Annotated in this window: 49 protein-coding genes, 2 tRNA genes, 3 rRNA genes and 1 pseudogene (1 of these 55 running past the window's edge); 10 read left to right on the top strand and 45 right to left on the bottom strand. The window is 56.2% G+C overall.

The genetic code is table 11. The features are described from left to right. The 3 genes in view from QUE75_RS04525 to QUE75_RS04515 are tightly spaced (at most 12 nt apart) and all read left to right on the top strand, a layout consistent with a single transcriptional unit that may run on beyond the window. Positions 1-1,688, top strand: the 3' portion of a protein-coding gene (locus QUE75_RS04525; protein WP_286253935.1) for a penicillin-binding protein activator. Its footprint begins 187 nt before the window's first position; 1,688 of the gene's 1,875 nt are visible here — the last part of the coding sequence; its start codon lies beyond the left edge, outside the window; it ends in the stop codon at positions 1,686-1,688. A 12-nt stretch (positions 1,689-1,700) separates the two neighbouring features. Continuing rightward, on the top strand, positions 1,701-2,066 hold the full coding sequence (locus QUE75_RS04520) for a YraN family protein (RefSeq protein ID WP_106693362.1): 366 nt from the start codon (positions 1,701-1,703) through the stop codon (positions 2,064-2,066). Between the two features lie 8 nt (positions 2,067-2,074). Continuing rightward, positions 2,075-2,665 carry a D-sedoheptulose-7-phosphate isomerase gene (locus QUE75_RS04515; RefSeq protein WP_058091019.1) on the top strand — a complete coding sequence of 197 codons (591 nt, stop codon included), beginning with the start codon at positions 2,075-2,077 and terminating at the stop codon, positions 2,663-2,665. A gap of 27 nt (positions 2,666-2,692) precedes the next feature. Here QUE75_RS04515 and QUE75_RS04510 read toward each other — a convergent pair whose 3' ends face one another. From QUE75_RS04510 to QUE75_RS04400, 23 genes are all read right to left on the bottom strand, one after another. Further along, positions 2,693-3,103, bottom strand: coding sequence for a ClpXP protease specificity-enhancing factor (locus tag QUE75_RS04510; protein ID WP_228263750.1), 411 nt, complete (start codon positions 3,101-3,103; stop codon positions 2,693-2,695). A 57-nt stretch (positions 3,104-3,160) separates the two neighbouring features. Then, a complete protein-coding gene (locus tag QUE75_RS04505) occupies positions 3,161-3,790 on the bottom strand; it encodes a glutathione S-transferase N-terminal domain-containing protein (RefSeq protein WP_058092414.1) in 630 nt (209 codons plus the stop codon). 105 nt (positions 3,791-3,895) lie between these two features. Next, positions 3,896-4,651 (bottom strand): cytochrome c1, encoded by a 756-nt coding sequence (locus QUE75_RS04500; protein ID WP_138435402.1) that lies wholly within the window; start codon positions 4,649-4,651, stop codon positions 3,896-3,898. Then, complete coding sequence (locus QUE75_RS04495) at positions 4,651-5,883, bottom strand: cytochrome b (RefSeq protein WP_286253927.1); 1,233 nt, start codon at positions 5,881-5,883, stop codon at positions 4,651-4,653. The genes QUE75_RS04500 and QUE75_RS04495 overlap by 1 nt, the downstream gene beginning before the upstream one ends. Then, the gene (gene petA, locus QUE75_RS04490) at positions 5,883-6,479 is read right to left on the bottom strand and encodes a ubiquinol-cytochrome c reductase iron-sulfur subunit (RefSeq protein WP_286253925.1); all 597 of its coding nucleotides are present in this window, start codon (positions 6,477-6,479) and stop codon (positions 5,883-5,885) included. The genes QUE75_RS04495 and petA overlap by 1 nt, the downstream gene beginning before the upstream one ends. 236 nt (positions 6,480-6,715) lie before the next feature. Beyond that, positions 6,716-7,108, bottom strand: a complete 393-nt coding sequence (gene rpsI, locus QUE75_RS04485) for a 30S ribosomal protein S9 (RefSeq protein WP_058092410.1) — start codon at positions 7,106-7,108, stop codon at positions 6,716-6,718. A gap of 12 nt (positions 7,109-7,120) precedes the next feature. Then, a complete protein-coding gene (rplM, locus tag QUE75_RS04480; RefSeq protein ID WP_022988664.1) occupies positions 7,121-7,549 on the bottom strand; it encodes a 50S ribosomal protein L13 in 429 nt (142 codons plus the stop codon). 219 nt (positions 7,550-7,768) lie between these two features. Continuing rightward, positions 7,769-8,536 carry a TatD family hydrolase gene (locus tag QUE75_RS04475; protein WP_286253921.1) on the bottom strand — a complete coding sequence of 256 codons (768 nt, stop codon included), beginning with the start codon at positions 8,534-8,536 and terminating at the stop codon, positions 7,769-7,771. Between the two features lie 19 nt (positions 8,537-8,555). After that, the gene (gene prfC / locus QUE75_RS04470; protein ID WP_106693354.1) at positions 8,556-10,136 is read right to left on the bottom strand and encodes a peptide chain release factor 3; all 1,581 of its coding nucleotides are present in this window, start codon (positions 10,134-10,136) and stop codon (positions 8,556-8,558) included. Between the two features lie 61 nt (positions 10,137-10,197). Next, complete coding sequence (gene rimI, locus QUE75_RS04465) at positions 10,198-10,677, bottom strand: ribosomal protein S18-alanine N-acetyltransferase (protein WP_286253918.1); 480 nt, start codon at positions 10,675-10,677, stop codon at positions 10,198-10,200. Continuing rightward, positions 10,677-11,486 carry a hypothetical protein gene (locus QUE75_RS04460; protein ID WP_286253916.1) on the bottom strand — a complete coding sequence of 270 codons (810 nt, stop codon included), beginning with the start codon at positions 11,484-11,486 and terminating at the stop codon, positions 10,677-10,679. Before QUE75_RS04460 ends, rimI begins: the two co-directional genes overlap by 1 nt. A gap of 42 nt (positions 11,487-11,528) precedes the next feature. Beyond that, positions 11,529-13,079 (bottom strand): 2-isopropylmalate synthase, encoded by a 1,551-nt coding sequence (locus QUE75_RS04455; protein WP_106693352.1) that lies wholly within the window; start codon positions 13,077-13,079, stop codon positions 11,529-11,531. Between the two features lie 119 nt (positions 13,080-13,198). Further along, a 5S ribosomal RNA gene (gene rrf / locus QUE75_RS04450) occupies positions 13,199-13,312 on the bottom strand. A gap of 106 nt (positions 13,313-13,418) precedes the next feature. After that, positions 13,419-16,310, bottom strand: a 23S ribosomal RNA gene (locus QUE75_RS04445). A gap of 348 nt (positions 16,311-16,658) precedes the next feature. Beyond that, positions 16,659-16,734, bottom strand: a tRNA-Ala gene (locus QUE75_RS04440). A 95-nt stretch (positions 16,735-16,829) separates the two neighbouring features. Then, a tRNA-Ile gene (locus QUE75_RS04435) sits at positions 16,830-16,906 on the bottom strand. A 240-nt stretch (positions 16,907-17,146) separates the two neighbouring features. Beyond that, a 16S ribosomal RNA gene (locus QUE75_RS04430) occupies positions 17,147-18,687 on the bottom strand. Together the 16S, 23S and 5S rRNA genes with 2 tRNA genes alongside form the textbook arrangement of a ribosomal RNA operon. Positions 18,688-19,100: 413 nt before the next feature. Beyond that, complete coding sequence (locus QUE75_RS04425) at positions 19,101-19,724, bottom strand: protein-methionine-sulfoxide reductase heme-binding subunit MsrQ (RefSeq protein WP_286253912.1); 624 nt, start codon at positions 19,722-19,724, stop codon at positions 19,101-19,103. After that, a complete protein-coding gene (msrP, locus tag QUE75_RS04420; protein WP_106693214.1) occupies positions 19,724-20,695 on the bottom strand; it encodes a protein-methionine-sulfoxide reductase catalytic subunit MsrP in 972 nt (323 codons plus the stop codon). Before msrP ends, QUE75_RS04425 begins: the two co-directional genes overlap by 1 nt. A gap of 92 nt (positions 20,696-20,787) precedes the next feature. Beyond that, entirely contained in the window at positions 20,788-21,600 is an 813-nt protein-coding gene (gene pssA / locus QUE75_RS04415; RefSeq protein ID WP_106693213.1) for a CDP-diacylglycerol--serine O-phosphatidyltransferase, read from the bottom strand. A gap of 90 nt (positions 21,601-21,690) precedes the next feature. Next, the gene (ilvC, locus tag QUE75_RS04410) at positions 21,691-22,707 is read right to left on the bottom strand and encodes a ketol-acid reductoisomerase (RefSeq protein ID WP_061332343.1); all 1,017 of its coding nucleotides are present in this window, start codon (positions 22,705-22,707) and stop codon (positions 21,691-21,693) included. 63 nt (positions 22,708-22,770) lie between these two features. Further along, complete coding sequence (gene ilvN, locus QUE75_RS04405; protein WP_061332344.1) at positions 22,771-23,262, bottom strand: acetolactate synthase small subunit; 492 nt, start codon at positions 23,260-23,262, stop codon at positions 22,771-22,773. A gap of 2 nt (positions 23,263-23,264) precedes the next feature. Continuing rightward, positions 23,265-24,983, bottom strand: a complete 1,719-nt coding sequence (locus QUE75_RS04400; RefSeq protein WP_061332345.1) for an acetolactate synthase 3 large subunit — start codon at positions 24,981-24,983, stop codon at positions 23,265-23,267. Positions 24,984-25,453: 470 nt separating this feature from the next. Here QUE75_RS04400 and QUE75_RS04395 point away from each other — a divergent pair, with 470 nt between their 5' ends. Next, a complete protein-coding gene (locus QUE75_RS04395) occupies positions 25,454-25,933 on the top strand; it encodes a DUF4124 domain-containing protein (RefSeq protein ID WP_061332346.1) in 480 nt (159 codons plus the stop codon). A 75-nt stretch (positions 25,934-26,008) separates the two neighbouring features. Here QUE75_RS04395 and clpB read toward each other — a convergent pair whose 3' ends face one another. The 3 genes from clpB to rluD form a co-directional block, all read right to left on the bottom strand. Then, positions 26,009-28,585: an ATP-dependent chaperone ClpB gene (gene clpB, locus QUE75_RS04390; RefSeq protein ID WP_286253904.1), complete on the bottom strand. Its 2,577-nt coding sequence runs from the start codon at positions 28,583-28,585 to the stop codon at positions 26,009-26,011. A gap of 341 nt (positions 28,586-28,926) precedes the next feature. Then, the gene (gene pgeF / locus QUE75_RS04385; RefSeq protein ID WP_286253903.1) at positions 28,927-29,685 is read right to left on the bottom strand and encodes a peptidoglycan editing factor PgeF; all 759 of its coding nucleotides are present in this window, start codon (positions 29,683-29,685) and stop codon (positions 28,927-28,929) included. After that, positions 29,675-30,652: a 23S rRNA pseudouridine(1911/1915/1917) synthase RluD gene (rluD, locus tag QUE75_RS04380; RefSeq protein ID WP_286253900.1), complete on the bottom strand. Its 978-nt coding sequence runs from the start codon at positions 30,650-30,652 to the stop codon at positions 29,675-29,677. The genes pgeF and rluD overlap by 11 nt, the downstream gene beginning before the upstream one ends. Positions 30,653-30,715: 63 nt before the next feature. Here rluD and QUE75_RS04375 point away from each other — a divergent pair, with 63 nt between their 5' ends. Continuing rightward, positions 30,716-31,549 (top strand): outer membrane protein assembly factor BamD, encoded by an 834-nt coding sequence (locus tag QUE75_RS04375; protein WP_106693210.1) that lies wholly within the window; start codon positions 30,716-30,718, stop codon positions 31,547-31,549. A 66-nt stretch (positions 31,550-31,615) separates the two neighbouring features. On the opposite strand, the gene QUE75_RS04370 is transcribed toward QUE75_RS04375, so the two are convergent. Continuing rightward, positions 31,616-33,280, bottom strand: coding sequence for an NAD+ synthase (locus QUE75_RS04370; RefSeq protein WP_286253898.1), 1,665 nt, complete (start codon positions 33,278-33,280; stop codon positions 31,616-31,618). Between the two features lie 93 nt (positions 33,281-33,373). Between QUE75_RS04370 and QUE75_RS04365 the strand changes: the two genes are divergently transcribed. From QUE75_RS04365 to QUE75_RS20585, 3 genes are all read left to right on the top strand, one after another. After that, on the top strand, positions 33,374-35,020 hold the full coding sequence (locus QUE75_RS04365) for a sensor histidine kinase (protein ID WP_396631688.1): 1,647 nt from the start codon (positions 33,374-33,376) through the stop codon (positions 35,018-35,020). 54 nt (positions 35,021-35,074) lie between these two features. After that, complete coding sequence (locus QUE75_RS04360) at positions 35,075-36,460, top strand: sigma-54-dependent transcriptional regulator (protein WP_286253896.1); 1,386 nt, start codon at positions 35,075-35,077, stop codon at positions 36,458-36,460. A 101-nt stretch (positions 36,461-36,561) separates the two neighbouring features. After that, entirely contained in the window at positions 36,562-37,125 is a 564-nt protein-coding gene (locus tag QUE75_RS20585) for a GspH/FimT family pseudopilin (protein WP_396631687.1), read from the top strand. A gap of 17 nt (positions 37,126-37,142) precedes the next feature. On the opposite strand, the gene QUE75_RS04355 is transcribed toward QUE75_RS20585, so the two are convergent. The 13 genes and pseudogenes from QUE75_RS04355 to murJ all read right to left on the bottom strand — a co-directional run bounded on the left by QUE75_RS04355 (position 37,143) and on the right by murJ (position 51,584). Beyond that, positions 37,143-37,580 carry a type IV pilin protein gene (locus tag QUE75_RS04355; protein ID WP_286253894.1) on the bottom strand — a complete coding sequence of 146 codons (438 nt, stop codon included), beginning with the start codon at positions 37,578-37,580 and terminating at the stop codon, positions 37,143-37,145. Then, entirely contained in the window at positions 37,577-41,053 is a 3,477-nt protein-coding gene (locus QUE75_RS04350) for a pilus assembly protein (protein ID WP_286253892.1), read from the bottom strand. Before QUE75_RS04350 ends, QUE75_RS04355 begins: the two co-directional genes overlap by 4 nt. An 11-nt stretch (positions 41,054-41,064) precedes the next feature. Beyond that, complete coding sequence (locus QUE75_RS04345) at positions 41,065-41,553, bottom strand: hypothetical protein (protein WP_286255744.1); 489 nt, start codon at positions 41,551-41,553, stop codon at positions 41,065-41,067. Further along, positions 41,554-41,628: pseudogene (locus QUE75_RS04340) on the bottom strand (PilX N-terminal domain-containing pilus assembly protein); the annotation flags it as partial. A gap of 44 nt (positions 41,629-41,672) precedes the next feature. Then, positions 41,673-42,776, bottom strand: a complete 1,104-nt coding sequence (locus QUE75_RS04335) for a PilW family protein (RefSeq protein ID WP_286253889.1) — start codon at positions 42,774-42,776, stop codon at positions 41,673-41,675. Further along, positions 42,773-43,186 (bottom strand): type IV pilus modification protein PilV, encoded by a 414-nt coding sequence (gene pilV / locus QUE75_RS04330; RefSeq protein ID WP_286253888.1) that lies wholly within the window; start codon positions 43,184-43,186, stop codon positions 42,773-42,775. Before pilV ends, QUE75_RS04335 begins: the two co-directional genes overlap by 4 nt. Positions 43,187-43,232: 46 nt before the next feature. Then, entirely contained in the window at positions 43,233-43,718 is a 486-nt protein-coding gene (locus QUE75_RS04325; protein ID WP_286253885.1) for a GspH/FimT family pseudopilin, read from the bottom strand. Positions 43,719-43,926: 208 nt separating this feature from the next. Next, positions 43,927-44,877 (bottom strand): 4-hydroxy-3-methylbut-2-enyl diphosphate reductase, encoded by a 951-nt coding sequence (gene ispH, locus QUE75_RS04320; RefSeq protein ID WP_286255600.1) that lies wholly within the window; start codon positions 44,875-44,877, stop codon positions 43,927-43,929. A gap of 190 nt (positions 44,878-45,067) precedes the next feature. Next, positions 45,068-45,520, bottom strand: a complete 453-nt coding sequence (gene fkpB, locus QUE75_RS04315) for an FKBP-type peptidyl-prolyl cis-trans isomerase (RefSeq protein ID WP_106693201.1) — start codon at positions 45,518-45,520, stop codon at positions 45,068-45,070. Positions 45,521-45,525: 5 nt separating this feature from the next. Then, entirely contained in the window at positions 45,526-46,050 is a 525-nt protein-coding gene (gene lspA / locus QUE75_RS04310; protein ID WP_286253883.1) for a signal peptidase II, read from the bottom strand. After that, positions 46,050-48,869, bottom strand: a complete 2,820-nt coding sequence (gene ileS / locus QUE75_RS04305; RefSeq protein WP_286253881.1) for an isoleucine--tRNA ligase — start codon at positions 48,867-48,869, stop codon at positions 46,050-46,052. The genes lspA and ileS overlap by 1 nt, the downstream gene beginning before the upstream one ends. Positions 48,870-48,903: 34 nt before the next feature. Next, complete coding sequence (gene ribF / locus QUE75_RS04300) at positions 48,904-49,872, bottom strand: bifunctional riboflavin kinase/FAD synthetase (RefSeq protein WP_286253879.1); 969 nt, start codon at positions 49,870-49,872, stop codon at positions 48,904-48,906. A 122-nt stretch (positions 49,873-49,994) separates the two neighbouring features. Further along, a complete protein-coding gene (gene murJ, locus QUE75_RS04295) occupies positions 49,995-51,584 on the bottom strand; it encodes a murein biosynthesis integral membrane protein MurJ (protein ID WP_449566862.1) in 1,590 nt (529 codons plus the stop codon). Between the two features lie 270 nt (positions 51,585-51,854). Between murJ and rpsT the strand changes: the two genes are divergently transcribed. Further along, on the top strand, positions 51,855-52,124 hold the full coding sequence (rpsT, locus tag QUE75_RS04290) for a 30S ribosomal protein S20 (RefSeq protein WP_058091292.1): 270 nt from the start codon (positions 51,855-51,857) through the stop codon (positions 52,122-52,124). A 72-nt stretch (positions 52,125-52,196) separates the two neighbouring features. Here rpsT and proB read toward each other — a convergent pair whose 3' ends face one another. The 4 genes from proB to rplU all read right to left on the bottom strand — a co-directional run bounded on the left by proB (position 52,197) and on the right by rplU (position 55,289). Then, positions 52,197-53,321, bottom strand: a complete 1,125-nt coding sequence (gene proB / locus QUE75_RS04285) for a glutamate 5-kinase (RefSeq protein ID WP_286253877.1) — start codon at positions 53,319-53,321, stop codon at positions 52,197-52,199. Between the two features lie 30 nt (positions 53,322-53,351). After that, positions 53,352-54,545, bottom strand: coding sequence for an Obg family GTPase CgtA (gene cgtA / locus QUE75_RS04280; protein WP_106693195.1), 1,194 nt, complete (start codon positions 54,543-54,545; stop codon positions 53,352-53,354). Between the two features lie 136 nt (positions 54,546-54,681). Continuing rightward, positions 54,682-54,942, bottom strand: a complete 261-nt coding sequence (gene rpmA, locus QUE75_RS04275) for a 50S ribosomal protein L27 (protein ID WP_286253874.1) — start codon at positions 54,940-54,942, stop codon at positions 54,682-54,684. 35 nt (positions 54,943-54,977) lie between these two features. After that, positions 54,978-55,289, bottom strand: coding sequence for a 50S ribosomal protein L21 (gene rplU, locus QUE75_RS04270; protein WP_286253871.1), 312 nt, complete (start codon positions 55,287-55,289; stop codon positions 54,978-54,980). Between the two features lie 241 nt (positions 55,290-55,530). Between rplU and ispB the strand changes: the two genes are divergently transcribed. Next, on the top strand, positions 55,531-56,499 hold the full coding sequence (ispB, locus tag QUE75_RS04265) for an octaprenyl diphosphate synthase (RefSeq protein WP_286253868.1): 969 nt from the start codon (positions 55,531-55,533) through the stop codon (positions 56,497-56,499). Positions 56,500-56,545: 46 nt separating this feature from the next. Here ispB and QUE75_RS04260 read toward each other — a convergent pair whose 3' ends face one another. Beyond that, positions 56,546-57,532 (bottom strand): glutathione S-transferase family protein, encoded by a 987-nt coding sequence (locus tag QUE75_RS04260; RefSeq protein ID WP_286253866.1) that lies wholly within the window; start codon positions 57,530-57,532, stop codon positions 56,546-56,548. Positions 57,533-57,671: the final 139 nt, after the last annotated feature.

Here is a 57,671-nt window from a genome sequence, read left to right as displayed (position 1 = left end):
ACTTCCAGGATCAGGGCAACCACAGGGCGGCGCGCCAGATTCTCCGCAACCAGCAGCTGGACACGATCGACAGCCAGCTAACCGGCCAGAAATTACTTCTGTCCATGGCCAGCGCCGTCGAACTGCAAGATAGCGACTGGGCGAATGAACTGGTCGGCAATCTGTCGCCAGACCACTTCCTCGGCTACCCGTCAGACATCATGGCAAAAGCCGCGCAACTGCAGGCTGAGACATTCGCCCTCAATGATGACCAGCTGTCCGCCGCGCTTACGCTGATGCTGCTCAGCCAGACTGACACCCAAAGCGACCCACAGGACACCCACGACCAGATCTGGCAATACCTCAGGACAATCCCCGGGCAAGCGCTGAATGAAGCTTCAGAAACAGCCATCGGCTTCGAAGAACAGGGCTGGCTGGAGCTGGCCACCACCTTGCGCGCCCGCGATGTCGGCCTTGACGAACAGGGGCGTCTGATCAGGGCCTGGCAGAATAACTGGCCAGGGCACCCCGCGGCACAGATCCTGCCCACAGACCTTCGCCTGCTGTCGGAACTGGCCACCAGCCGGCCGGAACGCATCGTACTGGCACTTCCCCTGCAGGGCTCTCTGGCAAGTGCCGGGCGCGCAATCCGGGACGGCTTCCTCGCTGCCTATTTCAGTGATGACAGCGCGGACCGCAGCAAAACCGATATCCGCATCGTCGACACCTCCAGCAAACCTTTTACGGCGCTGTATGAAGAACTGGCTGGCCAGAACATTGACCTGATTGTTGGCCCCCTCGAGAAAGACGCACTTGCAGGCCTGAGTTCGAGAAACACACTTGCCGTTCCAGTGCTCGGGCTGAATTACCTGCCGGCGGACAGTCGTGTGCCCGACGGGCTTTACCAGTTCGGCCTATCAGCCGAAGATGAAGCCCGGCAGATTGCCGACCAGCTGGCAGCGCAGTCGCTCCGCCAGATCCTGGTGCTCATTCCCCGGGGCGAATGGGGTGATCGCGTGGAACAGGCATTGCTGCAACGCATGGCTACCCACAACGGTTCCGTGCTCGACATTGAACGGTTCTTCCCGGAGGACAACTTCCGGTCAGTTACCGCCGACCTGCTCGGGGTCACCACATCCCGGCAGCGGGCTATCCAGGTGGAAAGAACCATTGGCCAGAACGTAGAGTTCGAACCCCGTCGCCGACAGGATGCCGAGGCCATTGTACTGGTTGCGCAACCCAACGTGGCACGCCAGTTCAATCCGCTGTTTGCGTTTTACTTCTCTGGCGACCTGCCGGTATATGCGCCGTCCATTGTCTACGAGGGCACCCCCGACCCGGGGCGCGATCGCGACCTGAACCGGGTGATGTTTACCGACATCCCCTGGGTACTGGCCGAGGACAACCCACTGCGCACCCAGTCCGAGCAGAATCTCAGCGGCACGCGCGGCCAACTGGGCCGGCTGTTTGCCATGGGGGCCGACGCCTGGCAGTTGAGCAAACGGCTGCCGCTGCTGCGGCAGGTGGAAGGCGCCGCCATTGATGGTCAAACCGGCACCCTCACCATGACCCCGGACGGCGCCATCCATCGCCATCAACTTTGGGCACAGTTCCAGAATGGGCGCCCGGTACTTGCTCCGGAGCTCAGCCAGGATCCTGCACGGGAAGCCACCGAAAAAACTGAGCGAGGCGAAAGCCAGCGCCTGTAGAGGACATAAGCCATGGAAGGCAAACGCGCCATTGGGAGTCATTACGAAGGGGTGGCCGCCCGCTATCTGGCGAAAAACGGCATTGCCATTCTGGAACAGAACGTCTACAACCGTGGCGGAGAACTTGACCTGATTGGCCGGGACGGAGAGACCCTTGTGTTCTTCGAGGTTCGCTATCGCGGCGATGGCAGCCTGGTAGACCCAGCCAGCTCCATAACGTATGGCAAGCAGCGACGACTGCTCCGGGCTGCCTCTTATTACCTGCACCGGCATGGCTTGTGGAACATCGCCTCGAGAATTGACGTCGTCGCGATCATGCCGGGTACGGTGCGCAAATACCGGGTACAATGGATCAAAAACGCAATCCAGGCAGAATAACCGAACCAATGACCGACACCGCACAGAAGATTAACCAGTGGTTTGCCAACCACATGGAACAGACTGCCCAGGCCGCCAGCACCGCTGGGCCGGATATCGAGGACGTGGCAGATGCCTTTGTGAATACTCTGCTGCAGGACGGCAAACTTATCGCCTGCGCCAATGGCAACGCCAATATCCTGGCCCAGTATTTCTGCACGGCACTGCTGAATCGCTTTGAGCAGGACCGGCCGGCACTACCCGCCATCAACCTCGGTGCGGATGCCACTACCTATTCGGCCATATGCAGGGATAACCGGTTCAACGACACCTTCTCCCGACAGGTTCGTGCCATCGGCAAACCCGGTGACCTTCTGTTTGTCATTGTCGATGACGGCCACAAGGCCAACCTCATCCAGGCGATCCAGGCCGCCCACGACCGGGAGATGCAGGTGGTCGTTCTGAGTGCCCGGGAAAAGTCAGACATCACCTCGCTAATGCACCCGGAAGACCATGAAATTGCACTGAATGATCTGGCACCCCATGAAGCCACCCCGTTGATGTTGCTGATCATCAACACCCTGTGCGACCTGGTTGACCACAAACTGTTTGGCGGATAACGAAAAAGCCGGCTTTCGCCGGCTTTTTTACTTCACCACTTTCAGGGTTGGTCGCCCACTCGGGCGCTCATCGGATCGCCTGTCAGCCGGCGCATCTCCATCCGCTCCGCCATCAGGGTCCGGTGAACCCGGCTCACTGCCGAACACCATCCCCTCACCATTTTCCTTGGCGTAGATAGCCATCACGGCCTGCAACGGGATAAACACCTGCATGGGCACCCCGCCAAAGCGGGCACTGAACTCAAGCGCGCCATTGCCGATCACCAGCCCTCGCACGGCGCCGGGACTGATATTCAAAACAATCTGACCGTTGGCGACGTGCTCTGTCGGCACCTGAACGCCCTGCACACCCGCATCGACGACGATGTAGGGAGTACAGTCGTTATCCAGAATCCACTCGTTCAGGGATCGCACCAGGTATGGACGGCTAGACGTCATAGTGACACTCATATCAGGCACTGCAACCACTCCTGCCCCGCCATGCGGGCTTGCCGATCAGCTTCGGATGTCTTCTTCCAGGTCTGAAAGGCTTGCCTTGAAACCTTCCCGGGCAAAGATGCTGTCCATGTATTTCTGAATAGGCTTGGCCTGCTTGTCACTCAGATCAATGCCCAGCGCCGGCAGGCGCCAGAGAATTGGCGCGATGCAGCAATCCACGATAGTGAACTCTTCTGACAGGAAGAACGGCATTTCCGCAAACAGAGGCGCTGTTGCCAGCAGACTCTCTTTCAGCTCTTTACGAGCCGCATCTGCCGCTTTGCCCGTCGGCTGCGCCAGAACCTGATCAACCAGGCCGCACCAGTCTTTCTGAATACGGTGAATCATCAGGCGACTGTTGGCCCGCGCGACCGGGTATACCGGCAACAATGGCGGGTGCGGGAAACGTTCGTCCAGGTACTCCATCATGATGTTGGGCTCGTACAGAACGAGATCCCGGTCCACCAGAGTAGGCAGGGCGTTATACGGATTCAGATCCGCCAATTCTCCAGGCGGGTTGTCCGGATCCACGTCTACGATATCAACGGTTACACCCTTTTCAGCCAAAACAATGCGAACACGGTGGCTGTAATGACTGGCCGGATCCGAGAAAAACGTCATTGATGACCGCTTGGTCACAACGCCCATATAGCTACCTCACGATTCTAAAAATCGAAACAATCCACAAACGCAAAATTCCAGCGGACCTTACCGACCCGCTGGAATTCAGGATACGGGATTATACCCTAAATCTTAGTGCACGTCTTTCCAGTACTCGCGGTTAAGCAGGTACGCAAAGATGAAGAAGATCGCCACAAAGATCAGCACGAAAATCCCCAGACGCTCACGTTCGACCTTCACCGGATCACCCATGTAGGACATGAAGTTGGTCAAGTCCCACATGGCACGGTCGAAGTCTGCTGCTGACATGTTGCCTTCAATTGCATACTCCGGGCACACATCGGCATTGTTGATGTTGCCACTGAGCGGCTCAACCGAAGCGCCAACGCCAATACGCGGCTCCACAGCACACAGACCCTGCATTTCTACCATCACATGCGGCATACCAACGTTGTCGAACACCACGTTGTTTACACCCAGCGGACGGGAATCGTCCTTGTAGAAACCACGAAGGTATGAGTAAACCCAGGACTCACCACGCACACGGGTAACCAGAGTCAGGTCAGGTGGCGGAGCACCGAACCAGCCTGCGGCCATGTCCTTACCCATGGAGATCTGCATCAGTTCGCCGATCTTGGCGCCGGTGAAGATCAGGTTCTCCTCGTACAGCTCGGCCGGAATCTCCAGGTCGTCAGACACCCGCTTGTAACGAGCGTACTCCATGGAGTGGCAGCCCATGCAATAGTTAGTGAACAGAGCCACGCCCCGCTGCAAGGATTCCTTGTTGGTGTGATCCGGCTTCATGGTATCCAGAGGACCTGAGGGGCCGGCCGCCAGCCCGAGGGCCGGCAGGATCGCGATGAAAAGACCAAAAATCAGCTTTCTCATTATCCTGTCACCCTCTCTGGTACTGGCTTGGTTTTTTCCATGCGCGTGTAGAACGGCATGAGAATGAAGTACAGGAAGTACAGCACCGTCAGAATCTGGGCCGCAATGGTCCGCCCCTCAGTGGCCGGCACAATGCCCAGGTAACCCAGAATGATGAAGCTGACTACGAAGACGGCCAGAGCCACCTTACTCATCCAACCCTTGTAGCGGATAGACCGAACCGGGCTCTTGTCGAGCCATGGCAGCACGAACAGGATGGCAATTGCCGCCCCCATCACAACCACGCCCCAGAACTTGGCATCCAGACCGAACAGGTCGACGGTCACCGCCCGCAACATGGCGTAGAACGGGGTGAAGTACCATACTGGCGCAATGTGCTCCGGTGTATTCAAATTGTTTGCCGGTTCAAAGTTTGGCTTCTCAAGGAACAAGCCGCCCATTTCCGGGAAGTAAAACACCACGATAAAGAAGATGAAGAAGAAGACTGCCACACCCAGCAAGTCGTGCACGGTGTAGTACGGGTGGAACGGAATGCCGTCCTTCGGAACGCCGTTTTCGTCTTTGTTCTTCTTGATATCAATACCGTCAGGGTTGTTGGAACCCACTTCATGCAGGGCAAGAATGTGCAGAACAACCAGGCCCAACAGTACGATCGGCAACGCAACCACGTGCAGGGCGAAGAAGCGGTTCAGGGTAATACCTGAAATCAGGTAGTCGCCACGAATCCACAGAGACAGATCTTCACCAATCACCGGGATAGCACCAAACAGGTTAACAATAACCTGGGCGCCCCAGTAGGACATCTGACCCCAGGGCAACAGGTAGCCCATGAAAGCTTCAGCCATCAGCACCAGGTAGATCAACATGCCGAAGATCCAGATCAACTCACGCGGTTTCTGGTATGAGCCGTACATCAGGCCACGGAACATATGCAGGTAGACCACCACGAAGAACGCAGAGGCACCGGTAGAGTGCAGGTAGCGCAACAGCCAGCCCCACTCCACATCGCGCATGATGTATTCCACAGAGGCAAAGGCGCCTTCTGCAGACGGGTTGTAGCTCATGGTCAGCCAGATACCGGTGACCAACTGGTTAACCAGCACCAGCATGGCGAGGGAACCAAAGAAGTACCACACGTTGAAGTTTTTCGGCGCGTAATACTTTGCCAGGTGTTTGTTCCAGGCATCGACAATCGGCAGACGCTCGTCTACCCAATTAATGAGCTTGTTCATTACGCTGCCTCCGGATCAAGACCAACAGTCATGGTCGCATCGTCATCAAACCGATACGGCGGAACCTCAAGGTTCAGCGGAGCCGGCTGATTAGCGAACACACGACCGGACAAGTCGAATCGGGAACCGTGGCACGGGCAGAACAAACCGCCGAGCCATTCACTGCCCAGGTCCGCAGGAGCTATCTCAGGGCGGTAACTCGGAACACAGCCCAAGTGAGTACAGATACCAACCAGGACAATAAACTCCGGCCTGAGGGACCGCTGAGCGCCGCTGATATAAGCAGGCTGCTGACTCGATTCTTCAGATTCAGGATCTTTCATTCTCGGAGACAGTTGCTCGATGTTCTCAAGCATCTCCTCGGTACGCCGGATAATCCACACCGGCTTACCCCGCCACTCGACGGTAATTTGTTGCCCCGGCTCGATTTTGTCGACACTTACGGTTACCGGCGCACCGGCCGCTTCCGCTTTCGCACTGGGATTCCAGGACGCCACGAAAGGAACCGCTGCACCGACGACGCCGACACCACCCACCACGGACGTTGCACCGATCAGAAACCGGCGTCGACCTTGGTTCACGTCGCCATTACTCATTATGGTTTTCTCCCATCAGGCGAGGCACAGACGCGGAAAACCGGCACTGCGCTTCGAAAAGGACTTCACAACCCAAAAATATAAGCGCTGAAATGGTAATGAAATTACCCCTCGCTTACAAGCCGGAAAGGCTCACCCGAGAGCCTATCCCTGCGTCAGATCAAAATTCTGGCCACCAGAAAGACACAAAAAAACCCGACCATAGGATCGGGTTTTTCCATCGACAGTGGTGCCGATTAACGCTTGGAGTACTGAGGACGCTTACGCGCCTTGCGCAGACCAACCTTCTTACGCTCAACCTTACGGGCGTCACGGGTAACATAACCCGCCTTACGCAGCGCAGGGCGCAGAGTTTCGTCGTATTCCATCAGCGCACGAGTCAGACCGTGGCGAATGGCGCCGGCCTGGCCACTGATACCGCCACCTTTTACAGTGATGGTGATGTCGAATCGATCAGCTGACTCAGCAACAACCAGCGGCTGACGAACGATCATGCGAAGAGTTTCACGACCGAAGAAATCTTCGATGGTGCGACCGTTAATGGAGATGTTACCGCTACCCGGCTTGATAAAGACGCGAGCCGTGGATGATTTGCGGCGACCAGTACCGTAATTTTGTGCTACAGACATATTCGCCTTCCGTTAGATGTCGAGTTCTTTGGGCTGCTGGGCGGCATGAGCATGCTCAGCGCCTGCGTACACTTTCAGCTTCTTGAACATGGCGCGGCCGAGCGGGCCCTTCGGAAGCATGCCTTTTACAGCCTTCTGAATGATTTGCTCGGGAGCCTTGTCAACCAGCTTCTCGAAGTTGATGGATTTGATTCCACCCGGAAAGCCGGTATGGCTGTAATACATTTTTGCTGATGCCTTTTTGCCGGTAACCTTCACCTGGCTGGCATTGATAACAATGATGTAGTCGCCAGTGTCCACGTGAGGGGTATACTCAGGCTTATGCTTGCCCCGCAGACGAAGGGCGATTTCGGTTGACAGACGACCCAGCGTCTTGCCGGCTGCGTCTACAACGTACCAGTCACGTTTTACTGTTTCTGGTTTCGCACTCAGAGTCTTCATTGATTCCGCCTTGAACGCTATATAAGAAACGTTAAAAACCACCACCGGTAAATGCAAGGCATCCGGAGGAGGTTCATACCTGTATGTTGACGTCGCCACCATTCGGGGCTGAGATAGTGACATCGCCTTGAAAAGCCAGGGCGCGAAGTATACTCGAAGCCGCAAGGAAAGCCAACCCTGCCTCAAGGTGTTTCGTCAATCCCCTATTCTCCCCTGAACTCAGCGCCAACCATATAACCGTTGGACGTTGTCGTACAGGGTTTCTGCGACTGCCTCAACCGGCCCGCCCCGAAGCTCCGCCAACGCTTGCACAACGTTCAGCAGGTACACCGGGGAATTCTGCCCCTTGGCCACACCGGCTGGCGACATATCCGGCGCGTCGGTCTCAAGCACCAGCGCCTCCAGGGGCAACCGTGCAATGGCATCGCGGGTTTTATGGGCCCGGTCGTGGGTAATCACACCCCCCACACCGATAAAGCATCCCAGATCTACCAGTTTCCTGGCTTGCTGGTAGCTGCCGGAAAACCCGTGAATCAGGGCCCTGCCGGACCAGCCGGACGATCGCAGCAGGCCATGCACCTGATCATGGCTGCGCACCGAATGGATGACCAGAGGCAAGGTTAGCCTGGCCGCAATGTCGATCTGCGCCTGGAACCACGGCAATTGTGCAGAGAGATCGCCATGAAGGGCATCAAGGCCACACTCACCAAGCCCTACGCAGCCCTCGGGCCGGGCCGAAAGCCGAGTTTCCAGAACCACCAGATCCTGCTCGCTGTGCTCGTCGACGAACCAGGGATGAATGCCAAGACAATACCAGAGCCCGCGTGCCGGGGACGCCAGCGCCTCAACCCGATCCCAATCCACCCTGCGCACCCCCGGAACCACCAGCGCCTCCACACCCCGAGCCCTGGCCGTATCCAGAACCTGATCGCGAACCCCGTCAAATTCGGGGAAATCGAAATGACAATGGGCATCGACCAGCTGCATGGAATCCTCCGGTGGCTGGTTAGTGTTCCCGGGTTTTATGGAACTGGATGTCAGGATAACGCTCCTGAGCCAGATTCAGGTTCACCATCGTCGGGGCGATATAGGCCAGGCGGTCACTGCCATCAAGCGCCAGGTTGTCCTGGTTCTTGCGCTGGAATTCATCCAGCTTGCGCTCATCACTGCAACTCACCCAACGCGCTGTAGCGACGTTGATCGGCTCGTAAACAGCCTCGACTTTGTATTCACTCTTGAGACGACTCACCACCACGTCGAACTGCAGCACACCAACTGCACCCACGATCAGGTCGTTGTTCTTCATCGGCCGGAACACCTGTACAGCCCCCTCTTCGGAGAGCTGAATCAGCCCTTTCTGCAGCTGCTTGGCCTTGAGAGGATCCTTGAGCCGGATACGACGGAACAGCTCCGGTGCGAAGTTGGGAATGCCGGTAAACTTCATGTCGTCGCCTGCGGTGAACGTATCACCCAACTGGATGGTGCCGTGGTTATGCAGGCCGATGATATCCCCGGCATAAGCTTCTTCGGCATGCTCACGATCACCCGCCATGAACGTCAGTGCATCGGAGAACCTCACCTCTTTACCAATCCGCACATGGCGCGCCTTCATACCCTGATTGTAGCGACCTGACACGATACGCAGGAACGCGACCCGGTCACGATGCTGTGGGTCCATGTTTGCCTGGATCTTGAATACAAAACCGGAAAAAGTATCTTCCGCCGGCTCAACCTTGCGCACATCCGTTTCGCGCCCCTGGGGCGCAGGCGCCCAGTCAACCAGGCCATCCAGCATATGGTCCACACCGAAATTACCGAGTGCGGTACCAAAGAACACCGGGGTTAGTTGCCCGGCAAGGAATGCCTCATGATCAAACTCATGAGACGCACCCTTAACCAATTCAATTTCGTCACGCAGGTCAGCGGCATAGCCGCCAATCGCTTCATCGAGCTCGGGGTTATTCAGGCCTTTGACAACCCGCTTTTCCTGAATGGTGTGGCCCTGGCCAGTCTGATAGAGGATCACTTCATCCCGATACAAGTGGTAGACACCCTTGAAACTCTTGCCCATGCCAATCGGCCAGGTGATGGGGGCGCAGGCAATTTTTAGAACATCTTCCACTTCATCCATTAACTCGATCGGGTCCCGGGTGTCGCGATCCAGTTTGTTCATGAAGGTGATGATTGGCGTATCACGCAGGCGGGTCACTTCCATCAGCTTGATGGTGCGTTCCTCAACGCCCTTGGCGCTGTCGATAACCATCAGGCACGAATCAACCGCCGTCAGGGTCCGATAGGTATCCTCAGAGAAGTCTTCGTGACCTGGGGTATCCAACAGGTTGACCAGCTTGCCACCATAAGGAAACTGCATCACTGAGGTGGTGACCGAGATACCCCGCTCTTTTTCCATCTCCATCCAGTCGGACTTTGCGTGCTGGCCGGACTTCTTGCCCTTGACCGTTCCGGCTTTCTGAAGCGCCTGACCGAAGAGCAGCACTTTCTCGGTAATGGTGGTTTTACCGGCATCCGGGTGCGAGATAATCGCAAAGGTGCGGCGCTTGGCCACTTCCTGGGATAGGTTAGACATAAACAACGGAAACCTGATTGGGTTGGGTGAAAAACGGACTATTATACGGGGTAGCGTGGGGTCAGGTGAACCGATAGACCATTACGCAGGCATCTTCTCGTCCAGTGGCATCCGGGTAGTAGCCGGGCCTGCGGCCGATTTCCTCAAATCCCTCGCTGGCATACAACGCAGCCGCCGCTTCGTTGCTTTGCCGGACTTCCAGAATCATCTGTACCATTCCGTCCCGGATAGATTCAGCCACGGCGTAGCGCAACAAGTAACGGCCAGCTCCGTGACCCCGCAGGGCAGGATGCACGCAGACATTCAGCAGGTGAGCCTCATCAACCATATAGTTGACTACGGCATAACCTACCAACTCATCGCCTTGCATCAGCGCCCACAGTCGATATTGCGGCTTAAAACAGTCCTGGAATACAGACACCGGCCAGGGGTGAGAATACCCCAGGCGCTCCAGTTCCATCACTCGGGGGAGATCGGATTCCACGAGGCTGCGAACCGTCAGGTCCTGATTCTGAACCTGGCGAAGGATTTGTGTCGACATTAATCCTTCGCGCCCAGGGAGCGAATCTTTTGCCATAACTCTCGTTTCAATACCGGGTTACTTGCCAGGCCAGCAAGGGAGGCGTCAAACACCACTTCCGGGCCGCGACCCATAACGTCGGAAAGGATATTGGGTACCGCACCGGCCCCGGCTCCCAGACCAAGCGCTATGACAGACTTGCCAGTGGCAGGGACCAGCGCTTGCCGCAGTAAGCCCGTCAGATCTGCATCACTGTTGAGCGACACCCTCAGATTATTGAACAGTGGCCAGCGAATGACGTCTGACATGTCCAGGGTCTGCTCACCGAGACTGCGAAGAATGTTGCGAGCCAGTGCGTCCTGCATGCTGAAACTGGCTTCCTCGGAGAGATTGGCAAGCAAAAGAACTCTATCTCCCACCCAGAACTGCAGACACAGCCGAGCGATATCTTTGATCGAAGCAACCCGTGGGCTGACATTGGGCTGATTTTCACCCAACAGTTCTGCGGCCGAGTCTGGCTCGACGGAATCCACAACTTGCGACTCAGCCTCGGCCAGCGGCGCTGCTTTATCTGGTTTACCAGCGCCGGTCTCCATCAGATTTTTGAGTTGCGCCAGACGGTCTTTATTGCCGGGATCAACGGCAGGGCGAGTGGGCACGGTACGCTTGGTTGCCGGCGCATCAACAACGACCGGGGCTGGCTCGACTTCGGCAACGCAGAAATCATACTCCGGGCTTGCCGCCGCGCCAGGCAGCGGTGCGCGGGCATACCACAGATGAATGCCTGCGGCCCCGAGATAGAACTGCCTTTCCGCTTCTTTTCGGATCACGTCATGCCTCTGACCGGGGACAAGTGCCACATAACGTCACTATCAGACATCGGCCACCTGAGGGTGCTGACGAATACCACCTCTGGCAATCAGGTTCAACGCCTCGATATAGGCCTTTGCTGATGCGATGATGATATCAGTATCAGAGCCAACGCCATTGACAATACGCCCGCCACGCTCAAGGCGCACGGTCACTTCGCCCTGGGCATCGGTGCCACTGGTTATATTATTCACGGAATACAGCTGGAGATTACAGCCTGAATCAACCAGCGACTCAATCGCTTTGAATGTTGCATCCACCGGACCACTGCCCTCGGCCTCAACCGTGTGTTCCTTGCCATCCATGGTCAGGGTCAGATGAGCCTTGGGTACAACACCGGTTTCCGAGCAGACCTGCATGCAGACGAGACCATAACGCCCCTCCTCGTCTTTCTGACGCGTGTCGCTGGCTATGGCCTGGAGATCTTCATCAAAAATCTCGTGCTTCAGATCAGCCAGGGCCTTGAAACGGGTAAACGCTTCATTCAGCTCGGACTCGGTATCGAACTGAATGCCCAGTTCCAGTAACCGGGTACGGAAGGCGTTACGACCGGAATGCTTACCCAGAACCAGGCTATTGGTATGCCAGCCCACGTCTTGCGCGCGCATAATCTCATAGGTTTCCCGGTGCTTCAGAACGCCATCCTGATGGATTCCGGATTCATGGGCAAAGGCATTGGCTCCGACAATCGCTTTGTTGGGCTGAACCGGAAAACCGGTAATGGTCGACACAAGCCGGGACGCCGGCACGATGTGCTGGGTATCGATTCGTGTATCAATATTGAAGAGATCCTGGCGGGTACGCACCGCCATCACGATTTCTTCCAGAGAAGCATTACCGGCACGTTCACCCAGACCGTTAATGGTGCACTCCACCTGGCGGGCACCACTGGTAACCGCAGCAAGAGAGTTAGCCACAGCCAGCCCCAGATCATTATGACAATGGACGGAAAAAATGGCTTTGTCAGCGTTGGGGATACGGTTCAATAGCTGTCGAATTGTTTCAGCGAACTGCTCGGGGATTGCATAACCGACAGTGTCTGGAATATTAATGGTTCGGGCGCCGGCATCAATCGCCGCTTCGATAATTCGGCACAGGAAATCCAGCTCGGAACGACCGGCGTCTTCACAGGAAAACTCCACGTCGTCGGTATGGCTACGAGCACGCTTTACCGCCCGAACCGCCTGCTCCACCACCTGGTCTGGCTCCATCTGCAGCTTATGCTTCATATGGATCGGTGAGGTGGCAATAAAGGTATGGATACGGCCGCTGTCCGCTGGGCGGATGGCCTCCGCCGCACGATCAATATCTTTATCCAGGGCACGAGCAAGACTACATACCGTGGAATCCTTGATGGTTTCTGCGATGGCCTTGACCGCTTCGAAGTCGCCCTGACTGGCAATTGCAAAGCCGGCCTCTATCACATCCACGCGCAATTTCTCGAGCACCTTGGCAATACGCAGCTTCTCGTTCTTGTTCATGGTGGCGCCAGGGCTCTGTTCGCCATCACGGAGAGTAGTGTCAAAAATGACCAGGTGATCAGTTGCGGCCATTGGAAGGCTCCCATCAAAACTTGGTTTGGGTTTGGATAATGGTAGGGAGTATATCACTTCTCCCGAAGCACAAATAAAAAAGCCCCAACATCAAGGATGCTGGGGCTTTGGTATTAAGAGCCTGACGATGACCTACTCTCACATGGGCGAACCACACTACCATCGGCGCTGGTCTGTTTCACTTCTGAGTTCGGGATGGGATCAGGTGGTTCCAGACCGCTATGGTCGTCAGGCAAAACGGATGATCACTGGGAAGGACGAGATGGAACGTGATGTTGATTTCTATGGAGCGTGGCGTTTGCCCTGCTCTGCGTTATCCGCAATTGTCTTGGGTGTTATATAGTCAAGCCGCACGAGCAATTAGTACTGGTTAGCTCAACGCCTCACAGCGCTTACACACCCAGCCTATCAACGTCCTGGTCTTGAACGGCTCTTCAGGAGGCTCAAGGCCTCAGGGAGATCTCATCTTGGAAGGGGCTTCCCGCTTAGATGCTTTCAGCGGTTATCCTGTCCGAACATAGCTACCGGGCAATGCGTCTGGCGACACAACCCGAACACCAGCGGTTCGTCCACTCCGGTCCTCTCGTACTAGGAGCAGCTTTCCTCAAATCTCCAACGTCCACGGCAGATAGGGACCGAACTGTCTCACGACGTTCTAAACCCAGCTCGCGTACCACTTTAAATGGCGAACAGCCATACCCTTGGGACCGGCTTCAGCCCCAGGATGTGATGAGCCGACATCGAGGTGCCAAACACCGCCGTCGATGTGAACTCTTGGGCGGTATCAGCCTGTTATCCCCGGAGTACCTTTTATCCGTTGAGCGATGGCCCTTCCATACAGAACCACCGGATCACTATGACCTACTTTCGTACCTGCTCGACGTGTCTGTCTCGCAGTCAAGCGGGCTTGTGCCATTACACTAACCGTACGATGTCCGACCGTACTTAGCCCACCTTTGTGCTCCTCCGTTACGCTTTGGGAGGAGACCGCCCCAGTCAAACTACCCACCACACAGTGTCCTCAACCCCGATAAGGGGTCAGAGTTAGAACCTCAAACATGCCAGGCTGGTATTTCAAGGTTGGCTCCACCGGAACTGGCGTCCCGGGTTCAAAGCCTCCCAGCTATCCTACACAAGCATGCTCAAAGTTCACTGTGAAGCTATAGTAAAGGTTCACGGGGTCTTTCCGTCTAGCCGCGGATACACCGCATCTTCACGGCGATTTCAATTTCACTGAGTCTCGGGTAGAGACAGCGCCCCCATCGTTACGCCATTCGTGCAGGTCGGAACTTACCCGACAAGGAATTTCGCTACCTTAGGACCGTTATAGTTACGGCCGCCGTTTACCGGGGCTTCGATCAAGAGCTTCGCACGAGTGCTAACCCCATCAATTAACCTTCCGGCACCGGGCAGGCGTCACACCCTATACGTCCACTTACGTGTTTGCAGAGTGCTGTGTTTTTAATAAACAGTCGCAGGGGCCTGGTATCTTCGACCGGCTTCCGCTCCACCCGCAGGGGCTTCACGTACACACCGGCGTGCCTTCTCCCGAAGTTACGGCACCATTTTGCCTAGTTCCTTTACCCGAGTTCTCTCAAGCGCCTTGGTATTCTCTACCTGACCACCTGTGTCGGTTTGGGGTACGGTCTCGAATAGCCTGAAGCTTAGAAGATTTTCCTGGAAGCAGGGCATCAATGACTTCGCACCCTTGGGCACTCGTCGTCGCGTCTCAGAATTGTGGACCCGGATTTGCCTAAGTCCACTCCCTACTCGCTTAAACCGGGACAACCGTCGCCCGGCTCACCTAGCCTTCTCCGTCTCTCCATCGCAGCTATCCAAGGTACGGGAATATTAACCCGTTTCCCATCGACTACACCTTTCGGTCTCGCCTTAGGGGCCGACTCACCCTGCGCCGATTAGCGTTGCGCAGGAACCCTTGGTCTTCCGGCGTGCGGGTTTTTCACCCGCATTGTCGTTACTCATGTCAGCATTCGCACTTCTGATACCTCCAGCATGCTTCTCAACACACCTTCGCAGGCTTACAGAACGCTCCCCTACCCCGCATACAAAGTATGCAGCCGCAGCTTCGGTGACCAGTTTGAGCCCCGTTACATCTTCCGCGCAGGCCGACTCGACTAGTGAGCTATTACGCTTTCTTTAAAGGATGGCTGCTTCTAAGCCAACCTCCTAGCTGTCTGAGCCTTCCCACATCGTTTCCCACTTAACTGGTACTTTGGGACCTTAGCTGGCGGTCTGGGTTGTTTCCCTCTTCACGACGGACGTTAGCACCCGCCGTGTGTCTCCCGGATAGTACTCACAGGTATTCGGAGTTTGCATCGGGTTGGTAAGTCGAGATGACCCCCTAGCCGAAACAGTGCTCTACCCCCTGTGGTATTCGTCCGAGGCGCTACCTAAATAGCTTTCGGGGAGAACCAGCTATCTCCGGGCTTGATTAGCCTTTCACTCCGATCCACAAGTCATCCCCTGGCTTTTCAACGACAGTGGGTTCGGTCCTCCAGTGCCTGTTACGGCACCTTCAACCTGCTCATGGATAGATCGCCCGGTTTCGGGTCTATGCCCAGCGACTAATTCGCCCTATTCAGACTCGGTTTCCCTACGGCTCCCCTAAACGGTTAACCTCGCCACTGAACATAAGTCGCTGACCCATTATACAAAAGGTACGCCGTCACAGAACAAGTCTGCTCCGACTGCTTGTACGCATACGGTTTCAGGGTCTATTTCACTCCCCTCACAGGGGTTCTTTTCGCCTTTCCCTCACGGTACTGGTTCACTATCGGTCAGTCAGGAGTATTTAGCCTTGGAGGATGGTCCCCCCATGTTCAGTCAACGTTTCTCGTGCGCCGACCTACTCGATTTCACTGGACTCAGGTTTCGGATACGGGGCTATCACCCACTATGGCGGCACTTTCCAGGGCCTTCTCCTACCAGTTGTCCAGCTTAAGGGCTGGTCCCCGTTCGCTCGCCGCTACTTAGGGAATCTCGGTTGATTTCTTTTCCTCGGGGTACTTAGATGTTTCAGTTCCCCCGGTTCGCCTCTTGCACCTATGGATTCAGTACAAGATACCTGGCCGAAACCAGGTGGGTTTCCCCATTCAGAGATGTCCGGATCACAGCTCGTTTGCCAGCTCCCCGAACCTTATCGCAGGCTTCCACGTCTTTCATCGCCTCTGACTGCCAAGGCATCCACCGTATGCGCTTAGTTGCTTGACTATATAACCCCAAGACAACTGATCACGAATTCACACCCATCACCAGGCAAGCCCGATTCCGAGGTGTCTTCGAGACAGCCACTTGAAGCAATATAACAACCACTTCAACGACAACACCGGATAACGCTTGAAATCGCTATCACTTTGAACAGTTTCTCTCGGAGATAATGAGAGAAATCTATTCGTGTTCTATCTCATCCAATTTGTTAAAGAGCAAATCTGACCCAGTGATCAGAAAGAAGATCTTCAGCAACAACCCTTTATCGAGTCATACCACTGAAAAGCTTGTTTCTGTACACTGCTAACCGTAGTTAGTCAGTTAGTTACGCATCGATCTTTTGGGCTTTTTTGGTGGAGCTGAGCGGGATCGAACCGCTGACCTCCTGCGTGCAAGGCAGGCGCTCTCCCAACTGAGCTACAGCCCCAATTAAGCTGCCAAGAATTATTCAGATCTAGGCGCGTCAAGGCGAAGCATACAATCAGTATGCGAGTCTTGGCGCAACGACGAGCTGGATAATTCTGGTGGGTCTGGGTGGACTTGAACCACCGACCTCACCCTTATCAGGGGTGCGCTCTAACCACCTGAGCTACAGACCCAATTATCACTGCATCTTGTGCCACCTGAGCTGCGTTGCAGCCTTCGTTCACTCGGTCACGTACTCATGTACGCTCCCTCGCTCTCTCAGCCTGCGCCTTGTCAGCTGTCACAATCTACAGCGCTAATGCCTGCCTCACTTTAATGCGACACAGTCATCGGGACTGCAAAGCCCCTTTTGCTCTCTTTATTAGCCAACCAAGTAATTCGTGTGGACTCTGACCGAAGTATTCGGCTTCGTTTAAGGAGGTGATCCAGCCGCAGGTTCCCCTACGGCTACCTTGTTACGACTTCACCCCAGTCATGAACCACACCGTGGTAATCGTCCTCCCGAAGGTTAGACTAACTACTTCTGGTGCAATCCACTCCCATGGTGTGACGGGCGGTGTGTACAAGGCCCGGGAACGTATTCACCGCGACATTCTGATTCGCGATTACTAGCGATTCCGACTTCACGGAGTCGAGTTGCAGACTCCGATCCGGACTACGACGCGTTTTAAGGGATTGGCGCACTCTCGCGAGTTGGCAGCCCTCTGTACGCGCCATTGTAGCACGTGTGTAGCCCTGGCCGTAAGGGCCATGATGACCTGACGTCATCCCCACCTTCCTCCGGTTTGTCACCGGCAGTCTCCCTGGAGTTCTCAGCATTACCTGCTAGCAACCAGGGATAGGGGTTGCGCTCGTTACGGGACTTAACCCAACATCTCACGACACGAGCTGACGACGGCCATGCAGCACCTGTCTCAGAGTTCCCGAAGGCACCAATCCATCTCTGGAAAGTTCTCTGGATGTCAAGGCCAGGTAAGGTTCTTCGCGTTGCGTCGAATTAAACCACATGCTCCACCGCTTGTGCGGGCCCCCGTCAATTCATTTGAGTTTTAACCTTGCGGCCGTACTCCCCAGGCGGTCAACTTAGTGCGTTAGCTGCGCCACTAAGACTTCAAGAGTCCCAACGGCTAGTTGACATCGTTTACGGCGTGGACTACCAGGGTATCTAATCCTGTTTGCTCCCCACGCTTTCGCACCTCAGTGTCAGTGTTGGTCCAGGTAGCCGCCTTCGCCACTGGTGTTCCTTCCTATATCTACGCATTTCACCGCTACACAGGAAATTCCACTACCCTCTACCACACTCTAGTCAGACAGTTCGAAATGCCGTTCCCAGGTTAAGCCCGGGGCTTTCACATCTCGCTTACCTAACCACCTACGCGCGCTTTACGCCCAGTAATTCCGATTAACGCTTGCACCCTCCGTATTACCGCGGCTGCTGGCACGGAGTTAGCCGGTGCTTCTTCTGCGAGTAACGTCAATCCCTGAAGGTATTAACTTCAGAGCCTTCCTCCTCGCTGAAAGTGCTTTACAACCCGAAAGCCTTCTTCACACACGCGGCATGGCTGGATCAGGGTTGCCCCCATTGTCCAATATTCCCCACTGCTGCCTCCCGTAGGAGTTCGGGCCGTGTCTCAGTCCCGATGTGGCTGATCATCCTCTCAGACCAGCTACGGATCGTCGCCTTGGTAGGCCTTTACCCCACCAACTAGCTAATCCGACTTAGGCTCATCCAGTAGCGCAAGGTCCGAAGATCCCCTGCTTTCTCCCGTAGGACGTATGCGGTATTAATCCGGGTTTCCCCGGGCTATCCCCCACTACTGGGCAGATTCCTAAGCATTACTCACCCGTCCGCCGCTCGTCAGCGGGGTGCAAGCACCCCCTGTTACCGCTCGACTTGCATGTGTTAAGCCTGCCGCCAGCGTTCAATCTGAGCCATGATCAAACTCTTCAGTTTAAATCATACAAGAACTCGAAAGTTCTTAATTCTTGCTCAAGACAAAACTCAATTTCGACGAGTCACTGTCCTGATATTTCGTATCCGAAATACCTCGGCCAGCGCCCACACGAATTACTTGGTTAACTTTTTAAAGAGCGTTTGAGCTGTTGCTCAATCAAGGCCGCGTATTCTACATCGTTCCGCTGCCCTGTCAACCGTTTATTTCGAAGAATCTTCAGATCAAATTTTCGAATACTTTCAAACAGTTGCTTTCGTCTGGGAGGTTGCCGTCAGCGGCTTGTCCCTCAGAAGTGGTGCGCATTCTACAGGCGCCACGAAAACTGTCAACGCCCTTTTTCGAAAAACTTTCCCCTCATTCGGTTTCCACCTATGCCACTGGTCAATACGCCACCAAAATGCTTACTTTCCAATCAAGCTCTGGACTTTCGCAAGGGAACCAACGAAGAAACACCAAACCAGTATGCCCTGATAAACAGCAAAGCCAGAAGCAACAGCCCGTATACCACCATTTCGGTCACATCGCTTCTTGCCTGCCACAAAAAATGCAGCCAGGCGAAAATTGCCGACAGGTAGATCAAGCGGTGGACCGGTTTCCATCGACGACCCATCCGCTTCATCATCGCTTTTGTTGACGTTAATGCGAGAGGAATCATCAGGAGGAAGGCAACAGCACCCAAGGCGATGTAAGGCCGGCGTGTGAAGGTCGCCCACAAATCGCCCCAACCGAGAATCAGCTGCAAGAACGCAAACACATGCAACACTGCGTAAAAGAAGGCAAACAAACCCAGCATGCGCCGGTGGCGCAACCAACCGGACCAGCCGGTCATTTTCTTCAACGGCGTTATCAGAAGCGTCACAAGCAATAACTGGAAGGCCGCAATACCCAGCCGTTCTGTTATCTCCTGACCAGGATCCGGCCCTATTCGGCCAACCACAACATCGGACACCAGCCATATCAGCGGCATCAAGGCGACGCAAAAGACGGTAACTTTCGCCACAACGCTCGACACCATTCGTTCGGCTGCAGGCAACATCAGTAGAACTTGGCCAGGTCCATCCCTTTGTAGAGATGCGCAACCTGCTCTTCGTAACCATTAAACATTCGGGTTTCCATCCAATTCGGACGGAGCACACCAGAGGGTAAACGCCGCTCTCTCTTCTGACTCCAACGCGGATGATCCACCTCAGGGTTTACGTTGGCATAGAATCCGTACTCACTTGGCGCAAGCAATTCCCAGGTCGTTTTAGGCTGCTCTTCCAGAAACCGAATCCGAACTATCGATTTAATACTCTTGAATCCGTACTTCCAGGGAACCACGAGGCGGATCGGAGCGCCATTCTGATTAGGCAGGGTTTCGCCATAGAGACCAATCGCCAGGAAAGAAAGCTCGTTCATCGCCTCATCCATACGTAGCCCCTCCCTGTACGGCCAATCTATGGTACTGAACAGGGAGCGCTGCCCTCGCATCTGTTTTGGGTCATGCAGGGTTTCGAAGTACACGTACTTCGCTCGCGAATTCGGCTCCAGGCGGCTTAATACTGTCGCTAACGGCACGCCAACCCAGGGAATCACCATAGACCAAGCCTCAACACAGCGGAGCCGGTAGATTCGCTCTTCATAGTCGTGGGGCTTCAGCAGATCTTCCAGGGCGTAACGACCTGGCCGGGCACACTCGCCATCAACCTCCACAGACCAGGGGTCCACAGACATCTCGTGGGCATACTTGGCAGGGTCGCCCTTGCCGGTGCCAAACTCATAGAAATTATTGTACTTGGCTACTGCATCAAAGGGCGTTTTCTTCTCGTCGGTCGAGTACTCCGGCGCTTCACGGAAGGTCAACGGTGTGGTTGTCGGGCTGCCACCTGCCCGCAAAAGGCCGGGCGCAGCGAGGGCTGCAGCAGAGGCAATAGCTCCGGTCATGAATTTACGTCGGTTCAGATAGACAGACCGGGGAGTGACTTCGGATTCGGGCAAAGACCATGAAGGGCGCCGTTTGATGAGCATGGGCTGACTCCAGAGGAAGCGGTTTGAATAAGTGACCGTAGATTCCCGGAGAAATTCCCGCCCGGACGTCCCCGGGCGGGTGCACTATAGCATCAGGCGCGTTTTGCCTTTTGTCTGAACAAGGCGCGCACCGGACCAGACAGTGCATATATCAGGAATGCCGTAAACAATACGGTTGCCGGGTCAAGGGCGATCACCACAAGAATCAGCACTACCAGCAGGATGGCCGCGAATGGCACCCGCCCCCGCATATCGAGATCCTTGAAACTGCGGTAAAGCACATTGCTGACCATCAATAGGCCGGTGCCGCCGACAACAATAATCGAAAGCAGGGTCAACCAGGTGGCTGGCTCATACTGATGGAAGCACCAGACCAGACCCGCCACACACGCTGCAGCTGCCGGGCTCGGCAGCCCCACAAAGTACTTTTTGTCCACCGATCCAATCTGGGTGTTGAAACGAGCGAGGCGCAGGGCAGCTCCGGCAACGTAGATGAATGTAATAGCCCAGCCAACCTTGTCGAGGCCGTTCAGAGCCCAGAAAAAAGCCACCATTCCGGGCGCAACGCCGAACGCCACCATGTCGGCAAGGCTATCGTATTCTTCCCCGAACTTGCTCTGGGTATTGGTCATCCGCGCTACCCGGCCATCAAGGCCGTCGAGAATCATGGAAACAAATATCGCGATGGCGGCATTATCGAAAACACCATTGGCCGCCGAGACAATGGCATAGAACCCCGAAAACAGGGAGGCCGTTGTCAGCGCATTGGGCAGGAGATAGATACCTTTACGGCGCACCTTGGCACCCTCAACCACCTCTTCTTCAACCACTTCACCAGCCGCAATATCTGGCTCGGGACCACCCTGTGACTCGGGCTTGTCGACAGTTTTTTTATCTTCAGTCATTCCATAAACTCCGGAAAGCATTTGGGCGGAGTATATACGAAAAACGCGGCCACTAGGGCCGCGCTTTCAAACCGTACCGGAAATTCCGGATCAGTTCTTTTCTTTGTCTACGATCTTGTTCGCGGAAATCCACGGCATCATGGAGCGCAGCTTCTCGCCTACAGTCTCGATCTCGTGCGCCGCGTTCTGGCGACGACGAGCGGTCATGGACGGATAGTTCAGGGCGCCCTCAGAGATGAACATCTTGGCGTATTCGCCACTCTGAATGCGCTTCAGTGCGTTGCGCATGGCTTCACGGGACTGCTCGTTAATCACCTCCGGGCCGGTTACGTACTCACCGTACTCGGCGTTGTTGGAGATGGAGTAGTTCATGTTGGCGATGCCACCTTCGTACATCAGGTCAACAATCAGCTTCAGCTCGTGCAGACACTCGAAGTAAGCCATTTCCGGAGCGTAGCCTGCCTCGGTCAGGGTTTCGAAGCCAGCTTTAACCAGCTCAACCGCGCCGCCACACAGAACCGCCTGCTCACCGAACAGGTCGGTTTCGGTTTCGTCTTTGAAGGTGGTTTCGATGATACCGGTGCGGCCGCCGCCTACGCCGCTGGCGTAGGACAGAGCAACGTTCTTGGCGTTGCCGGAAGCGTCCTGGAAGATGGCGATCAGATCAGGAATACCACCGCCCTTGGTGAACTCGGTGCGCACCGTGTGGCCCGGTGCCTTCGGGGCAACCATGATCACGTCCAGATCTTTACGGGGAACGATCTGGTTGTAGTGGATCGCGAAGCCGTGAGCGAAGGCCAGGGTAGCGCCCTGCTTCAGGTTCGGCTCGATTTCCTCGCGGTACAGCTGGGCCTGGAACTCGTCCGGAGTCAGCACCATGACAACGTCGGCGGAAGCAACGGCCGAAGCCACGTCACTGGTCTTCAGGCCATAGGCTTCGGCCTTGGCGATGGAGGAAGAGCCGGCGCGCAGGCCAACCACTACGTCAACGCCAGAGTCTTTCAGGTTGCACGCGTGGGCGTGGCCCTGAGAACCGAAACCCAGAATGGCAACTTTCTTGCCCTGGATGATGGAAAGATCACAATCCTTATCGTAATAAACCTGCATGAGAAACCTCTATTATATGTAATGGCCCTGCCGGGCCATGATGTTCAAATTTGCAAAGCAGCCTCAGAGGCTGAGCACCTTTTCGCCACGAGCGATACCTGACACGCCGGTACGCACCACTTCAAGGATTCCGGAGGTACCTACCGCCTGGATAAAGCCATCCAGCTTGTCGCTGTCACCCGCCAACTGCACCGTGTACACGGAACTGGTCACGTCCACGATCTGGCCTCGGAAGATATCCACCGTGCGCTTGATTTCCGCACGCTGGGAGCCGGTCGCCTTGAGCTTCACCAGCATCAGTTCGCGCTCAATGTGCGAACCTTCGGTAAGATCGACCAGCTTGACCACTTCAATCAGCTTGTTCAGCTGTTTGGTGATCTGTTCGATGACCTTATCAGAGCCGGTGGTGGTGACGGTCAGGCGGGACAGCGTCTCATCCTCCGTCGGGGCCACGGTCAGGGTCTCGATGTTGTAGTTGCGCTGCGAGAACAGACCAACTACCCGAGACAAGGCACCGGGTTCGTTTTCAAGCAAAACAGAAATGATTCGACGCATGATCACACCCTCTCCGTTTTGCTGAGCCACATGTCTTTCATGGAACCACGGGCAACCTGCATAGGGTACACATGCTCGAAGCGGTCAACGTAGATGTCCACAAACACCAGCTTGTCTTTCATCGCCAGAACTTCCTTGAGCTTGGGCTCAAGATCTTCCTTGCGCTCAATGCGAACACCGACATGACCGTAGGCTTCCGCCAGCTTGATGAAATCGGGCAATGACTCCATGTAGGATTCAGCGTGCCGGGACTCATAGTTCATGTCCTGCCATTGCTTGACCATACCCAGTGCCTGGTTGTTCAGGTTGATGATCTTCACAGGCAGATTGTATTGCTTGCAGGTAGACAGCTCCTGAATGTTCATCTGGATACTACCCTCACCGGTGAAGCACAGCACTTCGTCATCCGGGTGAGTCAGCTTGATGCCCATAGCTGCCGGCAAGCCGAAGCCCATGGTGCCAAGGCCCCCGGAGTTGATCCAGCGGTTGGGCTTATCAAACTTGTAATACTGGGCCGCGAACATCTGGTGCTGACCAACATCGCTGGTCACAAAGGCGTCGCCATTGGTGAGCTTCCAGAGCATCTCAACCACTTCCTGCGGCTTGATGACGTCCGGACTGGTCTCGTAACGCATCCCGTGGAATGCTCGCCACTCCTCAATCTGCTTCCACCAGGCCGCGAGCGCATCCGCATCCGGCTTGTCTTTGGACTCTTTGACCAGTGAGAGCATTTCTTTCAGAACCGCATCCACCGGGCCCACAATCGGCACATCGGCATCAATCGTTTTGGAAATAGACGCGGGGTCAATGTCGATATGGATGATGCGAGCGCCAGGGCAGAACTTCTCGGTGGCATTGGTTACCCGGTCATCAAAACGCGCGCCGACACAGAGAATCAGGTCTGAGTGGTGCATCGCCATGTTGGCTTCGTAGGTGCCGTGCATGCCCAGCCAGCCAAGGTGTTGTTTGTCAGTCGCCGGATAACAGCCAATGCCCATCAGGGTATTGGTGATCGGGAATCCCAGGGTTTTGGTTAACTCCGTCAACTGGCTGGAGGCCTTACCCAGAATCACCCCGCCACCGGCGTAGATCATCGGGCGCTTGGCGGCCATCAACATATCCACGGCTTTCTTGATCTGGCCTGCGTGGCCACGAACCGCCGGGTTATAGGAGCGCAGTTTCACTTTCTTGGGATAGGAGTACTCATAGCGCTCGTTCGGGGTGGTCATATCCTTGGGGATATCCACCACCACCGGGCCGGGACGGCCGGTCGCGGCAATGTAGTAGGCCTTGCGAATGACTTCGGGAATCTCTTCCGGATGACGCACACTGAGGTTGTGCTTCACCACCGGGCGGGAAACACCCATCATATCGGTTTCCTGGAAAGCATCTTCACCAATCAGGGTGGATGCAACCTGGCCGCACAGAACCACCATGGGGATGGAATCCATAAAGGCGGTGGCAATGCCGGTAATAGTGTTGGTGGCTCCAGGACCCGAGGTCACCAGTACGGTACCTGGTTTTCCGGTTGCACGGGCGTAGCCGTCGGCCATGTGGACCGCCGCCTGCTCGTGCCGAACCAGAATATGCTTGACTTTGTCCTGCCTGAACAGCGCATCATAAATATGAAGGGCTGCACCACCCGGATAGCCGTATATGTATTCGATCCCTTCATCTTGCAGGGAGCGGATCAGCATATCGGCGCCAGACAATAACTCCACGATTTTCTACCCTCTTCTACGAGTGAATGAGCCGGGTTTCGCCCCGGTTGCCTGGATTTTCGGTTTCCCTGCTTCTTTTGAAAGCGGAACCGGCACTCCTCCACACCATGAATAAGAGGTTGTCTCCTGGCCAGCCGCCCTCCTGAGGGTTGCGGAGAACGACCAATCAACGGGTTGCACGTAAGCAACAACCAGCGCCCGCCAGCGCGTGGCGAACTCAGTGTGGTGATTAACGGGGGATACTCGCTCGGGATTGCCTGCCGTATTGACCCCAGTCTTCAGGCAATCGGTAATTCTGACAGCGGGAAACTCACTGTCAATAGGCGCTGTGGCTTAATTGCGACCATTTTCCTCTACACTCTGCCATACTGACCGGATATAACGTGCAAGAGATTTGAACCAGGCAAGGGAAAATCCATCGTTTCGGTGGCATGATATCCCCAGGCAGTAGACAAGAAACGGGCAGAGACATGAATCGAAAAATCCTGATGCTGACACTTCTGATGGCGATGACACCGGGCCTTGTGGCCGGCGCTTCAGTGTATAAATGGACAGATGAGAACGGCGTAACCCACTTTGGCGACCGCCAGCCAACGGGCGCGAACTCGGAGCAGGTGAATGTCCGCTCCGGCACGACCAGCAGAAGCCAGTCAGGCCAGCGCCAGAGTGCCCAGGAACAGCTGGGAGAACTGCAGGAGCAGCAGCGCTCCCAGGAACAGCGCCGTCAGGAGACCGCTGTTGAGGAAGCGCGCCGCAAGCAGCGGGAAGCCAATTGTGCCACCGCCCGGTCCAATCTGGACGTGCTGAACAGCAACGCACGGATCCGGGTTGAGGAGAACGGCGAGATGCGTTACCTGGCGCCGGACGAAATCGAAGAGCAACGTCGCCGGTTCCGGGAGATTATGGAAGAAAACTGCGGGCCGGAAGGCTCGGCACCCGCCCAACGCTAGTTTTCTCACCACAAAAAAGGCCGGGCAACCACGTTTGGTTGCCCGGCCTTTTTTATTGGCTGACGCCCGGCTTTGTCAGGCCTTTGAGAACACCAACTGGTCGTTCTCTACAGCGGCACGAATAGTGTCGCCGGGCACAAAGCCGCCCTGCAGTAGCTTCTGCGCCAGCGGGTTTTCAATCATCCGCTGAATCGCCCGCTTGAGAGGACGTGCGCCGTAGACCGGGTCGTAGCCCACTTCCGCCAGCAGTTGCATAACCGCATCGTCCAGTTCAAGCTTCATATCCTGATCTTTCAATCGCCGCGCCAGATTCTCGATCTGGATACGGGCAATACCTTGAATCTGGCTTTCCGCCAGCGGATGGAACACCACCACTTCGTCTACCCGGTTGATGAACTCAGGGCGGAAGTGCGTTCCAACCTCCTCCATGACTGCCGCCTTCATGGCGTCGTAGTTTTCCTCACCCGCCTTTTCCTGAATGATGTGGGAACCCAGGTTGGAGGTCATCACGATCACGGTATTCCGGAAGTCGACCGTACGGCCCTGGCCGTCGGTCAGGCGACCATCATCCAGCACCTGCAGCAGGATATTGAACACATCAGGATGGGCCTTTTCGACCTCATCCAGCAGCAGCACCGAGTACGGCCGGCGGCGCACCGCCTCGGTCAAGTATCCACCCTCTTCGTAGCCCACGTAACCGGGAGGCGCACCGATCAGACGAGCGACGGAGTGCTTCTCCATGAACTCGGACATATCGATCCGCACCATGGCCTCTTCGGTATCAAACAGGAACGATGCCAAAGCTTTACACAGCTCGGTCTTGCCCACACCGGTCGGCCCGAGGAACAGGAACGAGCCATTCGGCCGGTTGGGATCAGACAACCCGGCCCGGGACCTACGCACCGCATTGGAGACCGCCTCGACCGCTTCATGCTGGCCGATCACCCGGTCATGGAGGGCGTCTTCCATCCGCATCAGTTTATCCCGCTCGCCCTCAAGCATCTTCGATACCGGAATGCCGGTCCACTTGGAGACAATTTCGGCAATTTCCTCGTCGGTTACCCGGTTGCGCAGCAACTTCATTTCCATCATTTCAGCCTGGCTGGCCATATCCAGCTGGCGCTCCAGTTCCGGGATGGTGCCGTACTGAAGCTCGGACATTTTGCCGAGGTCACCCGCGCGGCGGGCGTTTTCCAGATCAATCCGGGCCTGCTCCAGCTGGCTCTTGATCTTCTGGGAGCCGTGGAGTGCCGCTTTCTCGGTATTCCAGACTTCTTCCAGATCGGCGTATTCACGTTCGACATTGGCGATCACCGAGGACAACTCTTCCAACCGTTTTTTGGAGGCCGCATCGGTTTCTTTCTTCAGGGCCTCACGTTCGATCTTGAGCTGAATCAGGCGTCGCTCCAGACGATCCAACGCCTCGGGTTTGGAATCCATTTCCATGCGAATCTGGCTGGCTGCTTCATCCACCAGGTCAATGGCCTTGTCCGGCAGCTGGCGATCGGTGATGTAACGGTGGGACAGTTTCGCGGCGGCGATGATCGCGCCATCGGTCACTTCCACACCGTGGTGAACTTCGTAACGCTCTTTCAGGCCACGAAGAATCGCAATGGTGTCTTCCTCGCTGGGCTCGGTCACCAGTACTTTCTGGAAACGGCGCTCGAGCGCTGCGTCTTTCTCGATGTTTTCCCGGTATTCGTTCAGGGTGGTGGCACCTACGCAGTGCAACTCTCCCCGTGCCAGCGCGGGCTTGAGCATGTTGCCGGCGTCCATGGAGCCTTCGGCTTTGCCGGCGCCGACCATGGTATGGATCTCATCGATGAACAGGATGATCTGACCTTCCTGTTTGGACAGTTCGTTAAGCACGGCTTTCAGGCGCTCCTCGAACTCACCGCGGAACTTGGCGCCGGCGATGAGTGAACCCATGTCCAGAGACAGCACCTTTTTATCCTTGAGGCCGTCCGGCACTTCACCGTTGACGATGCGTTGGGCCAGGCCTTCAACGATGGCAGTTTTACCCACACCCGGCTCACCAATCAGCACGGGATTGTTCTTGCGGCGGCGCTGGAGTACCTGGATGGTGCGGCGGATTTCGTCATCGCGGCCGATGACCGGGTCCAGTTTGCCGGCTTCGGCGCGCTCGGTGAGGTCGATGGTGTATTTGGACAACGCCTGACGATTTTCTTCGGCACTGGCGTCGTTGACGGTTTCGCCGCCGCGCACGGCATCAATGGCTTTTTCCAGGGCAGCCTTGTCCACGCGCTGTTCTCTCAGCACACGGCCGAGGGAGCCGCGGTCTTCGACGGCTGCCAGCAGAACCAGCTCACTGGAAATGAACTGGTCGCCGCGCTTCTGGGCCAGTTTGTCGGCCATGTTGAACAGCCGGCCCATGTCGTTTGACATGGACACGTCGCCGGCGTTGCCCTGCACTTCCGGCAGGTTTTCAATTTCTTTGGCGATGGCCTGGCGCACGCGGCCGGGCTCTACACTTACCTGCTGAAGGAGGGGTTTGATCGAGCCACCCTGCTGGTCGAGCAGGGCCTGCATCAGGTGGACGGGCTCGATGAAGTTGTGGTCTTTGCCGACGGCAATGGACTGGGCATCGGCCAGGGCGCTTTGCAGTTTGCTGGTGAGTTTGTCGATTCTCATGTGCTCGTTTCCCCGAATTTTGTGCGAATACCGGTTGGTGGTTGGTGAAGGGTATTCGTGTTGCTTTGACAGTTAATGTAGGGGCAACCTGGGGGACTTCAAGTTGGCTGGGGGCTATTTCGTCAGAAATTTGACGGCGATCAGTCTTGGCGTGGAGTTTGGTTCGTTACGGGCATGCTATTACGTCGTCGGGGCTGGAACAGGGAGCGCTTTCCAGAACACGCCGTAAATACTTCCATGTAGGCTTGACTACAGCATCCCTGCTGCAGACAGTTCTGGAAAGCGCTCCCTGCCCCAGCCCGATGCTTCGGAGTTTTTCGCCCGAGACGTCTTGGGCTTGATTATGATTTCATCCAGATCAACGTCGCCATTCTTCCGGTTTCACCGTCTCTTCGATACGAGAAGAACCAGTCGCTGTCATTAACAGTGCACAAACTGCCGCCAGAGATGGACCTAACGCCGGCTGCTTTCAAGCGCTGACTTGCAAGTTGGTAGATGTTGGCCAGGTAGTGGCCGGGACGCTGTTTTGCGGGAATGAAAGCCTGGCTAGCATCGGGGTTGTGGTCGAGAAAGGCCTGCCGGACTTCGGGGCCGACTTCGAAGCTGTCGGGGCCTATGGCGGGGCCGAGCCAGGCCTGGAGGTTGGACGGGGGTACGGCCATGGCGGCAATGAGGTTTTCGAGTACGCCGCCGCACAGGCTGCGCCAGCCGGCGTGGGCGGCGCCTATGACGGTGCCGTCGGTGTCTGTCAGGATGACGGGCAGGCAGTCAGCGGTGAGTATGGCGCAGGCGATGCCGGGGTGGCGGGTGTAGCTGGCATCGGCTTCGGGTATTGAATCTACGTTGTCTGGCGTGAGTTCTAGCACACCGGTGCCATGAACCTGGTTGAGCCAGCCGATGTTGGTGGCATCCAGACCGGTGAAGGCGGCCAGGCGGTTGCGGTTTTCCGCTACGTGGTCCGGGTTGTCGTTGACGTGCCCGCCCAGGTTCAGGGCTTCCCAGGGCGGCAGGCTTATGCCACCTTTTCGGGTTGTGCACAGGGCCCGCACATGAGCTGGCGCGCGCCAGCTCGGGGTCAGGGTGTTGTTATCAGAAATCACTGTTTTCCAGCTCCCGGGCGTGTTTGCGCAGGGCTTCGATGAGTTGGACCATATCGTCCGGCAAGGGCACTTCCCAACTGAGGGTTTCGCCGGTTGCCGGATGTTCCAGGGTCAGCCTTCTGGCATGCAGGGCCTGACGACTGAACGCGGCCAGGGCCTGGCGAAGCTCTTCCGTGGTGCCTTTGGGTAGGCGCAGGCGGCCGCCGTATGCCGGGTCGCCCACCAAGGGGTGGCGCACGTGGGTCATGTGCACGCGGATCTGGTGAGTTCGGCCGCTTTCGAGTTTGCACTGGATATGGGTGTGGGCGGCGAAACGTTCCAGCAAACGGTAATGGGTAACTGCCGGTTTACCGGAGGAAACCACCGCCATGCGCTTGCGGTCCTGGGGGTGCCGGCCGATGGGTGCGTCTACGGTAGCGCCGCCGGTCAATGAGCCGACCACAACCGCTTCGTACTCCCGCCCCATAGTGCGGGTTTGCAGCTGGTCCACCAGGGAGGTGTGAGCAATCAGGCTTCGGGCCACCACCATGATGCCGGAAGTGTCCTTATCCAGGCGGTGAACAATGCCGGCCCGGGGCAGGTTCTCTACTTCTGGCGCATGATTGAGCAGTGCGTTGACCAGGGTGCCATCGGCGTGGCCGGCGGCAGGATGTACTACCAGGCCCGCGGGCTTGTTGATCACCAGCAGGTGCTCATCTTCGTAGACAATGTCCAGACTGATGGGCTCAGCTTCCCAGGTCACCTGTACTTCCGGTTCAGCGTCCAGGTCGAGAACGTCATCCAGCATCACCTTGTCTCTGGGCTTGCGAACGGTGCCGTTAACGGTCAAGGCGCCGCTTTTGATCCAGGACTGCAGGCGCGAGCGGGAATGCTCGGGCATCAACTCGGCGGCGGCCTGGTCCAGGCGCTTGTCGCTGAGCTGCGGGGGTACTATGTAATGTCCGGTAATCCGGTTATTGGAAGACATTCAGCCTCTTTTTGCTACAATGCGAAATTCATTCAAGTTGTGACCATTATACGGGATTCCGGCATGAGATCAGTTGTCCGATTACTGCTACTTTCCACAATGATAGCGCTGGCCACGGGCTGCGCTTCCAAAAAAGACGTGGAAGTGCTGCCGGAGAAGACCTATTACGACAATGCCCGCAAGGCGATGAACTCCGGCAACTTCAATGAAGCCGAGCAGAACCTGGATGCCCTGGAAACCTACTACCCGTTCGGCCGCTATGCCGAGCAGGCCCAGTTGGACCTGATCTACGCCCGTTACCAGAATCTTGATCTTGAGGGGTCCCGGGCAGCGGCGGATCGTTTCATGCGGTTGAATCCGCAGAGCGAGCACCTGGACTACGCCCTCTACATGCGTGGCCTTGCTTCCTATAATCTCGATATCGGTCTGGCGGCGCGATACTTCGCCATTGATGTTGCCGCCCGAAACCCTGGCGAGCAACTGCAGGCCTTCCGGGATTTTTCTCAGCTTCTGAACCGCTACCCGGACAGCGAATACGCCCCGGATGCCCGCCAACGTATGATCGCTGTGCGCAACCGGATGGCGGAACTGGAACTGCACGCTGCCCGCTATTACATCAAGCGTGAGGCATACATCGCGGCAAACAACCGGGCCCGCTATGTTGTCGAGAATTACCCGTCTTCACCGTCCGTGGAAGAAGCTTTGATTCTACTGGCCGATACCTTCCGGTTAATGGACCTGAAAAAAGGCGCCAGCGACGCCATAGCCACCCTGCGCACCAACTTTCCCAACAGCGAGGCGTTTGATGAGAACGGCGAATTCCAGTCTGACCGCCTGCGCCGCCAGAATCGTTCGCTCACCAATGTGGTCACCTTTGGCCTGATTGGCGACGAATAACCATCCAGATGTCAAAAGGGCCGGGAGCATTCGCCACCGGCCCTTATTTCTTTCAAGGGGAAGCAATCAGAAACCAAGCTTCCATCCATTGGTGATCGGATAGCGACGATCCTTACCGAAACCCCGCTCGGTAATACGCACGCCAATCGGCGCCTGGCGCCGCTTATACTCATTGATATCCACCAGGCGCACCACCCGCTCTACATCCGCACGGGCAAACCCCTCCGCGACAATCGCCTCGGCACTGTAATCCCGCTCCACGTAAAAATGCAGAATCTGGTCAAGAATGTCGTAGCCGGGCAAGCTGTCTTCGTCTTTCTGGTCGGGCGCCAGTTCGGCCGACGGCGGACGGGTAATCACCCGCTCGGGAATAACCGGTGCCAAGCTGTTGCGGTACCAGGCCAGGCGGAACACCAGTGTTTTCGGCACGTCTTTCAGCACATCGAAGCCGCCGGCCATATCGCCATAGAGCGTGGAGTAGCCCACCGCCATCTCGCTCTTGTTACCGGTGGTCAGTACCAGAGAGCCAAACTTGTTGGACAGGGACATCAACAACACGCCGCGAAGGCGCGCCTGGAGGTTTTCTTCCGTGGTGTCTGGACGTGTACCTTCAAAGGGTTTGGCCAGGGTCGTCATAAAGGTGTCGTACATCGGCTCAATGGAGAACACATCGTACTGAACGCCCATAGCCCTCGCCTGGGCTTCCGCGTCTTCCAGGCTGGCACCGGAGGTGTAGCGGAAGGGCATCATCACCGCCCGCACCCGCTCCTTTCCCAGCGCATCCGCCGCCACTGCCAGAGTCACTGCGGAATCAATGCCGCCGGACAAGCCAAGTACTACAGACTTGAAACCGTTTTTATTAACGTAGTCCCGAACACCGGTGACTAACGCGTTATAAACATTCGCTTCCAGTGACGGCTCGGAGGGCAGTGGCTGAGACACCGGCTGGCAGTGATGCTCACACAGAAAATCCACCGGGAACAGGCCACTGGAGAACTGGGGAATTTCGACTTTCAAAGTACCCGAGTGGTCATAAACCATCGAGCCACCATCAAACACCAGTTCGTCCTGCCCACCCACCAGGTTGACATAAACGATACTGACACGATTTTCCGTGGCTTTGCGCTCCAGCAACGCCTTGCGACGGGCCTGCTTGTCGATGTCGTAGGGAGACGCGTTCAGGTTCAGGACCAACTGGGCGCCAGCGGCCGCCGCATCTTCCAGGGGGCCATCTTTCCAGAGGTCTTCACACACGGTGATACCCACCGGAACTCCTTTGATGTCGACCACCAGGGTCTGCGAACCTTCGGCAAAGTAGCGCTTCTCATCGAACACCTGGTAGTTCGGTGGGCAGCGTTTGAAATACCGGCCCCGGATTTCCCCGGCCTCGATGATCACTGCCGCGTTATAGAGCAAGCCCGCCGAGCGGAGAGGCGCACCAATGACCATGGCGGGGGCCAGGTTCGCCTGCTGCAAACGCTCAAGCGCTTCTTGCACTCGCAAATCCAGGCTCGGCCGAAGTAACAGGTCTTCCGGCGGGTACCCTGTCAGGCAAAGTTCCGGGAACAACACGATATCGGCCTGATGCTGCTCCTCTGCCTCACGGGTGGCCTGAATGATCAAGTCGGTATTGCCAGGAATATCCCCCACCAGAAAATCCAGCTGGGCCATCACCACCCGTAGCTTACGGGGCGCAGCAGTGTCTTCGGTGGTTGTACCGGTTACCGTCATGATCAGGGCTCCTGTAACTTATTGCCGTTAAAAGGCTATTATAACCCTCCATAGACAAGGATTTCTCCTGACCAAAGGCAGATAACCATACCCATGGTAACCGACGCATCTTCAGCCACAGCCGCGCGCTCTCCTTTCGGGCCACGAGCACACCATCAGCAGGTGAGACTGTTCCGCATCTACAATCATTACCGGCTGGTGATCAGCCTGATGCTGGTCGGCCTGCTGTTTGTGGACCCATTCACCACCGATTCCAAATTTCGCTGGCTGGATTATTACCAGGCAGGCGCGGTGTCTTATCTCGCCATCAACGCCTTTGTTGGTCTAATGCTGCTGGCGGGGCTGCAGCCACGGCAGCGGCACATAACCCTGTCTATTCTGATCGATATCCTGATAATGCATGGGCTGTTGCTGGCCAGCACCGGCATCACCAACGGCCTTGCCAATCTGGTCATTGTCTCCGTTGCCGCCGGGAACATCCTCAATCCCAGCCGCATGGGCACTTTCTACGCTGCGCTCGCAGCCATCTGTTCCCTGGGCATCTCCGGCTGGGCGGTGCTGGTGATCAACGAATCCGCGGACGATATTGTTCGCGCCGGCTCACTGGGCATCCTCTATTTTGCCGCTGCCTTCGTTTTGCAAGGCATCTCGAAGCGCATGATGCGCAGCGAGGCTCTGGCCACCAGCAGGGCCCGAAGCATTGCGGAGTTGGAGCAGATCAACCAGCAGATCATCCAGCGCATGCGAACGGGCATTCTGGTACTGGACCGTTTTGGCCAGGTCCGACTGGCTAACGCAGCGGCGGAAGAGCTGCTTTTCGGGTCGGTCACCAGCCAAAGTAGCGCAGAGCACCACAACCGATTACTGCCCAAACCGTTGCGCAAAGGTTTGGAGGCCTGGCTGAAGAACCCCAACATGCGCATCGAACCGTTTCAGGCGTCTCCCACCTCCCCCCTGCTACAGGCCAACTTTACCCAACTGGATCAGGAGCGGGGTGACCAGATTCTGGTGTTCATCGAGGATATGAGCAAAGTTACCCAGCAGGCCCAACAAATGAAACTGGCGTCGCTTGGGCGACTCACGGCGGGCATTGCCCATGAGATCCGCAACCCACTAGGTGCCATCAGCCACGCAGCCCAACTGATGGAAGAATCCCCCAACCTCGACCGGGGGGATGCCCAGATGCTGGACATCATTCGCCGCCACTCCAAACGGGTAAACGGCATCATCGAAAACGTTCTGGACCTGTCGAGGCGCAAGGCGGCCAATACCGAGCAAGTGGATGTTACCGCCTGGCTCGAAGAATTCCGCAACGATTTCCAGCAAACCCAGGACGATGGCAGCAAAGCCACCATTGAACTGGCCGCTGATGAACGGGTGCCGCCCGCCCGGTTCGACAAAAGCCAGATTGAACAAGTGATGGTGAATCTGTGTGACAATGGTTTGCGCTACAGCAAACAGCAGACCGGCCAAAACAGGATACAATTAACCGTTGGCGCCACAGCGGATGGAGAAAGGGCCTACGTGGATGTTCGGGATTTCGGCCCGGGCATTGCCCCGGAACACAGAAACTCCGTGTTCGAACCTTTTTTCACCACTGACAAGAGTGGCACCGGCCTTGGCCTTTACCTGGCCAGGGAGTTATGCGAAGCCAACCAGGCGCATTTGTCGCTGGTAGAAGATGAGCAGCCAGGCTGCCGTTTTCGCATTACCTTTGCGCATCCCGGGCGTATGATCTAGACCGGGCGCAGGGCATCGGGCGTTTGAAATTCAACAGGGAACCGAATACCAATAATGACACACCAAACAGCGCTGATTGTTGACGACGAGCCGGATATCCGGGACTTGCTGGAAATCACCCTCACCCGCATGGGGATTACCACCTTCACGGCACCGGACCTGACCACAGCCCGGGCCCTGCTTGAACAACACAAGCCCCAGCTGTGCCTGACCGACATGAACCTGCCCGATGGCAATGGCATAGACCTGGTGCACTGGATTCAGCAGCACGCCCCCTGCACGCCGGTGGCCGTGATCACCGCTTACGGCAACATGGACACGGCTATCGAATCCCTGAAAGCCGGCGCTTTCGACTTTGTCTCAAAACCCGTGGAACTGCCCCGCTTGAGGGAACTGGTGAACAGTGCCCTGAAGCTGAGTGAACCCAGAAACCACGACACTGCCGAAACCGACGAGCCGGGGCTTCTGCTCGGTGAGTCTCCACAAATCCGCAAGCTGCGAAACCAGACCCGTAAGCTGGCCCGCAGCCAGGCGCCGGTGTTTATCAGCGGCGAATCCGGCAGTGGTAAAGAGCTGGTTGCCCGAATGATCCACATGCAGGGCCCCCGGGCCGATGGCCCCTTTGTTGCTGTTAACTGCGGCGCCATTCCCTCAGAGCTGATGGAAAGCGAATTCTTCGGCCACAAGAAAGGCAGCTTTACCGGTGCGGTTGAAAACAAGGATGGCCTGTTCCGCAGTGCCGATGGCGGCACCCTGTTCCTGGATGAAGTGGCCGACCTGCCCCTGGCCATGCAAGTAAAGCTGCTGCGCGCCATACAGGAAAAAGCCGTGCGGCCCGTGGGCGACACCAAGGAGGTGCCGGTGGATATCCGCGTACTCAGCGCCACTCACAAAAACCTGCCGGAACTGGTGCAGGAAGGCAGCTTCCGCCAGGATCTGTTCTACCGCATTAACGTGATTGAACTGGCGGTACCGCCTCTGCGCGAGCGGGCGGAAGACATTTCCCTGCTGGCCGACCATATTCTGCAGCGCATCGCCCGAGAGTACGAATGCGATCCGGCCAAACTAACGCCAGAGGCTATCGAACGCCTGCAGGGATACGATTTCCCGGGCAACGTGCGGGAACTGGAAAATATTTTGGAGCGGGCGTTTACGCTGTGTGATGAAGATTTGATTGATGCGGCTGATTTGCATCTAGGAGGTGGTGCTATCCCTGGAACCCCGGTATCGGAGCGCAGCTCTGACACCGGCACATCGGAGGCTCCTACTCCTGTGCCCGAGGGGGAGATAGACCTGGAGGGCTTCCTGGAGAACATCGAGCGGCAGGCGATTGAGAAGGCGCTGGAGGCAACCCGGTGGAACAAGACGGCGGCGGCCAAGAGGCTGGGGATCAGTTTTCGGGCGTTGCGGTATCGGTTGAAGAAATTAGGGATGGAGTGAGAAATTTCTTACAGATCAATTCGACATTGCCAATTTACACGATGTTACAAAAGACTATAGCGTGATGGTTTTCAGGATGGAAACCTACAGGAGCATCAAGGATGATCGGGAGACAGAAACAATCAGGCGTAAACTTAACTGAGTTGATGATTTGCCTCACCGTTATAGCGATAGTGGCGTCCGCAGGCTTGCCATCACTAAAGGAACTGGTCGACGATTCACAGCGAAGGGCAGTAATCAATGACACGCTTGGATTCATGGCGTTAGGGCGACAGGAATCTGTTATTAACGGTACCCTTGTTACGCTGTGTCCGCTAGATCAGGATGACAACTGCAGCCGAGACTGGTCTCAACCTTTAACCCTTTTTAAAGATCCGGGCAATTTACGGCGAGTAGCCAGTTCGGAGCAGGTCATCAGGGTCCTACCACCACCCAAGCTCGGCTATCTTAAAGTAGCATCATTGAGTAGAAGCTACTTTCAATATAAGCCTAACGGTATGATCTATAGCGACCTCGGAAACATTACATGGTGTCCCGACGATGGGAATCCAATGAAGGCCGCCCACATCGTCGTAAGAAAGGGCGGCAGTATAAGACTAGCCCGCGACTCAGATGGAGATGGCATTCCAGAGAAAGCTAACGGCACCCCTGTCACATGTATGTGACAGGGGTAGCCAGCCCACTACCAACAGTCGGCAACTACTGTGCCTCCTTTCTTGGCTTCCTTTCTACCCGAATGCTCCAGCGTGAGCGTGCCACACTTGTCGTTTGACTGAGCCCCCGCTGGCACAGCCTGCAAGGTAAAAGAGTTTTTATCTACACTCGCCAAAGACAGATCATACATTTTGGTTCCTGACTCTGGAGATCTTGTCTGGGGCAACGTTGGCGGATTGCCGCTGTCCCTGTAATCATAGTTCTGCTGAAGATACTTTCTCTCCATCCATTGTGCCAATTTCATCATGTCTGCCTGGGCATTGGTTCTATGAGTAGCCATCACATTGTTACGATACGACGGGTACGCTATTGCTGCGAGTATCCCGACGATGGCAACAACGATCATCAACTCGATTAACGTGAACCCGCCACTTTGTCTACGGTATTTCAAACCATTGACCCTCACTCAGTTATCTCCCGCCAGCCCTTGCGACCCAGCCCTATGATTAGCTCAGGCAAGCCAACAAACTGGGCTCCACCAGAACTGCTATTAAATGCCAGGAGATTGCCCCAGACCGATAGCTGCGATGGAGGCGTACTTACTTTGAACCCACTCGCATTTTCGGTACTGTTTTCAAATGCAGCAAAACCTGGAGTTGTGTTTTCGGCACGAAGAATCTCATAGCCCATAACCCAGCCGTCGCCGCCGCCCAGACACGGATTTTCGCCTGGAATCAGTGTATTTACATACACATATTCACCACGAATAACCGGATAGTTAACCACCCTCTCGCCACTGCTAGGCAATTTAGAATACCAGCCACGCTTGAGCTCATAGTCAACACGGTTTTCCGACGCTACCCGAATTGTACGACTAACCCCATCAATGGTACCGCCCTGCTCGGTTACCGGCATGTCCACCAAATCATTAATTGTAAGGGGAAGAGCTCCAGCGTCCGAAGTTTCATGCACAGCGTAGAAGTACTGATCATCTTTGTTGGAGTGGTCACCGGTCTCCAGATACTTACCGGTACCAAAAAGGATCATCAAATCAGGATCCTTGCCGGTATCCATTGACAAGGCAACGGCCGGAGCCGATGTTATAGGCTGATCCGCTTTGAAATACGGACTATTAAAACCAGCTTGGGTGTGAGCGGATTCCATTGTCCCCTCATTGTTCACCGCAACCCACATATTCCCATCAAGATCACCCGCATAAACACGATCAACAAGATGATCTTCGTTTACGTTGTCAATCAACGTCAACGGAGACAGTCCTGAACCACCGGACTTAAATTCAAAATACATGTAATCGCTATTGTCCCAGTTTCCATCCAGCCCTCCCTCAAGGTCCAACATGAAAAACCCTGTGGAACCCGAGTTGTATCCAGAAGGCACGAAAACAGTCCAACGAATGTTGCCATCCGGCCATTCCATTTGTGCAATCTCAGGCGGCTCTACCAGGTAGCCAAGCTTCTCGTGTGTGAATTCCCAAAGGACCTGTGCACCTGCATTGTCCTCACCAAACTCGTCGGGATTGGTCACATCTAGGGCAAAAATCCCTTTAGCGCCTGCACGACTTCCCCCTACGAGGACTGTCCGCCACTTTCTCTGGTTCTCGACGTTGCCGTTGGCCCTTCTACCTCGTGAATAAACATCGACCACCTCAAGGTTCAAATCGACATAGAAACGGTGGGAAAACCCAGGCTTCGTAAGGTAATGCAGCCCTTCCTCTTCTGCAGTTGACGATATGAAAGAAGGGACATAGGCCAGAACTTCCTCACCACCGCCCTCATCGTTTGGCGTCGCCCGGAAGCCATGCAGCATCCCGTCATTAGCACCCACATATACAACCGCAGTTCGATCAAGGTTAGAGTTAACGAAGGTTGTATACTTACCGTCACCGAAATCGTTGCTGTTCGGCCAGTTTGAGTCTGGCACGCCTACGAAGCGAGGAGTAGAGTTAACAATGGTGCCCAGCAAATGCTGCCGCTGGCGGAAGTATTTTCCATCTCCCTCGTTCTCAGCCTCGAAAGTTGCGCGTTTTTTACCCCGGATAAACTCAAGTCGCTTTTCTCCGAGTGACGGCGTTCCGGTATTTAAATCATTCTTCTGGGCGTTGGACAGCGACGTCCAGCGGAAGGGCTGCCCACGACTGCCATCAAATGTAAGAATATTCCTGTCATCAGGAACAGCAGAGTTCAGCTTCGTTCGCGCAGACCACCCTTCACTGTCGTCACCTCCTACGGCTTCTGGGCGGCCATCAGCCCCGGCTTTGAGCGTGGTCGCTTCGAGGTCCCCTGTCCAACCATTTGGTTCGAAGTAACTCGAGAATACAAGCGCGTTATCTGCTTCGATTGACGCGACGTTGAAGTCGACACCAGTGGCCGAGCCTGCATTACCAAGAAATTGGTCTAACAGACCTTCTAATTGAGTTCTAAATGTCTCGGGATCCCCAGCACTGAAGAAATCACCACGCCCATTCATTGACGCATGAAGGAGGTCATTAATCTTATTTTGATTGGTGTTACCGCCCCACCAATCGACACTAGTACCGTTTAAAACCGCCGAAACAGCGTCATCTCTCGAAACCGTTCCCTCAACGCCAAAGCCAATACCGTATGTCATCATGTGCTGCCAAAAAGCAGGATTGCCGACTGTCGACCTGGCATCAGAGCCCCCTCTAACCTCATCGATCGTAGGGACGAAGTTATCAATATCCGGGCGCAAGTCGCGCTTCCAGTAATGGGCTGCGATATCAGCAAGGGTTACTCGGCTCGTCACGCTATCACTGAAGGGGGGAACCGCCTTATATTGACCACTGTCACCCGCACTATTAGTAATCTCAGGGCCATCGACATTATCAGCATTGACGGTTAGATCAGGGTCATAACTGCTCCCGACATTATAATAACCATCCGTCATCAGCATCGTTGCCGAAATACGACACTCCCTGGCTGGATTCGCCGAGCTTTTGGACTTACCGGGATCATCAAGCCACGCACGCTCGCTCTTCTCATAATACTGGCCTGCACCCTCTAACGCCCTCTGCAAAGGTGTTGCGCCTGTAGAATTTACCCCATAGAGCCAATTAATGAAATTTGTACGGACAGAGTCATAAGGGCGTACGCCGTTGGTTATGGCCCGAACATTGGTTGCATCATCAACGGTATTCCGCCCCTGGTTAATTAAACCCCAGCCAAGGCGAAAATCTGAGCTTAGATCAGGATTGGCAAACACCGTCCCAATACCCGCCTTTGCAGACATCTCTCTGGTGCGATAATAGGTAAACCAATTGGCGAAGTTCTGTCTTTCCGCAGCACCCACTACAACTTTTGTGTAGCATGAGTCCGGATAGGGGTTGCTATTACAACCGCCACCGCCGTTAAACGTATAATAGAAAGCCGCCTCACTATTAGCATTGTGACTAATCGCAAATCCTCGGTTATACCCAGACTTATAGAAATAATCATCCATCACAGCACGATAGTTTGTTGACAAATTAACAGTGCTCGCGCTTGTGTCATATCCGTTTACAGAGGCGGCAGTAAATGAGGAGTTTTCGAAACTCGATCCGTCAGCCTTCAAAGGGGGAGCATAAGTAATACTTGGATCATAGTACTGTTTATTCAGGTGACTGGATGCGAGAAACTGCCGTCCATTATTGGTGTAGTAATAACAGAGGCTCATGCCTCCATATGTCCCAAAGTTGCCGCAGTTGGAATTATTGCTGCCGATATTAAAGTTAGCATCCAGGTCATCAGGCATAAACCCCCATCGCATGGAACCTGAATCGTCGAGCACAAACAACAGGTTAGGGTCTACGCCGCCGCCGGCCGCCAGCGGTTTCTGAGCAAAATTGACTTCTCCCCAACCCGCAGCTGGTAGAACCAAAGCCATGCCGAGGGCAAATATTTTCAACTTAAGTTGTTTGAACATAGCTCGCACCCTCAATCTTCAGTGCCAACGTTCTTGGCGCTGATAAAGTAAAAACTCTCAATGACTTTACGGCTCTCATCCGAGGGACCTTTCGCCATCACCACAATTCGCATCGATTCTGCGCTACCCATAACGTCTGCCTGACCAGGGCCAGCCACGCCACCACTACCACCCAGACCGCCAGACCCCTCAAAATTCAAATTGCGCACTGTTCGCCCGTCTGCGCCACCACTTTGATCCTGTTTCAGTTTTACCGGCCCACGGTACTCAATAAAATATTCTGGCGTTAACCCATCAACCTCCGGAGCCTCAGCGATCTTGCCGGTACCCCAAGTACTCGCCGATAGCGCGGGTGGCGCCTCGCCCGTGTCAAACCAGCCAGCGGTGTTTGCGCCGAATCCCGCCAAAGAAGTCAAGCCATCCAGATCTTTCTCAATTCCCCTGAGCGCTGCTTCCGCAGCCTCCAAAGCAATAACACCCTCTCTGGCAGAGTTTGACATTCGCTCCTGCATAACCGAGTTCTGCATTGAGGACGTAGCCAACAATGACAAAACCAAGAGAATTACCAGCGACATCAGAAGGGCAGAGCCCCTTTGTCTGCTTATCATTGCTGCCCCCGTTAACTCGACTTGTTACGTACATTCGATGTAAAGGAATAAACCCTGTACATCCGCTTATCCTGAGCTGCGTAATTGTTCCCGCCGGAACAATCCGCCCAGGCAGGAAAGCATACCGAAGCGCTGTCATCGTAGAGATTATCAGGCCCACCCCGAACCAATAGACTGACCCGAACAGCTCGAACACTACCCCAATCAGAATCACTCACATCCTCGGCGTTCTGCCATCTGTTTACAGGTGAATCCTTGTCACCGGACAGGCCATAACGAACTTGCAGATCCTCAACACCTTCGACCATTTCGTAAGTTCTGACTACACCATTCTGACGCTCCTGCATCATCAAAGCCCGTCCGCCAGTGGTAGCACTCATGCCGATGAAGTAGGTGCGTTCAAATGGCTTCAGGATCTGTGCCCCCTCACCATAGTCATTGGACAAACAGTTATTGCCGGCAGAAGTTTGGCCGGTGTTAGAACAGACGTTGTTACTGAAATCATTCCCCGGGGTACCTGACCCCGAGTTCGTAACAAGAGTGACTTCCAAATTTCCGCTTTGGGTGTTGATATTCGAAATCTGAACAATGTCAGTCCCCTGACAATCTGTGATAGCTATGATATCCCCTGAACTCAGAAAGGCAGCCGGATCGGCACCATCGCGACTCGCAACCTTTGTGGAGGCAGCCGTTGGCGGGGCTGATGCAACTATTTCTAAGCCACCGCCATCCAAGCCGTTGAAATAAATAAAATCCGTGCCATTGACAGCATTAGCTGGACGCCGAGTGCTTTCAGAACTGACAGACGTTGACATATCCCAACTAAACGCATCCCAATCGTCATCATTTTCATCAATATCAAGGTTACTGACGAAGTTGTCAGAGTTGCAGCCAAAATAACCTGCGTTACGAGCCTCTCTGGCAAGCATGTCTGACGCTATCCGCCCATACTCCTGGGTACGAGACACAGCCTCCGACATCCGGAAAGCCTGACTATTCGATGTGAATATCTGGACCAAGCCCACCGTTAAAAGCGAACCCAGCAGTAGGGCGATCATCAGTTCGATTATCGACAAGCCCTTCTGATGTTTGAACTGCAAGTCAAGAAGGATCATGGCGCATACCTCACCAATAGTGAAAACGAGTTTTTGTGCATCGAGCTTCCAGTATCTTCGCTTTCTTCAGCACTATCCCAAACAGTCTGCCGGGACTCCCAGGTAACGATGATCCTTGCATCCTGGTTTGGGTTCACAGACGTAACCTCTGCTGTCGCTTCCTCTCCAAGATCCTTCTTGACCGACGCTTCCCAAGTGGCTCTATCAGCATTCGATGGCAGCCCTCGGTTGGAGCGCACTTCGTCTGCCATGGTCTGAACGTGCAACACTGCGATAGAGCGCTGATCCGCGCCCTGCGTCTGCTGCATTGAGACTGTTTGCATTCCGGCCACGCCCAATAGACCAATAGCCAGGACCAACAGCGCGACCATCACTTCGATCATGGTCAAACCGGTTTGTTTCGATGTCATATTTACCAACCTCGTGTGATGCGAACGAGTGCCTTCGTCAGAGTTGTCAGGTACACGCAGGCTCAGTTTGCGCTCGGTTTGCCTGGCCGCCCCTATTGATTACGATGTCCACTCCCGGCTTGCCATTACCAGGACAAATTCGGAACTCTGTCGGGTTACCACCCTTCTTTTCACCATTACCCCGAAACACCGGCATTACACCATTCGTGATCGTTAGTGTTACTGAACCAGGCATTGCTTCAGCTGCCCGAAGTACGTCGGCATTAGCATCAGGTAAATCTCGCTCCAACAGCACTTCGAGCCCCTGCTGAAGGTCTCCATTCATAGCCCTCAACGCTACGGGCTCGCCACGACGCACGGCTTCTGCTCGGGCGTAGTTGAGCAGCCCGATCACATTGTTTGTGGTTGAGGTGAGACGACTGGATTCAATTAGTGACCGAAAACCAGGAACTGCAACAGTCGCGAGGATGGCGATCAGCGCGACGACAATCATAAGCTCGATCAAAGTGAATCCGGAATGCTTTGGCCTCATGCCTTAAGCCTCTCTTGTTTGTTTCATCACTGATAGTATATTGACACCGTCGAGCAGCCGAACAGGTGCTCGACGAACGGTTTCTTGGCTGGAGTAAACGGACAGGATTGGCGAAAAACGTGAAAACGCGCACAAAATTCTACTATTGAGCAAGGAGATCGAGGATCTGTTAAACGAGTATCAGGGGAGCTACTCCTAGCGCCGCCACCTAGACATTAATCGCATCAATCCGTAGCTCCTTAGGCATAGAGAACACGATATTCTCCTCCCTACCCGTCACTTCCTGAGGCTCGTCCCCACCCAGCTCCTTCAGCCGGCTGATCACATCCGCCACCAGCACTTCCGGTGCCGAGGCACCCGCCGTTACACCGACGGCCTGTTTGCCTTCCAGCCATTGCGGATCAATCTGGGCAGCTTCGTCGATCAGGTAGGCTGGGGTACCCATGCGTTCGGCCAGTTCCCGCAGGCGGTTGGAGTTGGAGCTGTTGGGGGAACCAACAACAAGCATCAGGTCGCAGTCTCCGGCCAACTGCTTGACGGCATCCTGGCGGTTCTGGGTGGCGTAGCAGATGTCGTCCTTGCGGGGGCCTTCGATGTCCGGGAATTTGGCGCGCAGGGCGTCGATCACCCGGGCGGTGTCGTCCATGGAGAGGGTGGTCTGGGTGACGTAGGCGAGGCAGCTGGGGTCTTTCACTTCCAGCTTTTGTACGTCGTCTTCGTCTTCCACCAGGTAGATATCGCCGCCGTTGCTGTGGTCGTACTGGCCCATGGTGCCTTCCACTTCCGGGTGGCCGTGGTGGCCGATGAGGATGCACTCGCGGCCGTCGCGGCTGTAGCGCATGACTTCCATGTGGACTTTGGTGACCAGTGGGCAGGTGGCGTCGAAGACCTTCAGGCCACGGCGGGCGGCTTCGTTCTGTACTGCCTGGGACACGCCGTGGGCGCTGAAGATGACCAACTTGTCGTCTGGCACTTCGTGCAGTTCGTCGACAAAGATCGCCCCGCGGTTGCGGAGGTTGTCGACGACGAATTTGTTGTGGACGACTTCGTGGCGCACGTAGATGGGGGCGCCGAATACGTCGAGGGCGCGGTTTACGATTTCTATGGCGCGGTCTACGCCGGCACAGAAGCCACGGGGGTTAGCGAGTCGGATTTGCATCATCTTGCCTTTGGAGTTTCCGCCTGGTGGAGTTGGTCGCCCGCGTGCTGCGGGGAGGAGCTTTCAGGGACACGCTGTGAATACGTCCGTGTACGCTTGACTGCAGCATCCCTGCTGCAGACAGTCCCTGAAAGCTCCTCCCCGCATCCCGCTATATTCGAGTTAGCTGTTCAGGGCCGCGCCTTGGCCATCAATGCGTAGGCCCAGCCGGCTCCACATCAATGATCTTCACTTCAAAGCTCAGTGTATGCCCTGCCAGCGGGTGATTAAAGTCCACATCCACTTGATCACCTTCCACCCGTTTGATCACACCGGGCAGCTCCTGCTGGCGCGCGTCGGCGAAAGACACCACCACGCCGGGCTCCAGCACCATGTCGGCGCTGAATTCGTGGCGTTTGAAGGTCTGTACGTTGCTGGGGTTGTGCTGGCCGAAGGCTTTTTCCGGTGGCACCTGGAAGGTTTGGTGGTCGCCGGCTTTCAGGCCCATTAAATAGGCCTCGAAGTTTTCCGGCAGGTTTTCGTCGCCGATTTCCAGGGTGGCCGGTTCTTTATCGAAGGTGGAGTCCACGGTTTCGCCATCCTCAAATTTGAGGGCGAAGTGGAGTTTTACGCGGGTTCCCTTGTCGATAGGTAGGTCTTTCATGGGAATCAGTTGCTCCGGTTGGCATCGCCGCTGTCGTCAGCGGGTTTGCGGAATGCGTCGAGTATCATCATGGCGGCACCGATGGTGATGGCGGTGTCGGCCAGGTTGAAGGCCGGGAAATGCCAGTCCTGCCAGTAGAAGTGCAGGAAGTCCACCACGTAGCCATGCACTACCCGGTCGTAGACGTTACCAAGGGCGCCACCAAGGATGAGTACGATGGCGATGGCCATCCAGGTTTCGTGGCTCTGGAGTTTTCTGAGCCAGCCCACCAGTACTAAGCTGACCACGATGGCCAGGGTTACGAAGAACCAGCGCTGCCAGCCGGCGGCATCCGCCAGGAAGCTGAAAGCAGCGCCCGTGTTGTGCAGCAGGGTCAGGTTGAAGCTGGGCATCACCGGTACGGGGTTGCCGTAGGTGAGCATGGCGGTGGCGAGGGCTTTGGTGCCCAGGTCCAGGGCTATCACCAGCACCGCCAGCCACAACCATTTTAATTTGCTACCCACACGGGCTTCAGTCATCACAGCGTCCATCAGGCGTAGGCGCGGGTTTCGCCCGGGCCTTCCACGTTGGTGACGCAGCGGCCGCACAGGTCGCTGTGCTGCTCATTGGCACCCACATCTTCGCGGTGGTGCCAGCAGCGTTCGCACTTGGCGTGGGCAGCCGGCTGCACTTTCACCAGCAGGCCTTCCAGGTTGGTTTGCTCGGCGCCCGCCGCTTCGCTCACCGGTTTCACGGTAGCTTCTGAGGTAATCAGTACAAAGCGTAGCTCTTCGCCCAGGTGGTTCAGGCGCTCGGCCAAACTACCTTCGCAGTACAGGGTGACTTCGGCACTCAGAGAGCCTTTGATCTCGCCACGGGCACGGGCTTCTTCCAGGCATTTGTTGACGGCTTCTTTCACCGCGTAGATTTCACGCCAGTAGTCGCGGCCCAGCTCGAAGTCTTCCGGCAGTGCGGTCAGGCCTTCGTACCAGGTTTCGTAGAACACGGTGTCGCCGCGCTTGCCTGGCAGGTGCTGCCAGATTTCATCGGCGGTAAAGCTCAGGATCGGCGCAATCCAGCGCACCAGCGCTTCGGCCACATGATAGAGCGCCGTCTGGCAGGATCGCCGGGCCAGGCTGTCGGCCTGGGTGGTGTACTGGCGGTCTTTGATGATGTCCAGGTAGAAACCGCCCAGGGTGGCCTCACAGAAGTTGTACACTTTCTGGTAAATTTTCAGGAAGGCGTAGTTGCCGTAGTCTTCGTGCAGTTCGTTCTCCAGCTGCAGGGCACGGTCCACCATCCAGCGGTCCAGGGCAATCATGTCTTCCGGCGCTACCATGTGCTGCTCCGGATCAAACCCGGTCAGGTTGCTCAGCAGGAAGCGGGCGGTGTTACGGATACGGCGATAGCCGTCTGCCGTCTGGCGCAGGATGTCCTTAGAGACGCTCATCTCACCGCTGTAGTCGGTGGCGGATACCCACAAGCGCAGGATGTCGGCACCCAGTTCGTTCATCACTTCCTGTGGCGCGATCACATTGCCCATGGATTTGGACATCTTGTAACCTTTGGCGTCCACGGTGAAGCCGTGGGTCAGCACCTGCTTGTACGGGGCCACGCCGTTCATGGCGATGGAGGTTTTCAGGGACGACTGGAACCAGCCACGGTGCTGGTCAGAGCCTTCCAGGTACATATCGGCAGGGAACTGGCCCAGCTCTTCACGTACCCGCAAAACCGAGTCGTGGGTGACGCCAGAATCGAACCATACGTCCAGGGTATCCAGCACCTTCTCGTATTGGTCGGCGTCCGCGCCCAGCAGTTCGCTCTGATCCAACTCGTACCAGGCGTCGATGCCGCCGGCCTCAACCGCCTGAGCGACTTTCTCGAACAGTTCCTGGGTGTTGGGGTGCAGTTCCTGGGATTCCTTGTGGATAAACAGGGTAATCGGCACACCCCAGGTACGCTGACGGGAGATACACCAGTCGGGGCTCTGCTCGAACATGGCTTCAATGCGATTCTGGCCCCAGCCAGGCACCCAGCGAACGCCTTTGATGGCCTCCAGGGCATCGGCACGCAGGTTGAGCTTGTCCATGCTGATGAACCACTGGGGCGTGGCCCGGTAGATCAGCGGGGTTTTGGTACGCCAGCAGTGCGGGTAGCTGTGGCGGAATTTCTCCGAACGTACCAGCTTACCTTCACGCTCCAGCGCGCTGCACACCGGCTCGTCGGCCTTGTATACGTGTACACCGGCAAACTCGCCAGCAGCTTCGGTGTAGGTGCCGTCGGCTTTCACCAGGTTGATGGTGCCAATGCCGTAGGCTTTGCCTACTTCAAAGTCTTCCATGCCGTGGTCTGGTGCGGTGTGCACAGCACCGGTACCGGCATCCAGGGAAACGTGGTCGCCCAGTAGCACCGGAACCTGTTTGTCATACACCGGATGGTGCAACAGCTGGTTTTCCAACTCGGCACCGGCCACATTGGCCAGCACCTGATAATCTTCCACGCCCCAGCGGGCCATGATGCCCTGCACCATATCGGTGGCCAGGATCATGCGCTCCGGGCCGTTGCCGGCATCCAGCTGCACCAGGGCATATTCCAGGTCCGCACCGATGGACACAGCCTGGTTGGCGGGGATGGTCCAGGGAGTAGTGGTCCAGATCACCAGGGATACATCACCCTGGCCGCCGTCGGTTCCGAAGGCTTTGAGGACTGCGTCCTGATCCACGGCGGTGAAGCGCACGTCGATCTGGGTCGAGGTTTTATCCTGGTATTCAACTTCGGCTTCTGCCAGTGCGGACTGACCAACCACACTCCAGTAAACCGGCTTGAATCCGCGCACCAGGTGGCCCTTGGCCACGATCTTGCCCAGCGCCCGCACAATGCCCGCTTCAACTTTCGGGTCCATGGTCAGGTAGGGCTTGTCCCACTCGCCCATCACACCCAGGCGAATAAAGTCGGCTTTCTGGCCTTCAACCTGCTTGATGGCGTAATCGCGACAGGCCTGGCGGAAGGTTTTGTAATCCACCTTCACGCCGGCTTTGCCGATTTCCTGCTCCACCTTGTGTTCAATGGGCAGGCCATGGCAATCCCAGCCGGGCACGTAGGGTGCGTCATAGCCCATGAAACTGCGGGATTTCACGATCATGTCTTTCAGGATTTTGTTGACCGCATGCCCGATGTGAATGCTGCCGTTGGCGTAGGGAGGGCCATCGTGCAGGATGAACTTTTCCCGGCCCTCACGCTGCTTGCGCAGGTTGCCGTATACGTTCAGGTCCTGCCACCGCTTGAGCATCTCCGGCTCGCGATTGGCCAGGTTACCGCGCATGGGAAACGCGGTTTCCGGCAGATTCAGGGTATGCTTGTAGTCGCTCATGTTTGTGTGCGTACTCTTTGGTTGGTCAGTTGAATCAGGTTTCCGGCGTGGCGGGGTTATTCGCCAGCCAGGCCCGGGCATGCTCAAAATCCCGGGCGATCTGTTGCCGAAGTTCGTCAACAGAGTCGAATTTCACTTCGTCCCGCAGGCCATGGCGGAACACCACTTCCAGGTGCTGGCCATAAAGTGTGCCAGCAAAGTCGAACAGGTGCACTTCCAGTGACGGCCGCTTGCCGTCTACCGTGGGGCGCAGGCCGATATTGGCCACGCCATCGCGCCATTCACCGGTTTCAAGCCGGGCCCGCACCACGTACACGCCACGCAGTGCCGGCATTCGGTCTAGCAAGATATTGGCGGTGGGCGCACCGATCTGGCGCCCCAGCTGGCGCCCGTAAACAATCCGGCCGTGAATGCGGTAAGGGTGCCCGAGCAAACGTTCCGCTTCCTCAAGGCCGTTCACATTCAGGGCGTTGCGCACGCGTGTACTGCTGACCCGCTCGCCATCTACCGTCACAGTGCGGGTGTTTTCGACGGTAAAATCATGCTCTTGGCCCACCTGCTCCAGCAATCTGAAGTCCCCGGCCCGGTCGCAGCCAAAACGGAAGTCATCGCCCACCACAAGATGGCGCACCGCCAGGCCCTGGATGAGCACATCTTCCACAAAGCCCATGGCAGAGTAACTGCGGAATCGCTCGTCGAAACGGATGCACAGCACCACATCCACGCCCTCCGCCAACAACGCTTCGAATTTCTGGCGAAACGGCATCAGTCTTGGTGGCGCGTCAGCACCCTGAAAAAACTCCCGGGGCTGAGGCTCAAAAATCATCACCACCGAGGGCACATCCAGCTCAGCGGCTTTCTGCTTTACCTGACCAATAATGGTTTTGTGGCCCAGGTGCACGCCATCAAAGTTGCCGATGGTCGCCACACAGCCATCGGCGAGCGGCGAATCCGCTTGCCCGGACAGGCGCTTAAGATTGGTCAGGCCTCGAATCAGACGCATGTACTGCGAACCTTAACTTGCCAGCTGGCTTTGTGGCGCACCTGCCCGAAAAGCGAGATGCGCTGGTGAGAAAACGCGCGATTATACCCCATGCAGGGGTGCGGTAGAAATCTTGAGGCTGCTTACTTCTGGCGGAACTGGCGAACCCGCACACCTACCAGGGCCAGAGCCACAAAATAGGCCGCCACCCCGGCAACGACCAGAATCCCCATATCCGTCGCCCGCTGCAGCCCGCTCGCTGCAAGCCAGTCTGCCACCGGGGCATTCAGCCAGAACACCACCGCCGCCAGGGCAGCATTGGCCACCAACAACTGCATCAGGAACCTGGGCCAACCCGGCTGACTTTTCCAGACATTCTCTTTGCGCAATCCGCGCCAGAGCAGGTAGCCGTTCAGCCAGGCGGAAATGGACGTCGCCAGCGCCAGGCCGGCATGAGCCAGGGGCACAATTAACGCCAGATTGAAGGCCATGTTCGCCACCATGGCAATGACACCGATCTTGACCGGAGTTTTGGTGTCTTCCCGGGAGAAAAAGCCCGGCGCCAGCACCTTGATCAACATGAATGCCAGTAGGCCGGCGGAATAAGCCCGCAGGCTCTGGGCCGACATGGTCACATCACGATCGGTCACCTCACCATAATGGAACAGGGTGGCAATCAGCGGCTCTGCCAGCAGCGCCAGTGCCAGCGCCGCCGGCACACCAATCAACAGCACCGCGCGCACGGCCCAGTCCAGGGTGGCGGCAAACTGATCTTTGGACGCCGCCGCATGCTTGCGCGACAGGCTGGGCAGAATCACCGTGGCAATGGCAATGCCGAATACGCCCAACGGCAGCTCCGCCAGTCGATCGGAGTAATAAAGCCAGGATACGCTGCCCGTTTGCAGGAACGACGCCAGCACGGTATCCAGCAACAGGTTGATCTGGCTAACCGACACGCCAAATAACGCCGGCGCCATCAGTTTGAGAATGCGGCTGACGCCTTCGTGCTTGTAATCCACCCTCGGCCTCGGCAGCAGCCCCAGGCGCATCAGGAACGGTAACTGGAAAAACAGCTGCAGGGCACCGGCGATAAATACGCCCCAGGCCAGCGCCATGACGGGTTCATCCATTAACGGGGCCAGGAAAATAGCCGCCCCGATCATGGACAGATTCAGCAACACCGGTGTAAAAGCCGGAATCGCAAACCGGTCGTAGCTGTTCAGAACGCCACCGGCGAACGCCGTGAGAGAGATCAGCAGCAGGTACGGAAACGTGATGCGCAGCATATCGCTGGCCAAAGCAAACTTGACCTCATCGCCCAGAAAGCCCGGCGCAAATATCGTGGTCAGTACCGGAGCCCCGAGCATCGCTACCAGCGTAACCGCCAGCAGCACCAGGCCAAGAGAGCCAGCCACCGCATCCACCAGGCGCTTGACCTCGGAGATGTCGCGTTTTTCGCGGTAAGACGAGAGCACCGGCACGAAGGCCTGAGAGAAGGCGCCTTCAGCAAACAGGCGGCGCAGGAAGTTGGGAATCTTGAACGCCACGAAGAAGGCATCCGCTGCGGTGCCGGCCCCGAAATAGCGAGCAATCACCATATCCCGCACCAACCCCAGCACCCGCGAGAGCATAGTCATCACGCCAACCACCCCGGATGAACGCAGCAAGCCGGGCGCTTTCGGCGGCTCCTGAACTGGGGGCTGAGAATCTATTGGTCGAGGTTCCGATGACATGGTTATGGGCGTCCAGAAATCCAGGGTTCAGGCCGGAACGGCGTTTCGGTAATCCGCAAGGTGCCAGCCACAGCCGGATCAGGCCCCATGCAGGCGATGCGGGAGTGTATCACAGGCCTTTTCAACGCGGGGATTACTGCGCCGCCGGCCTTGACATTTGGGGCTTTCGGCGGCATAGTTCCGCGTCATTTATTCCGACGCGCTGGTTTTGGCGCGCCTGCGATGTAAACATATTCAGTAGTTACAGCAACGAATTTCAGGAGTTTTACGGTGGCAAATTCCCCGCAAGCCAAGAAGCGCGCTCGTCAGAACGAGAAAAACCGCAAGCACAACGCCAGCCTGCGTTCCATGGCACGTACTTACATGAAGAAAGTAGACGCCCAGATCAAAGCTGGCAGCTACGAAGGCGCTCAAGAAGCCCTGAAGACCGCTCAGCCGATTCTGGACAGCATGGTCAACAAAGGCATCTTCGCCAAAAACAAGGTTGCTCGTCATAAGAGTCGCCTGAACGCCAAGATCAAGGCGCTGAAAGCTGCCTAAATCTTGCGCTCATAAAAAACCGGCTTCATGCCGGTTTTTTTGTGCCTGAAATTTACCTGTTATACGAACAACTCAGACCACAACCAGATTATCCCGATGAATCATCTCTTCGTCAGAGACATAACCCAGCACATCGGCAATGCGATCACTTGAGCGGCCGGCAATGGCCCTTGCTTCGTCAGCATCGTAGTTTACCAGCCCGCGGGCAATTTCCCGACCATTCAGGTCAACACATGACACCATCTCGCCCCGCCGGAACTGGCCGGCAATTGCCTTCACGCCTACCGGCAACAAACTGCGACCGCCCTGGCGCAACACCTTTACCGCACCATCATCCAGCGTCAACTTACCCCGGGTTTGCAGATGGCTGGCAATCCACTGTTTGCGAGCCGCCATTCTGCCCTGCTCTGGAAGCAACAACGTGCCAATCACATCTCCCTGGCGCAGGCGAGAAATCGCATGCTCAATACGCCCGCCGACAATCACCGTGAAAGCTCCGGAACGGGCGGCCAACCGGGCGGCCCGAAGTTTGGTCAGCATACCGCCACGGCCGAGCGCCCCGGCGCCACCGCCGGCCATCGCATCCAAATCACGATCCTCGGCTCTACGCTCGGTAACCAGCTCGGCGTCCTGGTGCTTACGGGGGTCCTTGTTAAACAACCCCAGCTGGTCGGTCAGGATGATCAGACCATCAGCTTCGATCAGGTTGGCAACCAGCGCCCCAAGCGTATCGTTGTCGCCAAAACGAATCTCATCGGTCACCACCGTATCGTTTTCATTGACGATGGGCACCACACCGTAATCCAGAAGTGTGCGCAACGTGCTACGGCCGTTCAGGTAACGCTTGCGATCCGAGAGGTCATCGTGGGTGAGCAGGATCTGGGCGGTGTGAATATCATGGCGCTTGAACTGCGCCTCCCAGGTTTGCACCAGGCCCATCTGACCAACTGCAGCAGCGGCCTGCAACTCGTGCAAATGCTGGGGCCGCAAGCTCCAGCCCAGTCGACTCATGCCTTCAGCCACCGAACCCGAGGACACCACCACCACTTCCACGTCTTCGGCAATCAGCTCCGCAATCTGGTCTACCCACAACCCGAGGGCCGCGACATCCAGCCCCTTGCCATCATCGGTAAGCAAGGCACTACCAATTTTGATAACCAGACGTCGAGCCTTTCGGAGCTGGAGGCGTTCACTCATGATTGTGATTCTGTCCCTTGGGGTTGCAGTTTACTCAGGGGCGTAGACGACTTCGACGTCGTAATCGTCGTCGTCAAAGTCATCATCGTCATCGGCTTCTCGCGCAGCCCTGCGAGCCTGTCGATCAGCTTCAATTCTGGCGCGTGCCTCTTCGTCCATCCGGCGGCGACGAGCGGCCTCCTGCTCGGCAACTTCTGGGTTCTCAGCTTCCTGCTCCGCTTGCTCTTCAATCCAGCGCATCACCGCCTGAACCAACGGCTTGGTACCTTCACCACTCAATGCCGAGATGCGGAATACCGGACCTTCCCAGCCAAGCTCATCCACGATGGCCTGGCAACGGGCTTCACGATCTTCTTCTGGCACCATATCGACCTTGTTCAGCACCAGCCAGCGGGGGCGGCTCGCCAGGGTTTCACTGAACTTCTCCAACTCGTGAGCAATGGCCTTTACCGCCTCCACGGGGGACGAACCATCGTAAGGCGCCACATCCACCAAGTGCAGCAACAAGCGGGTACGCACCAGATGTTTAAGGAAGCGGATACCCAGCCCTGCGCCCTCGGCAGCGCCTTCGATCAACCCCGGAATGTCAGCAATGACAAAGCTCTGATGAGCCTGAACACTAACCACACCCAGATTTGGTACCAACGTGGTAAACGGGTAGTCAGCCACCTTTGGTTTTGCCGCAGATACCGAACGAATGAAAGTAGATTTTCCGGCATTGGGCATACCCAGCAAACCGACATCCGCCAGAACCTTCAGCTCCAGGCGCAAATTACGGGTCTCACCTTCCGAGCCTTTGCTGGTCTGTCGTGGGGCACGATTGACTGATGACTTGAAACGGGTATTCCCCAGGCCATGAAAACCACCTTGGGCCACTTTCAGGCGCTGACCTTCTTTGGTGAGATCGCCCAGCACTTCGTGGGTATCCATATCGACAACGGTGGTGCCCACCGGTACCGGCAGAACAAGGTCTTCACCCTTGTTACCCGTGCAGTTACGGCCAGCACCCGGCTCGCCATTCTGGGCCTTGTGTTTGCGCTGGAAGCGGTAATCGATGAGCGTGTTCAGAGCGCTGTCTGCCTCCAGATAGACGGAACCGCCATCCCCGCCGTCACCGCCGTCGGGACCACCCTTGGGTACATACTTTTCCCGCCGGAAACTCAAGCAGCCATGGCCGCCTTTACCGGCTTCAACAATGATGGTGGCTTCGTCTACAAATTTCATACGCCTGATGCCTTTGCATAAACTAAAAAGCCCCGCAGCCTCATGGAAGCTTTGCGGGGCTCCGGATTCACCTGAGGGCTGATCAGATCAGCATATCAGGCTCATCCAAGGTTCGACAGAACCGGATCGCCGCTGCTTACGCAGCCGGAACGATGCTCACGAACTTGCGGTTCTGCGGGCCTTTGGTCTCGAACTTCACCTGACCTTCCGCTTTCGCGAACAGGGTGTGGTCCTTGCCAATGCCTACGTTGCTGCCAGCGTGGAAACGGGTGCCACGCTGACGAATGATGATGCTGCCTGCAATGACAGTCTCACCGCCGTAGCGCTTGACACCAAGTCGTTTCGACTCGGAATCGCGACCGTTACGGGTACTACCTGCTGCCTTTTTATGAGCCATTACCAGCCTCCTTCATTAAGGGGTTATTCGAGGGCTTAGCCCTGGATACCCGTGATCTTGACTTCAGTAAACCACTGACGGTGGCCCTGACGCTTCATGTGATGCTTACGACGACGGAACTTGATGATGTTGATCTTGTCGTGACGACCATGGCTAACCACTTCAGCGATCACCTTGGCGCCATCAACTACCGGGGCACCGACTTTAACGTCGTCGCCGTTGGCAACCAGAAGAACACGATCGAACTCAACAGAGCCGCCGGTTTCAACTTCCAGCTTTTCCAGCTTCAGAGTTTCGCCTTCTTTTACACGGTGCTGCTTACCACCGCTAACAATAACTGCGTACATTCATAGTCTCCGCGATTGACCCATCCCTGCTCTTATCCACCTGGTTCTAAGGGAGGCGCTCTGGCGACCCTATTGCAGGGAGCGCAGGTTGGGATGAGTTGGGCGCGTGATTGTACGAAAAGCCGCCGGGCAATACAAGTCAGATTCCCGGGCAAGTTGACACTGTAGGCAGCAATACCTAGCATTGCCGCGTCCTGCCCGAAAACTCAACGAAAACACCAGTAAGGGACGTACCAGCCCGATGACAGCCCAGCGTATCCACGACACCGTGGCGGAAGACTTCAGCCGCGTCAATGACCTGATAATCCAGCGGCTTGCCTCTGACGTCCCGATGGTTGAGAAGATCGCTCAATACATCATTGAAAGCGGCGGCAAACGCCTGAGACCGCTTCTGGTACTGCTATCCAGCCGGGCCGCAGGCTATAGCGAAAGCGAACACCTCAAGCTGGCCGCCGTCATTGAATTCCTGCACACCGCCACCCTGTTGCATGACGACGTAGTGGATACCTCCGACATGCGCCGGGGCCGCAGCACCGCCAACGCAAAATGGGGCAATGCTCCCAGTGTATTGGTAGGTGATTTCCTCTACGCCCGAGCCTTCGAGATGATGGTGGAACTGGAAAGTCTGCCGATCATGAACGTGCTGTCCCACGCCACGGCGGTGATTGCCGAAGGCGAAGTAATGCAGCTCATGAATGTAAAAAACCCGGATCTTACCGAAGAGCAGTACATGGTCGTCATTCACAACAAGACCGCCATGCTGTTCGAGGCGTCCTCCCATACCGGCGCGCTGCTGGCGGGTGCCGATGACACACAGGAAGCTGCACTGAAAGACTACGGCAAGCACTTGGGCCTGGCGTTCCAGCTGGTGGACGACGTTCTCGATTATCTGGGCGACGCCGAAGCCATGGGCAAAAACGTGGGCGATGACCTCGCCGAAGGCAAGACCACCCTGCCGCTGATTTACGCCATGGCCAACGGCAGCGACGAAGAGCGCCAGCTGATTCGACAGGCCATCCGCAAGGGCGGTCTGGACGACCTGCCCAAGGTACTGGAGATTGTCAAAGCCTCCGGCGCCATTGAATACACCATGGCCAAGGCAAAGGAACAGGCACAGATCGCCTGCAACCTGCTCGCCTGCCTGCCCGAGTCTGAGCACCGGCAGGCCTTGGAGTTGCTGACTGAAGTGGCGGTAGCCCGAGTCAGCTGACTATCGAGCCGGGCGGCAACCCATCAGGCGCCGCCCGCTTTCTACCCTAGCCAACCTGCTCGCGACCATGAGGCTCATCGAAGTCCAGCTCTGGACCCACCGGCACGACCTGTGTCGGGTTGATCGTACGCTGGCTGACATAGTAATGCCGCTTTATCTGCCGAATATCCACGGTCTCGGCCACGCCGGGCACCTGGTACAACTCCCGCACATAACCTGACAGGTTCGGATAATCCCTGATCTGCTGTCGATTGCACTTGAAATGGCTGTAATACACGGCATCAAACCGAACCAACGTGGTGAACAAGCGCCAGTCTGCTTCGGTAAGCTGGCTGCCGGTCAGATAGCGCTGCCCCGCCAGGATCTGCTCAAGCCAGTCCAGAGAATCAAACAGCGCGCTGTAGGCTTCTTCGTATTTGTCCTGCGCAGTCGCGAAGCCGGCTTTGTAAACACCATTGTTAACAGTGTCATAAACCCGCTCGTTCACCGAATCGATCTGCTGGCGCAACTGCTCCGGGTATAGGTCCAGACCGGAACTCACACCTTCCAGGCCATTAAACGCGGAATTGAACATCCGGATAATATCGGCAGATTCATTGCTGACAATGGTTTCCCGCCGCTTATCCCACAACACCGGTACGGTCACCCGCCCGGAATAGTCTGGCGCGGCCCGTGTGTAAATCTGATGCATAAACTGCGACTGGTAGAGGTGATCATGGTGAGCCGGGTCATCCTCCCGGAACTCCCAGCCATTCTCCACCATATCCGGATGCACAACCGACACCCCAATGTGTTGCTCAAGCCCCTTAAGCTTCCGGAAAATCAGTGTCCGGTGCGCCCAGGGGCAGGCCATCGACACATACAGGTGGTAGCGCCCACTCTCCGCTGCAAAACCGCCCTCCCCGGCCGGGCCGGGCGAGCCGTCCGCGGTCACCCAGTTACGGAACCGCGCCGCTTCCCGCTCAAACTTACCACCGGTTTTCTCGGTGTCGTACCACTCATCGTGCCACTGACCATCAACCAACAAACCCATAAAACCTCCCCTGGGGTCAGACCCCTGTGAATAACTGCGGACTTATCAACAGGGGTCTGACCCCAATTTATTTGTCCACACAAATTCACAGGGGTCTGACCCCGCTTACAAATGTTGGAGACAGGTTACCGGGTGGGCT

This window comes from Marinobacter shengliensis, assembly GCF_030297115.1.
Taxonomy (GTDB): Bacteria; Pseudomonadota; Gammaproteobacteria; order Pseudomonadales; family Oleiphilaceae; genus Marinobacter; species Marinobacter shengliensis.
Note: the sequence above shows the minus strand (reverse complement) of the source record. Positions and strands in the feature narration are given on the sequence as shown.

Bases quoted from the DNA above. Each gene is read 5' to 3' on its own strand.
- rplU (WP_286253871.1), bottom strand. From the start codon at position 55,289: ATGTACGCAGTTATTGTTAGCGGTGGTAAGCAGCACCGTGTAAAAGAA.
- rplM (WP_022988664.1), bottom strand. From the start codon at position 7,549: ATGAAGACTCTGAGTGCGAAACCAGAAACAGTAAAACGTGACTGGTAC.
- lspA (WP_286253883.1), bottom strand. From the start codon at position 46,050: ATGGACGCTGTGATGACTGAAGCCCGTGTGGGTAGCAAATTAAAATGG.
- ribF (WP_286253879.1), bottom strand. From the start codon at position 49,872: ATGCGTCTGATTCGAGGCCTGACCAATCTTAAGCGCCTGTCCGGGCAA.
- QUE75_RS04500 (WP_138435402.1), bottom strand. From the start codon at position 4,651: ATGAGAAAGCTGATTTTTGGTCTTTTCATCGCGATCCTGCCGGCCCTC.
- ispH (WP_286255600.1), bottom strand. From the start codon at position 44,877: ATGCAAATCCGACTCGCTAACCCCCGTGGCTTCTGTGCCGGCGTAGAC.
- QUE75_RS04335 (WP_286253889.1), bottom strand. From the start codon at position 42,776: ATGATCCTTCTTGACTTGCAGTTCAAACATCAGAAGGGCTTGTCGATA.
- QUE75_RS04425 (WP_286253912.1), bottom strand. From the start codon at position 19,724: ATGTTGCCTGCAGCCGAACGAATGGTGTCGAGCGTTGTGGCGAAAGTT.
- petA (WP_286253925.1), bottom strand. From the start codon at position 6,479: ATGAGTAATGGCGACGTGAACCAAGGTCGACGCCGGTTTCTGATCGGT.
- QUE75_RS04395 (WP_061332346.1), top strand. From the start codon at position 25,454: ATGAATCGAAAAATCCTGATGCTGACACTTCTGATGGCGATGACACCG.
- QUE75_RS04515 (WP_058091019.1), top strand. From the start codon at position 2,075: ATGACCGACACCGCACAGAAGATTAACCAGTGGTTTGCCAACCACATG.
- rpsI (WP_058092410.1), bottom strand. From the start codon at position 7,108: ATGTCTGTAGCACAAAATTACGGTACTGGTCGCCGCAAATCATCCACG.
- rimI (WP_286253918.1), bottom strand. From the start codon at position 10,677: ATGTCGACACAAATCCTTCGCCAGGTTCAGAATCAGGACCTGACGGTT.
- ilvN (WP_061332344.1), bottom strand. From the start codon at position 23,262: ATGCGTCGAATCATTTCTGTTTTGCTTGAAAACGAACCCGGTGCCTTG.
- prfC (WP_106693354.1), bottom strand. From the start codon at position 10,136: ATGTCTAACCTATCCCAGGAAGTGGCCAAGCGCCGCACCTTTGCGATT.
- QUE75_RS04520 (WP_106693362.1), top strand. From the start codon at position 1,701: ATGGAAGGCAAACGCGCCATTGGGAGTCATTACGAAGGGGTGGCCGCC.
- ilvC (WP_061332343.1), bottom strand. From the start codon at position 22,707: ATGCAGGTTTATTACGATAAGGATTGTGATCTTTCCATCATCCAGGGC.
- pilV (WP_286253888.1), bottom strand. From the start codon at position 43,186: ATGACATCGAAACAAACCGGTTTGACCATGATCGAAGTGATGGTCGCG.
- QUE75_RS20585 (WP_396631687.1), top strand. From the start codon at position 36,562: ATGATCGGGAGACAGAAACAATCAGGCGTAAACTTAACTGAGTTGATG.
- pssA (WP_106693213.1), bottom strand. From the start codon at position 21,600: ATGACTGAAGATAAAAAAACTGTCGACAAGCCCGAGTCACAGGGTGGT.
- QUE75_RS04505 (WP_058092414.1), bottom strand. From the start codon at position 3,790: ATGGGCGTTGTGACCAAGCGGTCATCAATGACGTTTTTCTCGGATCCG.
- QUE75_RS04495 (WP_286253927.1), bottom strand. From the start codon at position 5,883: ATGAACAAGCTCATTAATTGGGTAGACGAGCGTCTGCCGATTGTCGAT.
- QUE75_RS04510 (WP_228263750.1), bottom strand. From the start codon at position 3,103: ATGACGTCTAGCCGTCCATACCTGGTGCGATCCCTGAACGAGTGGATT.
- QUE75_RS04375 (WP_106693210.1), top strand. From the start codon at position 30,716: ATGAGATCAGTTGTCCGATTACTGCTACTTTCCACAATGATAGCGCTG.
- cgtA (WP_106693195.1), bottom strand. From the start codon at position 54,545: ATGAAATTTGTAGACGAAGCCACCATCATTGTTGAAGCCGGTAAAGGC.
- QUE75_RS04365 (WP_396631688.1), top strand. From the start codon at position 33,374: ATGGTAACCGACGCATCTTCAGCCACAGCCGCGCGCTCTCCTTTCGGG.
- ispB (WP_286253868.1), top strand. From the start codon at position 55,531: ATGACAGCCCAGCGTATCCACGACACCGTGGCGGAAGACTTCAGCCGC.
- clpB (WP_286253904.1), bottom strand. From the start codon at position 28,585: ATGAGAATCGACAAACTCACCAGCAAACTGCAAAGCGCCCTGGCCGAT.
- fkpB (WP_106693201.1), bottom strand. From the start codon at position 45,520: ATGAAAGACCTACCTATCGACAAGGGAACCCGCGTAAAACTCCACTTC.
- QUE75_RS04350 (WP_286253892.1), bottom strand. From the start codon at position 41,053: ATGTTCAAACAACTTAAGTTGAAAATATTTGCCCTCGGCATGGCTTTG.
- QUE75_RS04370 (WP_286253898.1), bottom strand. From the start codon at position 33,280: ATGACGGTAACCGGTACAACCACCGAAGACACTGCTGCGCCCCGTAAG.
- QUE75_RS04260 (WP_286253866.1), bottom strand. From the start codon at position 57,532: ATGGGTTTGTTGGTTGATGGTCAGTGGCACGATGAGTGGTACGACACC.
- QUE75_RS04360 (WP_286253896.1), top strand. From the start codon at position 35,075: ATGACACACCAAACAGCGCTGATTGTTGACGACGAGCCGGATATCCGG.
- QUE75_RS04325 (WP_286253885.1), bottom strand. From the start codon at position 43,718: ATGAGGCCAAAGCATTCCGGATTCACTTTGATCGAGCTTATGATTGTC.
- msrP (WP_106693214.1), bottom strand. From the start codon at position 20,695: ATGCTCATCAAACGGCGCCCTTCATGGTCTTTGCCCGAATCCGAAGTC.
- QUE75_RS04475 (WP_286253921.1), bottom strand. From the start codon at position 8,536: ATGCAGCTGGTCGATGCCCATTGTCATTTCGATTTCCCCGAATTTGAC.
- QUE75_RS04455 (WP_106693352.1), bottom strand. From the start codon at position 13,079: ATGGCCGCAACTGATCACCTGGTCATTTTTGACACTACTCTCCGTGAT.
- murJ (WP_449566862.1), bottom strand. From the start codon at position 51,584: ATGTCATCGGAACCTCGACCAATAGATTCTCAGCCCCCAGTTCAGGAG.
- QUE75_RS04345 (WP_286255744.1), bottom strand. From the start codon at position 41,553: ATGTCAAACTCTGCCAGAGAGGGTGTTATTGCTTTGGAGGCTGCGGAA.
- proB (WP_286253877.1), bottom strand. From the start codon at position 53,321: ATGAGTGAACGCCTCCAGCTCCGAAAGGCTCGACGTCTGGTTATCAAA.
- rluD (WP_286253900.1), bottom strand. From the start codon at position 30,652: ATGTCTTCCAATAACCGGATTACCGGACATTACATAGTACCCCCGCAG.
- rpmA (WP_286253874.1), bottom strand. From the start codon at position 54,942: ATGGCTCATAAAAAGGCAGCAGGTAGTACCCGTAACGGTCGCGATTCC.
- ileS (WP_286253881.1), bottom strand. From the start codon at position 48,869: ATGAGCGACTACAAGCATACCCTGAATCTGCCGGAAACCGCGTTTCCC.